This is a genomic window from Mycobacterium sp. NAZ190054, assembly GCF_001545925.1.
Lineage (GTDB): Bacteria > Actinomycetota > Actinomycetes > Mycobacteriales > Mycobacteriaceae > Mycobacterium.
In genome coordinates this window covers 1-50,919 of record NZ_LMVQ01000571.1, presented here as the reverse complement: position 1 = coordinate 50,919, position 50,919 = coordinate 1, and the positions used below count along the sequence as shown (strand labels likewise).

Sequence of the window (50,919 nt, the reverse complement as noted above, 5' to 3'; positions counted from 1 at the left end):
CTTCGCTACTACAACCATGACAGGCGGCACAGTTCACTGGGAATGATCTCACCCATCGACTTTGAGATCGCCACACGAATCAATCAGCAATCAAGCTAACCGTGTCCACTTTTTCAGGGGAACCCCATACACAAGATGTCCACGCGGCGACCACTGTCAAGGCGTGCCTGCTCTTGGAACCCAGATAAGCCTCGTTTACGGAACTCGTTGATCTGGTCTCTACGCGCCCAGATGAAACTTTGGAGATCCCGCTCGGTCGGGAACAGTTCGCGTTTTGGCGCCAAACCCTCTACGGGCTGATTGGCGTCCAGCATCCGCACGCGGTCCGTCGGCTTAAGGAACGGGTCGGTGAGCGAGGGGAACGTCAGGATTCCCGCGTCTCTGAAGGCTTCTTCGAGCCGGGCCAAGAGCGCCGGAGAACGACGTTGCGCTCCGGCACGCTTCACAATGACCTGGAGTTGGCTATCGGGTGCTTGAGAAAGCGATTCGGGTGGCGCAGGGCGGGCGTCCAGCTTTTTGCGGTAGTAGGCGGCGGCTTTGACGACCTTGTCTTCTGTTGCGACCATGACTGCGATATTGCACTGACAACGCCGAAAAGTCGGGGATTTCGGGGACATGGACACGATTTCCTGAGAGCCTGGGAATCCGTTTGGCGTGAGTGTCAGTGATCGCCAATAGAATTGCAGAATGCACGCTGAGCTCCCAGGGCAAGTCTGCGAAGAGGGCTGCGGGTCAGATTTCGAACCGCTTCCCCAGAAAGTCCTCCAGTTGCCATACGAATTACGCACGGACGTGCCCATCGAGAGCGCAGGCGTCATACGGGTCATCACCAAGCCGATCGGCTGCCGGGCAGGTTTCTGGGAGACCGACGTCGAGCTCTCCCGCTACGCGAATAGCGCACTACAAGGACCGAGCCGACTGGCCGGCTCGGTCACACCGGCAATCTCAGCGGCCGACATGCACACCTATTGGTGTGACTTGGAGACCTTGACGCTGTGTGTACAAGGAGTGAGCTATGCCCTCCACCTCATCGACTTCGACTACATCGAGCGCAAGGAGAAGGAACTTCGCTTGGGCGCCTGGGCCGACAAAGACGATTGAGCCCAGAGCACGCCCGTGAGTAACGGGGCGCTACCCATGCCACCGGCCCACCGTAGCTCTTGCTCCGTTAGTCCAAAATATTCAACCGCCGAGCGAGATCGGGTCCACCGACCTCGCGCAGGAAGTCGGGATCGCCGCAGACGACGAGTTGATCACGGGCTCTGGACAATCCGACGTAGAGCCGTTCGCGGGAGCGCTCGAACGCGGACTCCTCGTTGACGACGAGCACCACCGCGCGACGTTCCAGGCCCTTGAAGCCGAGCACGTGGCCGTAGAACACCTGCTCGGCGTCCCAGAAGCTGTCCCAGTAGGCGGCGCTGCCCGCGGCCTGCCGCTCCCGCTGCTCGGGGTGGCGCGTGCCCGTCGTCAGCAGTGCGACATCCTCAGGCCGCCAACCCTCTTCGAGAAGTAGCTCGACCTCGTCGTCGCCGGCGTTCATCGCAACGGCCGGTGAACACGGCACGTACTTGACCGCCGGACCCTCACCACCGAGGAAGCGCATCGGGTGATCCACCAACGGCTGGAACGCATTGGCGATCTGGCGGGTGTTGCGCAGATTGTGGTCCAGCACGAGGGGCACCAGCGGCACCGGCGGTGAACCGTGCCGATTGAACACCCGCTGACCCTCGTCGGTGAACACGTACAGTCCGCCGGTGTCCTCGTCCTTCAGCGCGGCCAGCAGCGGATCCCACCAGGCGTCGGCGAAGTCCTGGGCCTCGTCGACGACGATCGCGTCGAAGCGGTGGCCGTCGTCGAGTCGCGTTGCGAGCTCCGTCATCTGCGCGGGCAGGTCGTGTTCCCAGAACTGGATGGTCTCGTCGGTGCGCAGGGCTTCGTCCGGGCCCGCCGGGGCACCCCAGCGCTTGCCGAGGTCGTGGAACTCGCCGACGTAGGCGGGTTGTTGGCGCCGGTTCCAGGCGGCGGTGATGCGCTCCAGGTAGGACGCCAGGCCGTGCGAATAGCAGACCAGCGCGACGCGCTGACCGTCGCGGGCCAGCCGTCGGGCCTGCTCCATCGCGAGGAACGTCTTGCCGCTGCCGGCACCGCCGCGGATCTCGACTCGGTGCAGCATCCGGATGGCGTCGAGGATGACCGACTGATGTTCGGTGAGAATATCGGCGGCGTCCTCGTTTTCGAGCGCGCGGGCGACGACGTTGCGTTGCGGCAGACCGCGCCCGCTCAGCGATTCGCTCAGTTGGGCGATGCCGTCGCGGGTCAACAGCGGCCGGTCGAGCTCCTGGGCGTGCAGCACCTCGCGCAGCTTGGCGGCGATGTCGGACAGGTCGGTGCGGTCGATCACCTTCCAGCGCGGACACTCGGGCAGCGCGAAGTCGTCGGGCAGGTCGGTGTTGGGCAGCACCACGATGTGGTCCCAGCGCAGCCGGCCCTGGCTCCACCGGGGGTCGTTCTCGATGAAGCTGCGCAGCGCGTAGCAGGCTTCGCGGGCCTGACGGACCGGGTCGATCTTGTGCACGTGGCCGCGGCGCCGCTGCCGCCAGGTCTGGCCGTCGTGCCAGACCTCGCCGCCTTTGACCTCCAGGCAGACGATGCCGGCGCCCTCGATCGCGACGAAGAAGTCGACCTCGTGGTCTTTGAGGTGGTCGGTGACCCGCTTGCCCGGAATCACCAGATCGCCGGGTTCGAGCTGGTCGATCAGGGCCTGCCACACCTTGCGCTCGGCGCCGTTGGCCAGCCGCGGTGTCTCGGCGGCGGTGATGGTCACAGTTGGCTCCCCCCCGTTCAGGGTGATGGTAGTCAGCCGAGCCGACCTCACGGTGGAGTTTGGCTACCCGGGCATTCCAGGGCGTACTGCCGCACGGTTTCGCTCAGCCGGTAACGCGTCCGGCCGCTGTGGTGGTCACAGATCAGCAGCGACTTGTCGACAAGGGCGCTGACAACATCCTGCGCCGCATCGACGTCGAATCCGTGTGCGTGCCTGGCGAGTTGGCTCAGCAGCGATTTCTCGGAGTCGGCGAGCCGCCGATACGACCAGTCGACGCACGCACGCAGCGTCCTGTGCCGGGGCGCGACCGATCGGCGCCCGGGGTGCGGAACATGCAGGCGGGCAACGACACTCCCGAGAATCTCCATGAGAGTCAGCGTCCCGGCGCGTGCCGCGGCGATCTCGATCGCCAGCGGCAGACCGTCGAGCCGGCGGCAGATCTCCGCCACCGTCACAGCGTCGTCGGGTCGCGGGACGAACGCCGCGTCCGCCCGGCCGGCGCACTCGACGAACAAGGCGGTCGCGTCGTCCGGCGTCATCGGCGGCACGCGGTAGATCTGTTCACCGGCGACCGCCAGCGGCTCGCGGCTGGTGGCCAGCACCGTCACCCCGGGGCAGCCGCTCAACACGGCGCCGACCAGATCCGCACCGGCGTCGAGCAGGTGCTCGCAGTTGTCCACGACCAACAAGAGGTTGCGGTCGCCGATGTACTGTGCCACCCCAGTCTCACCGGCGGCCCCCGGCAGCGCCAGGCTCTGCGCTGCCGTGCGCGGCACCATGGCCGGGTCGGTGACGCCGGCCAGGTCGACGTACCACACGCCGTCGTCGAACCGGTCGCGCACACGGTCGGCGCTTTCGACCGCCAGCCGGGTCTTGCCGGCACCGCCGGGCCCGCACAGGGTGACCAGCCGGCGGCCGGCGACGAGCCGGGAGACGTCCTCCAGTTCGGCAGTGCGACCGACGAATTCGGTCAGGTACGCGGGACGCTGGTGGAACGCGCCGACCGCGCCGCCCCGCAGAGGCGGAAACTCGTTCTGCAGATCCGGATGGCACAGCTGCGCGACGCGTTCGGGCCGGGTCAGCCCGCGCAGCGCATAGCTGCCGACGCCGTTGACCCACGCCTGCGGCGGCAGCACGTCGTCGACCAGGTGCGTTGTCGCCGAGGTCATCAGGATCTGCCCGCCGTGGCCGAGGTCGCGCAGCCGCGCCGCGCGGTTCATCAGCGGTCCCATGTAGTTGCCTTCGTCGCGCAGGTCGGCGGCACCGGTGTGGATGCCGATGCGTAACCGGATGGGCGACAACGCGGCCAGTTGTAGATCGAGCGCGCACGCCACCGCGTCGCCGGCGCGGGCGAACGCGATGACGAAGCTGTCGCCCTCGCCCTGTTGGACCGGGCACACGCCGTTGTTGAGGTAGGCGAGCTCGTCGACGACGCGATCCATGGTCGCCAGCGCGGCCGCCATCCGGTGGGGCTGGGTGTCCCACAGCTGGGTGGAACCTTCGATGTCGGCGAGCAGCAGCGTGACGGTTCCGGTGGGCAGGCAGCGGTTCCGGTCGCCGGTCCACGACGATTCCGGGCGCGAACCTCGCCGCTGTTCTGCAGGCGTCAGGGCTGACATGCGATCTCCACCGGATTGAGAAGTCGTTCACCGCATCGGGCGATGCTTCTCATCCTGCTGCCGACGCCGCGGGTGTTCGACGGTGCATGCAACACATTTCGTGGTGGTGTGCGCACCACCGGCCGTCACGATGCGTCGACGGTCGCGGTGATGCGGGTGCCGTGCCCGGGCGCGGTGTCGATGGCGAGGTTTCCGCCGATGGCCGACAAACGGTCGGTCATGTTGGTCAGCCCTGCGCCGGCGGTCCCCGGCCGGAAACCGCGGCCGGTGTCACTGATCTGCAGCGTCAACAGCCCGCCGTCGGCGCGGCCGGTGATGTGGACGGTGGTGCCGGGCCCGCCGTGCTTGGCGGCGTTCTGCAAGGCCTCGCTGCAGCAGTAGTACAGGGCCGCTTCGGTTGTCGGCGGATAGCGGCCAAGTCCGTCAAGGTCGAGGTGCACCGGGACGACCGCCCGGGCGGCCAGCGCGGTCAGCGCCTGGCCCAGGCCTCCGCTGACGAGCAGTGGCGGGTAGATGCCGTGGGCCAGGTGGCGGATCTCGGCGATGGCGCTGTCCACCAGTCCGGACGCTTCGGCGAGCAGTTCGGCGCGCTTGTCGCCGTCGGCGTTGCGGGCCAGGCCGATCAGCACGGACAGCGCGACGAGGTGCTGCTGGGCGCCGTCGTGCAGATCGCGTTCGAGGCGGCGCCGTTCTTCGTCGGCGGCGGTGATCAGACGGGTGCGGGAGGCGGCCAGTTCGGTGGCGCGTTCGGCGAGTTGGGCTTCCGAGGTCCGCAGCGCGGCAGCGTTGTTCCACACGATGACCATCAGGTGCAGGGCGTTGACCGGCACCGCGATGAGGACGAACGCCGTCGCCATCCACTGCGGGGCTTGTTCGACATGGTCGGTGAACGGGGTGAACACCGCGATGGCGGCCGCGGCGAGTACACACGCGGCGGCGATCACCGTGAACGCCAGCCCGCGCCGCAGGCTGATGTACGGTTCGGCGAAGACGACGGGCACCAGCGCGAGCAGCGCCATCGCCGGCAGCAGCGGCGGCGACACGAACGTCACGCCCAGCACGGCGAGCCAGTTGCCGATGCACACCAGGGTGATGGACTGCTCGAACATGTTGCGGCGGGCCAGGTTCAGCGCGACCGCGAGCACGGTGCACTGGAAGCAGGCGACGGCGACGAAGCCGAGCATCCACGGCGATCGGAAGATCCAGAAGTACTCCCACAGCGGCACCGCGATGCCGGCCCCGAGCCACAGTCCGAAGTGGCCGGACAGGAACACCTCGAAGCGTTCGGAGCGGAAGCGGTGGATCAGGTCGTGGCCGAACCAGGACGACGAACGGAACGCCGCTGTGAGAAGGAGTTTCGGGATCCGCCAGTCAGGGACGGATCCCGGTGCAGGCGGTGATCTCAGCTTGCCGTTCGCCATATGTCGGTCAGCACCTCGGGACACAGGCGTTGTTTGTGCAGATAGGTGGTGGCGCCGCAGTCGGTGGCCGTGGCCGGGAGTTCGTCGGCGTCATAGGTGGACATCAGGACGACGATCATGTGCGGATGCCGGGCGCGCAGCTGCCGGGCGGCCTCGATGCCGCCGATGCCGGGCATGTGGATGTCCATCAGGACGAGGTCGGCGTCGGCGTCGCTCAGGCGTTCCAGGGCGGACTCCCCCGTGGCGCTCTGACCGGCGAGCACGAAGCCGTCGGTGGCCTCCAGCGTCGCTGCGCTGGCCATCCGGAAGCTGGCTTGGTCGTCGACGACCCACACCCGGACCTGCTGGTGCACCACCGTCCCATCGTGGTCCCCGCGGCACGGCCGCACCAGGGTGTACACACCACTGTTCACGCCGTGCCGCCGTGGTCGAGGAACATCAGCACGGCTTTGACGCGCCGGTCCACGGAGTCGTCGACCGTGAGCTCCAGCTTGGCGAAGATCGAGTTGATGTGTTTCTCGACGGCGCGTTGGGAGAGCACGAGCCGCTGCGCGACGGTGCGGTTGCTGAAGCCGGTCGCCAGTTCACCGAGCACCTCGCGCTCGCGGGCGGTCAGACGGCTCAGCGCGGCGGCCTGCCGGGGCTGGGCGAGCAGTGCTTCGACGACCAGCGGGTCGAGGACGGTGCCGCCGGCGGCGACCTGGCGGACGGCGTCGCCGAGTTCGTCGAAGTGCGCGACCCTTTCCTTGAGCAAGTAACCGCGGCCGGCCGATCCGCCGTCCAGCAACGCCGAGGCGTAGGTCTGATCAACGTACTGGGACAACACGATCACCCCGACGGCCGGGTGCGCGGTGCGGATCCACCGGGCGAGCCGGATCCCCTCGTCGGTGGATGTCGGAGGCATGCGCACATCGGTGACCAGCAGCGTCGGTCGATGGGTCGCGACCAGTTCGGCGGCCGAATCGTAGTCCTCGGCGACGCCGACCACGGTGGTGTCGGGGCTGGCCGACAACGCGCGGGCAACGCTGTCGCGCACCAGCAGGCAATCCTCGGCGACGACGATCGTGATCTGCTCACTCACCCGGGCAGCCCCCTTCCCCGCCGCCGGTCCCCCACCGCGCCGCGACTACCAGGTGATTATCCGCTGATGGGAAGCCATTTGTGCCGGGTAACGCGGTTTGGGGCCGGCGTTGAGACTGCGCTGACGGCGCCACATGTCGACTGCGGCCCGCCGTCACCGCAGTCTCAATGGCGCAGCGGACCGCGCGTTGAGACTGCGATCGCATACCGTGGTCGCGTGGCAGCACAGCTCGACCCCACCGAAGCCCTCTCGAGAATCCTGATCGAGCACGGCCCCCTGCACGAGGACGCCATCGCGCAACACCTGCGCGAGATGGGCGTCGCGGAGCCGGAGGATGTCCTGCCGCAGTTGCTGAACGAAATCGGCTGTCCCGCCGTGCCATTGCTCGACGACAGCTGGGTGTGGCTGCCCGCGTTGCTCGCCGGTCGGATATTCACGCACCGGGTCACAGCCGAGGAGCTGAACCACGACATCCTGATCGTCACCCCAGACCTCGGCGCGATCACCACCCTGTGCGAATTCGAACCGTACGCGCGTCTGACCGACGGCTCACCGGTCAGCGTCGCGTTACCGGCGTTCGACGAGCATGTGCTCGACGAGCGAGGCGTTCCGCCGGACATGGTCGACGACGGCGGAGCGCTGGTCTTGGCACCGGGCACCCTGCGCGGCCTGGGCGGCGTCGCCGGTGACCTGATCGGCCTCCGGCTGACGCCCCAGGGGCTCACCCTGACGCCGGTCACCGCGGACCCGGCGCCGGCCGTCGGCGCCGCGTTGGCGGCGACGCTGAACCCTGACGAGCCGGTCAACTTCGACTTGGCGGTGTGGACGGCCTGTGTGGCGGATTCGACGCTGTTCACCGATCTCGCACCGCCGCTGTCGGAGATCGCCGACGACCACGGCCTGGTGGTCCGCGGAGACCTGCTGGCCCCTGCGGATTTCGACTTCGACCGTTGGCGCTTCGAGCTGGATTGCGAAGTGTGGAGCAAGCGGTATGACCTCGACGAAGACGAGGCGCTCGCCGTGCGCACGCTGGTGGCGGTCTACGAGCATATGTCGCAGTTGATCACGACGTTCCCTGCAGACGGCGACTGGGCTGACGAGGTCGACGACGCGCCGGCGCCCACCGCCGACGGGTACCGGGAGCTGGTCGCCGACTTCGGCGCCGAACTCGCCGATCCGCGACTGGCCGAGGTGCTGGTGGCCGAGACACTGGGCCGGAATCCGGACGGTGCCGCGGCGCTGGGGTTGTTCGCCGAGACGCTGGAGTCCCAGGTGCCGCGCCGCGCGCGGGTGGCGCTCCGCTGGCTGCGGGCGGTGGCACTGGAGCACATCGGCGACATCGAGGCAGCCGAGCGGGAGCTGCTGGCCGCCGAGTCGATGGACACCGACTGGCCGTTGTCGTTGTACGACCTGGCCCGGATCGCGTCCGACCGCGGTGACGTCGAGCGCGGGTTGGCGTTGCTTCGCCGCGCGGGCGCCGGTCCCGACGATCCGCTGATGGCATTGCTGAGCAGCCATCAGGCCGAGGCGCGGCCCGACCTGGGCCGCAACGAGCCGTGCTGGTGCGGGTCGGGCCGCAAGTACAAGAAGTGCCATCTCGGCAAGGAGCAGCTGTCCCTGCCCGAGCGGGTGGGTTGGCTGTACGCCAAGGCCGCCCAGCACGCGCTGATGAGCGGATGGCGCAACCTGCTCTTCGACCTGAGCGATGAGCGCAACCAGTATCACGATGTTGACGACGAGACAGCCGACCCGTTCTTGATCGATGCGGTGCTGTTCGAGGGCGGCGCGTTCGAGGACTTCCTGGCCATCCGCGGACCGCTGCTGCCCGAGGATGAGCGGTTGTTGGCCGAGCAATGGCTGCTGGTCGCGCGGTCGCTGTTCGAGGTCGAGCAGGTGCGCCCCGGCCACGGGGTCACGGTGCGTGACGTCCGCACCGGCGACGTCCACGAGGTGCGGGAGCGCACGGCCAGCCGTCAACTCAAGCCGGGGCAGCTGATCTGCACCCGGGTGCTGCCCTGCGGCGACGACACCGCGCGGTTCTTCGGCGGGCTGGAACCCGTTGCGCTGCATCAACGCGACCCGCTGATCGCGCTGCTCGACGAGGGTCCCGGCCCGCTGGAACTCGTCGAGTTTCTGAGCCGCAGGTTCGCCCCGCCGACGCTGACCAACACCGAGGGTGACCCGCTGATGATCTGCCAGGCGATCGTCCAGGTCGGCGACGCCGCGGCAATCGCGTCCGCGCTGGACGACACCTACGACCGGGTCGAGGATGCCGAGCCGCCTCAGTGGTTCGAGCACGTCACCACACACGGCATGGAGCGCATCCGCGCGACGTTGGTGCTCGACGGGGAGACGCTGCGGGTGGAAACCAACAGCGAGCAACGGATGGACCGGGTGCTGGCGGCGGTGGAGCGGCTCGACCCGGCAATGCGCATTCTCGACGACACCCGCGAACGCGTGGACGACCCCCGCAAAATGGCCGCGCAGATGCCGGCGACGGCTGAGGGCGCGGTCCACCCGGACGACCCGCAGGTGGCCGCCGTGCTCGACGCGATGATCCTGGACTACGAGGCCAAGTGGCTCGACGAACCGATCCCGGCGCTCGACGGGCACACCCCACGCCAGGCAGCCGATGATCCGACCCGGCGGCCGGACCTGGTCCGGCTTCTCGACAGCTTCCCCGCCGACGCGGGCCGCCACGCGATGAGCCCGGCCCGGCTTCGGGCGGCGTTGGGATTGCAGTAAGACCGGCAGGGTTCCCGTTCCGCCTGCTGCGGTCAGACAGATTTGTCAGACCTGCTCAATACAGTGCCGTCACCGCTATCCACCCGGAGAGGAGACGGAGATGGCACCGAAGCCCATGGCCACGGCACGCCCGATCGACATCGCGCCGGCGCGGCCGCGTCCGATGCTGTCGGTCGCGATCGCGCTCGCTCGGCGCGGTGAGTCGCGGTACCGATACTCGGCGCGCTCGGACGAGCGTCGCTGGACCGGGACCGTGGACGCCGAGTCGGTCGACACCGCGGTGCTCGACGTCATCCGTCGCATCCGCGAGGCCTGCGACGTGAAGCGCATCCGGTTCCTGGTGCAGCTGCCGCCGCGCAGCATGCTGTGGGCGCTGCGCGATGAGATCGCGTTGCTGATGCCCGGGGTGTGGATCGAGCGGCCGCGACTCTCGGACGAGACGCTGGTGCGGCAGGCGTGCGCGGGGCTGCGGGACGTCGCGCCGGCGGGCCCGGTGTGGGTCGCCACCGACGGTTCGGTGCGGGGCAAGATCACCGGCTACGGGTGGCTCGCGTCCACCGGTGAGTACGGGTTGCAGGGCTTCCGGCACTCGACGAAGTTGATCGGTCCGAAGGTGGTGTTGGTCGCGGAACTGCGCGCGATCGGGGCGGCGGTGCAGAAGCTACGCGGCCGCGATATCACGGTGCTCAGCGACAGCCGTCTCGCGGTGGCCATGGTGCAGCGATGGATGGCCGGCGACGATGTGCTGCCGGAGGGTTACGCCGTCTACCGGGAAAGCGGGAAGACGCCGGGGTTGGTTCGCGCGCAACAGATGATCTACGAGGAGCGGGACCGGATCACCCCGGTGTGGGTGAAGGGGCACCGCGGCGAGCCGCTCAACGAGGGCGCCGATGCGCTGGCCCGGTTGGCGTCGCGATATGCGTTGGGCGACAGCGGCCTTGGCGGGCCCGAGTATCACCGCCGCGCGCAGGACCTGGCCGAGACGTTCTCGCAGGAGTTCAACCGCGAGCGGACGGCGTGACGTACCGAGTGCTGCGTGAATTCTGACCGCCCTACGCGCGCGACTACTCCACGTAGTGCGCGCGGCGAAAGCGTTTCAGGTACGCCGGCCAGTCCCAGGTTGTGAGGAAATCGGTAGCCGCTGAATAGCCCTTGTCGTAGAGGTTGTCGGCCTCGGCGCGGGTGATGCCGAAGTCGAGGACGCCGACGTCGGTCGAGTCCACCTGGATGGCACGTACCTTGACCCACGGTTGGTTGAGATAGGCCTGGTCGTGGCCGACCAGCATGGTGGTGAGCAGACTTTCCAGGAACGTCGGCCTGTCCCACGGCAGCCGCAGGCCGGGAATGAGTTGTTCGGCGGTCGGGGCGGGCAGATAGGGCACCACCGTCACCCCGAACGTCGGCCAGCGGGGCTCCCCACCGTCGAGGCGGTCGAACGAGTCGATCGGAAAGTTCGACAGCACCCCGCCGTCGACCAGCGTGCAGCGTTGGCCGGCAGCGTCTTTCAGCGTGACCGGCCGGAACACGAACGGTATCGACATCGAGGCCCGGACCGCGTCGGCGACGGACTGCTCGTCGGGGTCGAGCCCGTAGAGGCGTTCGTAGTCCCACGGCAGCCGTACCAGCTGGCCGTTGGTCAGGTCTGCCACGGTGACCACCAGCCGGAACCGACGCTCCGGCAACAGGTTGCCGTCGTCGATCGCCAGGTCACCGAATGTGCTGACGCCCAGATTCTTCAGCTCACCGCGGATCCATTGGTGCGCGTAGTCGCCGCGGTAGATGCCGGTCCCCCGCACCAAACCCCAGGCGGTGCCGATCAGCGGGATGCCCTCGATGGGGCCGCGATCGCTGAACTTGCGGTAGGGCACGTTCACCGCGAGGTCACGCAGCTGGTCGGCGGTCATCCCACCGGCCTGGGTCGCCGCGGCCACCACCGCACCGACCAGCGAGCCCGCCGAAGTCCCCGAGATGCGCTGGAGCGCATAGCCGGCGTCGCGCAGCGCGCCGACCGCCCCAACCAACCCGATCCCCTTGACTCCGCCGCCGGACAGCACGAGATCCGCACGATGCGGATTCCGATTCGCAGTCACGACTCCAGACTGACACGCGCTGCGTTCAGACCGCAGCCACTACGACGAGAATCGGGTGGCGGTGCATGTGCGAAGAGTAGAAAAGAGGGGTGTCGCAGTCACACGGCAGAGATCCTGCATTGCCGGCGGTGTTCTTCGGGCACGGCAGCCCGATGAACGCCCTCGAGGTCAACCGTTACACCGCGGCGTGGAGAACTTTCGGGCGCGCGGTGCCGCCGCCGCGCGCTATCTTGGTGATCAGCGCGCACTGGTACATCAACGCCACCGCGATCACCGCAATGGCCCAGCCGCGGACGATCCACGACTTCTACGGATTCCCCCGCGAGCTCTTCGAGGTACAGTACCCGGCCCCCGGATTGCCGGACCTCGCCGAGGAAGTAGCTGAGGTGGTGCATCCGACGTGGGTGGGCGCCGACGTCGACAGCTGGGGGATCGACCACGGCACCTGGTCTGTGCTCGTGCACGCGTTCCCGGACGCGTCCATTCCAGTGGTCCAGCTTTCGATCAACGCTGACAAACCGCTGGAGTATCACTTCGAGCTCGGCGCCAAGTTGGCTGTGCTGCGCGAGCGTGGGGTGCTGATCATCGGCAGCGGCAACGTCGTGCACAACCTGCGGGCGATGGACTGGAACCTCGCCGACAACGGGTATGACTGGGCGCAGAGGTTCGATGCCGATGCCACACAGCTGCTGTTGTCGAAGCCCGCCGAGGCTGTCCGGCTCAGGGAGCACCCCGATTTCGGTTCTGCCGTGCCCACACCGGATCACTTCATCCCGCTGCTGTATCTCGCCGGTCTGGCTTGTGACGCGGCTCGCGGGCAGGACACCGTCGATGTGCTTGTCGACGGTTGCACGTACGGATCCATGTCGATGACGGCTTACACCCTTGGTATGACGGGTGTCCAGCCTGCTGGTGAAAATACCGAGGCGGCGTCACCGGCACCGCACGTTCCCGCCGACGCATCCAATATCTGAGGCGAAGGCAAACGTGCCCGCCGCGTGATGCTGCTGTCGGCCAAGGTGTAGAGGCGAGCGCAAGAGAACCCTTGTCCGGCAGTGCGTCACAGCCACACCACTTCGGGATCCGGTCATAGCGGACGGCCTCGGACGCAAAGAACTCCTCGAGCAGTGTCTCGGTCGCCTCGTGATCCCAATCGGGTGACTGATAGACGTCACCGCCGTCGGGCGGCCGACCGACCAACCACTGCACCAACGGCCGGCAATCGGGCCATGTCGCCGTGTCCTGATAGACGAACTTTCGCCTCAACCCGTACTCGATCCAGGCCCGCGCATCGGCAAGGCTCATGCCGGCAACCGTCACGTCAAGATCGGACAGTTCGTCCAGGGCGTCGTCGATCGTCACGGCAGACAAGGCAGCATCGGCGATCTCGGAGTCGTCGAGGTGATCGATCAATACCGCGCACGTCGCTTCCTGCCCGTCGCGGAACCGGGCGCCGATCAGAATCTGGTCGAAGTCTCCGAGCACGTGCGTGAGGCGCACGGCGCGATGCACATCGACGTCCCGCGGATCGTCAGCCCCCGCACACCACCTTGGGAATGGGGTCGTAACGCACGGTGTGGGATTCGGTGCGGGTCTCGCCCGTGGCGATGTCGCGCAGGGTGCGGGTGTCGGTGATGGTGAATCCCGGTGCGCCGCTGCTGGCGCTGCAGGACTCGCCCTCCGGGATGGTGATCGTCTGCGGGCTCGTCGGTGCTGAGCGCGGACTCTGCGCCGACGTCACCTCGTAGCGTTTGATCCCCACCAACTGGACGGTGATCGCCGACGACGTCCACGTGGTCTGGATCTGCACCGGGGTCGGTCCGTCGTTGCGGAACTTGACGTCGATGTCGTCGCCGGAGACGGTGGCCTCTCGACCCGCCGGATAGCGGCTGATGTAGTAGCTGTGCTCCTGGTGCTCGACGAGTTCCATGCCCGCGAAGTACGCGGCGTTGAACAGCGTGGTGGCCACCTGGGAGACGCCGCCGCCGACGCCGCGGTCCGGTCGGCCATGCAGGATGATGCCGGCCTCCACGTAACCGTTGGCGGCGTTGCGCGGGTTGGTGGCGCCGTTGAGGCTGAATGTCTCTCCCGGCGCGACGACGACGCCGTCGATGACACCCGCCGCGCGTTTGATGTTCACGCCGGAGTCACCGGCGAAGCCGGAGGTCTGGAACTCGCCGATCACCTCGACGGGGCCGAGCGCCTCGATGTCCGCGGTGGTGAACGTCGCCGGCTCGTCCACGTAGACGGCCGCGATCTCGCGGTCACCGGTGCCGGTCAGCAGGTCCATCAGGTCGGCGAGGGTCGCGTCGTAGTCGATGCGACGGCCGTCCTGCGACGGCACTTTCGCCGCAGGAGACACGGCGAAGTCGATGGTCGCGTCGCGTCGCGGGATCTCCGTAACGGCCAGTTGGGGCCGGGCCGCGTCGGCGATGACGGCCTCGTCGACGGTGGCCACGATCTCACCGGCGTCGGCGCTGAAGGTCAACGCCGCCGCGATGACGTCCTCGGGAACGACGGCACGCGCGCCGTGATCGCCGGTGATGACCAGCGACCCGGACACCGCCGGGACGGCGATGTCGGTGACGGCTGCCTCGACGTCGGACGGCGTTGTGTGGGGCGGCAATTCGACGATGGGCAGATCGACGGTGTTGCCGCTCGCCCAGTCGCGCTTGAGCAGTTCGGTGGCGCCGTCGACGTCGAGACGGCGGCCGGCTTGCGGATAGACCGCGACGGGTTCGTGACCCTCGAAGCGCACGGTGCCCTCGACCGGATCCTGGACGACGCGGGCGCCCAGTTCCTCGACGGCTGCGGTGAGGGCGGTGTCGTCGGCGGTGGAGACGACGCCGATCTCGCGCGTGGTGAACAGCGACGACAGGCGGGTGATCGGGTTCAGCGGCTGGGCGCCGGCCAAGGCCACGGTAGCGCGCCAGTCGACGGTCAGACCGGCCGACGCCGGGTCGATGTCGCTGCGCACCGGGGCGGCGGTGACCGGGATCGGGCGGGTTGCGCGCGGGGTGACCTCGGCGCGCAGGCGGGCCTCGGCGTCGGTCCGGGTCAGACCGCCGATGTCGACTCCCGCAGCGGTCGTCCCTCGCGGCACGCGGTCTTTGCTGTACAGCAGATCACCGAGGTAGGCGGCGACCAGCAGCGCAAACGGAGCGGCGATGAGGGCCAGCAGTAGCTGTCGACGGCGGGATCTCGGGGGTTTCGCTGGTGCGGTCGCGGCGATGACCTGTGGTTGCGCTCTGTCGGCCCGCATAGCTTGTCGATCCTCAACTCCTCGCTCGCGCTACTCTCGCCAATGTCGGCACGCAGCACACTGCTGCCAGCCTAGCGATTCGACACCGCCCGTGCCGTCCCACACCGCGGTCACGGGCGCTACCGGGGCATCCTCGGCGGTGCGCCATCGTTTGCTGACGACTCATGGCCCCCGGACATGTCAGACGTCGCTTCTATCGTGATGGCTCCATGATCCGGCCTGGGGAGGAGACGGAGTTGGCACCGAGCGGGCGCTATTCAGAGCCGCGTGACGGCTCGGTGTTCTGCGCCATCCTGGTGCTTGTCCTCGCGGTCGGGTTCGTCATCAAATACATCTGGTGGTTCGTCGGCGGTGCGGTGCTCGTGGGGTGTTCGCCGGAATCTATTGGATCGCGCAGAAGGTGGAGGAGCAACGCCGGTTGGAAGCCGACGAGGCGGCCGAGCGGGAGTTCGAGATGACCCGTCGCGCCGAGCGGCAGAAGCGGTGGTCGCTGATCGGCGACAAGCGGGCCATCTACGGCGAGGAGGGTGCCGCGGCGATGCGCAAGGTCACCGACGAACCGATCGACGCCGAAATCGCAGCCGCACAGGATGATTCACCGGTGGCACAGCTGGCGACCACACCGGCCGAGCTGGACGCGCTGGCGCGGGATAAGCCGAAAGCGTAGGAGCAGACACTGTTCGTATCGATCCTGGTGCAGCGCACTGCTCCGCTGCAGTCACGGTTACGTGACAGCGAGCTGGGTTTCACCGCGCCGAGTTCGACCGTCGCGCTGTCGCCGGGGCATCTGGCGTCGACGGTGGTGAATCTGATCGACGAGATGATCACCACGGCCAAGCAGCTGCACGGGTTCATGGCGGTGCCGGCGTTCATGGCGGCGTTCACGGGCAAGGGCGATCAGTGGGCGGATCCGGAGGCGATCAAGCATATTGCATCGCACGATGGATTACCTGGAACGGCTCTTGGAGCTCTCGGAACGTTGCCGAGCGCTGCCGGTGCGATCCGAGCACGTTGATATCGTCGCCGACTGCGCGCTGATGCTCGAGGATCCGTTGGCGAGCTTTGGGAAGTTCATCTTGAGGAGCGCTGATGTGTAGAGATCCTTGGCGGCTGCCGGCCAAGTACCCTTCGACTTGACACAGGTTACGAGAACGATGTCAGCTGCAGCATCTTGGCTCATGCAACCGCAACCGTCGACGCCTGGTACACCTCGGTCGGCATCGGCTTGTGTAGCCGCCACGTGATCGCTATCGGCTTTTCGCCCTCGTGCGAGACGTAGTCCGCGGGCCCGAGGAACACGTACGGCGCGGCCCCTAAGGCGTTCTCCTTCACTTCACGGACGAAAAGCAGGATGTGTGAACCTCGTTCGCGATGGTGGATGTATCGCTGTCCGGTAGGTGATGATGACGACGTGGTCGATTGTGATTCCCAGTGGAACAGATTGTGGTTAAGTGCGAAGTCGCGGTACATCGTCGTCGGTGAGTAGTCACGCTCCGACTTCTTTAGGGTAATGAGCAAGGCGTCAGCGTTGACAGCGTCGCAGCGGGCCACACCTTCCCTCATCGTGTTAGGTGTGCGTTCCATGGACGCATAGTCCAGAGCGGACAGGATTTCCTCGCGGGAATAGCTCGCATGCACTTCGAGCGGCACGTCGGCGAGGTCAGGAAGCAGGCCGCCCAGCTCGTACGTGGTACGCCTGGCACTGTCGAATGCGGTGTCGATGACCTGGCGCATCTCTTCTGCGACGGCCTCGCTTTCAACAGCCTTGAGTCCGTCTGCGACGCTGTCGAACCCGCCAGCGTTAGGGAACAGCGAGTAGAAGAGCATCCTGGCCAGTCGCTGTTCAGTTGGGCTGTCTACGGACAGGGCGCCGTTCAGGAGTGCCCGGTATGCCGTTGAGCGCCGAACGTCGTCCACATGCGCGAGCACGCGAACCCGCTTAACGAGATCCGCCTCGCGGCCACCTGGTTCTGCGTTGAGCTTGCCCGCATCGCGACACAGGGTCGTCCATGACCGATTCTTTTTCAGCACGTCCTCGAGGCCGCGGCCCGATTCATCGAGGTACGACGCTAGTGATTTGTTCGGATGCGCACGCACCTCGGACACCAGCGTTGCCCAGCGCGGCGCCACCTGCTGTTTGATGTTTTCCAAGACCAGGTCGCGAGCTACTGGGTCGAGGACAATCTGGCTGCCAGACGGCAGGAACGGGCATCCCTCTTCAACCTGGTGTTGCAACGCCTTCCCCGCCACGCCGCTCATCGCCCGGAATCGTTGATCGAACCGGAACTCGCGCCGCTGATGTCCGACGAAGTCCAACGCCGTTAGGACGGTTTTCCCCTGAGTCAGCCGGAGGCCACGGCCCAACTGCTGGAGAAACACGGTTGCGCTCTCTGTGGGGCGCAGGAACAGCACCGTGTCCACGTCCGGAATGTCGAGCCCCTCATTGAATAAGTCGACGGCGAAAATGATGTTGATGTCCCGGTTACGCAGGGCGTGTAGCGCGTTGCGGCGATCGGTTGCCGGGGTGTCGGCCGACACCGCGACGGCGGGGATGCCTGCCTCGTTAAACCGGTGAGCCATGTACCGGGCGTGCTCGACGCTGACACAGAAGCCCAAGGCCCGCATAACGGCGACATCGGCCACCTTAACGTTGAGTTCCTTGAGCACAATTCGGGTGCGAGCGTCGTTGCCGGTGTAGATGCTGCTCAGTGCATTGAGGTCGTAGCCTCCACGCCGCCACTGGACGGATTCAAGGTCGGTACCGTCGTGGATGCCGAAATAGTGGAACGGGCACAACAGGTTCTGCTCCAGCGCTTCCCACAATCGGAGTTCAGCGGCGACGCGGCCACCGAAAAACTCGCGGACGTCTATGCCATCGGCGCGCTCGGGAGTGGCGGTCAGACCCAACAGCTCGACGGGCTGTACATGATCGAGTAGACGCCGGTATGACGCCGCCTCAGCGTGATGGAACTCGTCGATCACGACAACGTCGAAATGACCCGGCGCGATGGCAGAAAGCCTGCTCTGCGAGAGGGACTGAATGCTTGCGAACACGTGCCGCCACTTTGTCGGTTCCTGCCCGTCAACCAGCAGCTCGCCGAATGTGGCGTCGGTCAAGACCTCGCGATACATCCGCTGTGACTGGAGCAGGATCTCCTTGCGGTGAGCGACGAAGAGCAGAGAGAGATCCCGGCCGTGTACGTCACGCGCGAGCTGGCGATAATCGAGAGCAGCGATGACCGTCTTACCGGTCCCGGTCGCGGCGACCATGAGGTTTCGGTGCCGATCGTGGATGGTCCTCTCAGCATCGAGCTGTTCGAGCATCTCGGCCTGATACGCCTTCGGGCGAACCTCCAGGCCGGACAGCGTAATGGCGAGCGGGTCACGGGCGCGCCGTCCCGATGCCGTGTCGAGGGCAGCCCGTAGGCGGTCGGCGTCCTGAGCCGGGCGATAGGGTTCGAATTCCCGGTTCTCCCAGTAGGAGTCGAAGGTCGCGCGAAACTTCTCCAGTAGGTGCGGCGTTGACATCGCCGACAGGCGCACGTTCCACTCGAGGCCGTCGACGAGGGCGGCATGGGACAAATTGCTGGAACCGACGTAGGCGGTATGAAAACCGGTGTTGCGCCGGAGCAACCACGCTTTGGCGTGCAGGCGGGTGCGGTCGGTTTCGTAGTTTACGCGGACTTCGGCGCCGAACTCGTTCACAAGGCGATCGAGCGCGCGGGCGTCGGTGGCGCCCAGATAGGTGGTCGTGATGACGCGGAGCGGGACGCCGCGCAGGCGCAGCTCGGCAAGCTGATCTTCCAACAGCCGCAGGCCGTGCCACTTCACGAACGCACAGAGCAGGTCAACATGGTCGGCGCTCGCGAACTCGGCTCGCAACTCGGCCGCCAGTGTCGGCTCATTGCGAGAGTTGGTCATCAGGGCGGCGTCGGAGAATGGAGTAGCCGGCCGAGGCAAGCGGCTACGGCCCAGCGCTGTGGCGCTCGCGACCTCATCGAGTCGATGAATCTTGCCCGGCTCAAGTACTTCCAAAGCCTCCCCGGTAGAGAACGTATCGGGTAGGACGTCGAGAATCCGTCGCGCAAGGTCAACGCGCTGGCCGGCGCCGCCCGCCGCGCGTAGCGACCGTTCGATTAACGGCGAAAGGTGCCTTGCGATCGCGAGGGCCTGCTCTGCGTCATCAACGGTGCCGTACTCGGCGCGCACATCGTCGCGTTGCTTGAGCTGATCGGCGAGCCGCTCAGTCGCTAGTGATTCGTAAGCCCCCAACTCCATGTCGTGGAGGTTAACCGACGCAGCCGACAGTCTTGACGTCCCGCGCGGGACGGTTAGCACCGGAAGCCTCCGGCCACCCCCTGATGGCAGCGCATCGCTACTGATCTGCGGGCCTGACTGGATCAATCGTCGGCACACGGCGATGAGAAAACTGTTGACAATCCTACGTTTAAGTTATCGGTTCGTTGGTTCCGCTGAGCGATTAGTCGATAGTCGAGTATTCGAGTTCGGCTGTTGCGGTGAAAGTTTGGCTGCACCGATGAATGACACAAAGCGGAGCGTCAAGCGGTGCTGCCGAATTTCCTGATCGCCAACCGATTTGGTGCGCAATCCAGCGTCGCACAGGACAGCCAGCTCACGGTGGATGGTGTCGTGGATAGGGTGACAGATCGGCCGAATCTCTCGACCTCGGTTCGATATTGCTCATATCTCGACCCATCCCTTGTTGAACGTATGCCGCGCCGTGGTCAGAATTCGCGTACCGCTCAATCGGCGACTGTTGGGTGAGAGAGCTCGACTAGCTCGCCCTTGATCGCCCACCCTAGACCTACGGGTTCAGCGGTGAGCACCTCACCGGCAACGCACAGATGGTCCGCGGGATCCCATTTGACGCCTGCCTGGTAGGGGGCGACGAGCCGCGGCACGACGCCGAGCACGGCCCGGCGTTGATCGAGTAGATGTGCCTCGATCTCTGCGGCATCCGCCGGAAGGTCTCTGGCGAGTCGCGCCACGACATCAGGTAGGACGCCTGTGTCGGTGTGGGCTTGGAACGCGCACGTCACGCCATCGATGACTCCCTTCACCAAGTTGCCCAGGACCGGCTGATGTCCGTGCGGCGGCCGGACCTGCACTTTGACGGCAAACGGGGTCTTGGGCAGGTCGGCTGGCTCAATAATCTCGACCTGCCCGCGGGCTAGCGCCAGCCAAACCTGTGCGAGTTTCTTCTCGCCGACGAACGTACCCAGGTCCGTCCAGTCGAACGACGCGAGGGTTCGCCCCTGCCGCCAATGAGCGAAGCCGCCCACTCGTGGCGCGAGGGCGTAGCGGTAGCAGAACGGATAATCGGCACCATTGGGAGCCGGCGGTACCCCGACACCGTGTTCGAAGCGGATCCCGTTGCGACCGGCGACTCTAAAGGAGTCGATGTAGTAGAGCAGAACATTCTCGATGTCAGCATTGGAATGCTTGGCGCCGAAGAACGTAGCGTGCAGGAGCTGCTCCGCCGACGGTTCTAGCTGTCGGCAGCGAGCGCGGATGTCATCCCGTAACTGCTCTTGCCATGGCGGTCGACGCTCGAAACGGATGTAGTCATCGGCCCACGCCTCGACTAACGCGCTGTCGCCCGGTCCGTGGATCTCCCAGCGCCCCTCGGGCAGAGGAGGTGCGAGGGCCAGCATGGACGGACTGATCGATTCCTCGACCGTATTGTTGGACAACTCTTCGTGCTCGACCTGGCTGTCCGCGATGAACCGCGCGTCCACGCGGGCCGACAACTTGATGTCGTTGGGCACCAGTTCGGCGTCGAACGTCTCGTCTGAACCTCGGGCGCGAACGGAGCCGACGACGTCATCTCCCATGGCCTGGAAGTTCGCGCCGAGCATTCCCGCATCGGCGATGGAGATGGGACGGACTTTCCCCAGACCGAGTGCGTCAGCATATTGCTGTGCGCGCGATGTCGCGTCCTGGACGGCACGCGTGCGGGCCTCGACTATCAACTGCTCTCGGCGTTTGTCAGTGAGGGCCCACCTCACGCGCTGGAGACGGAAACCCTCAAAGTTGGCTGTCTGCTCACCCACCCACCTAGAGAGCGCACCGAAGTCACGGAACTTCACCTCCATAGCGACGGTGGCATGATGCACCAACGGGAGTTGCTTTCCGTCTTGATTCCACGGCCGGTCAGACCAGGTGCGTAATTGCTCAGCCGCCCACCAAGTAACTGCCCCACCCTGTTTCAGGGCGGTCGCAGACGCCTTCGCTTGCTCGAATTCCCTCGCCACTCGTCGATACACCGGCTCCATGTCGGGGCCCTCGTAGCCGATGACGACATACACTGTACCCCGCTCAGGTGGATGGAAAGCGGAGAACGAACCGCGAACGGTGATTTCGGTAGTCATCGGGAACACACTAGCGACGGGGTCTGACATTGCGTGTTCGATTGATGCTACTCACCCAAGCACGAACAACGTCGTGAAATCCAGACCTGCGAGCCGCCGTCGGCCCCGAGAGCATCTTCACCAGCAACGCTTCGATGCCGAGGCTCGGTTCGGCGTGTTGCCCTCTATCTGCGCATGATCCAGTTCCGAACCCGCTCGACAACACTCGGGGAATGCTTCGGTACGCGCTGTCGCGACGGGTGGTCGCCTTGTTGCGGCCATTCCTCATCGCTGAAGTAGCCCTGCCCCCAATCAAATTCGTCAGGCTCACAGTCCAGCAGATGGACCAGCTTTTCGAGCATCGCTTGATAGACGTCGATGCCTCGGCCCGACTTCGACGTGAACAACAGTCGGCGTGCTCCGAGATGTTTCGCCTCCCGCTTCGTCTGCGCGAGGACGACCCGCCAAGGCAGGCGAGAACCGCAGTCGTGGCGCACGACGAACGTGGCATGCTCGCCCTTACACGGACTTATGGCCACCGCGTCCTCGCCGGAGCGGTTCGGCCGTGAGAGGGACAGCACCACGTAGAGGTTGTCGTTTCCACTGGACGGAAACGCTCCTCGATGGATTTTGCAGGTGGCGTCCGAAAACACTTCTTCGAGGCGCTTCAGGACCTTCAGTCTTCCGAGATCGATCTCGCGCCCGCGGTAACTTCCAGCGCCGCGCAATTCTCCGATGAACGAGTTGACAAGCTCGCCAGGCGGAAGAATTTCGAAGGGCAGATCTCCGTCGGCCGTGGTATCGCTTGTCAGAGTCCGATCGAGCTCATCGAGGAAGTCAAATCGCCCCTCGCTCAAGGCGCGCAGGTCTGCTTGTCCATTGTCGTAACGCTCGCCGAGTCCAGAGTCGTCACCGGTGAACAGGTCCTCGAACAGGCCCAGCATCCGGTCCAGGTTCTCGGTCGCGGCAACGACGTGGGTTGGCTGACCACGTCGAGACACCGCGGGCGGTGGGGCCAGTTGTTGGACCTTGTCGAGAAGTTGTTCCCAGTAGTCTTGATCGCCGAATGCCAAGACAGCGGCACGGCGCAGGAACGTCAGGCTGGCTCGGGCTCTTCGCAGTGCATCATCGGGGGACCACCACATCGCGTCGAGATCGACTTTGTCGAATTCCGCTTCGATTGCGCGCTCGACGATGCCTGGGGACCCGTCGAGAAACTGTCCATGCGCGCCTACGAGGTGAGACAACAACGCCTTGTCATCTCTGACGATCGTTCCGAGTATCCGCAGGCAGCCTCTGACGGTCTCGTCGAAGGTACTACCGGGTCGTGAAATCGCCTCCTCGTATCGCCAACTGAGATAGCCGCTGCACTCGCTGTGGCCGTCCACATCGAAGACCTCGAGACAATCCGCCACGTCGTCCACATCGAGGTCTTGCGGGCTCGCATCGACGAACATTTGGGCTATCTCATAGTGATCCGCTCCGTCGTCTTCCTCCCCAGTATCGATGATGCCTTCATCGACCACGCTGTCTTCGTAGTCGTCCGCGTCACTGTCAAAGAAGGCAACTAATTGGCGGAGACACTCATCGCGCGAGCCATCGAACCCGAGGCGGATAAACCAGTCGTAGAAGTGGCCATCGTCTGCGGGACGCGAACTTTCGTCGAACCTCCGCACTCCGAGGCCGTACTCTTCAATCGCATCGACGAGCCGCTCCGCGGCTTCTTCTGAAGCGTCGAAGACCAGATAGTGGCCAAATCGATTGGACTCGAGGTACCAGTCCTCGATCCCCAGGTGCTGCTCGTCGCTGCCACTCGGCGCCTCCACCTCCATGTAGGGAGTCTGCGCGCCGGCTTTGACGAACCCCAGGCATTCGTCCTTCTCCACCGGCTCGTCCTGCAGTTGAATGAAGTCGCCGCGATAGAGCGGGTAGACCATGCCGTTGTAAACGACACCGGCGAGTCGGTTAGGCATTAGGCGGATGGGACGGGCTGTCACGCTGGCTACGAAGCTGTCACCGTCGTAGACGTCAGCGTCAACCTTCTTGGTGGCCATTACGCCCCCGAGGCGACGGATGCGGGCGTCGTCGGCATGTGCGCGGGTTCAGCGGAGGTTATTGCTGCCGCCAACTCATCGGCTTGCTGCAGCAGCGCCGCCGGTTCCAGTCCGAGATCGAGAGCATGGCAGTGGATGGTGACGCCGGCGCGCTGTACCGAGTGTGTGGTGACCGGTTCGTTGCCCTTGGCGTAGATGAGGTGTCCGTCGCTGATTCCGAGGACCGTGCAGTACGCCAGCATCTGGTACAGGTCGGCGTTGGGAAAACCTTCGGGCCTTTCGGCTTTGTACTTTGCGTCGACGACCGCTGTCGTGCTGGCGCGGCGGCATAGTAGGTCCGGGCGCATGTCGATCTGTCGTGCGCTGTCGAGGTGTAGCGCAGCTTGTATCTCGCTACGCCAGCCGCGCATATTCATGGCGTCGCTCAGGGCCGTGGTGACGAAGTCTTCGAAAATCCGCCACATATCGAACGCATACCCCGTGACGGTGACCTCGCCCAGGTGATGCTCGAATGATTCTGCAGCCAAAACGATCTCGGCGAGCCGAAGCGCTTGCCCGTAGCGGGCATTGAGGCGGCTTGCATGCCATGTCGGGATCGACGAGCCGCGTGTCGGCACAGACACGTCGGCCAGTGTTCGACGCAGCCGCTGAAGGAGGCGTCGCGCCGGCTCACTCACTCGCGGCACCGTCAACAATCTCATCGTGGCCATCGCGAGCAGTTGGTTCTCGGCGATGTCGACGGTGAAGTCGTCGTACTCGACGGCGATCGGCACGGGCAGGCCGTAGAGCCGACTCATCTGCTCGCCCGCGAGAATCCGCCCGCGAAGTACGGGCAGTGTGTCGGAGATGGTGCGGTAACCCTGAAGCAGTCCCTGTTCGACGGCGTGGGTGGCGATCCGTGCGAAAGCCTCCGCCACGCCCGGCAGCAGTTCATCGGCGCCCGCCAGCCCGATCGGTTCGTCACGCCAGATCCTCGGATTCTGGGCATAGCCAAGTAAGAACAGCAGGCGGTTCAGATCGGTGATTTTGGGCCGCACGATCAGATGGCGCTCCCCGATAGCGATGGCGCCGACTTTGCGGCCCGCGACGATGTCGTACACGCCCGCGGTCAGTGTCGGCGTGACGCCGACGATGCCCAACTCTGTCAAAGCGCGAAACTCCGCGCCGGTCAGCGACACAGAGAGCGGAGGGCCGCCCTCAGTGAGAATCAGTGCTGGTGGGGCCATTGTTACCTGGTTCGGTGTCTGCGGCCACGCCTTCGTCACCTGTGGTCGCAGCTACCTTGGCCGCGAGGCTCTTGGTAAGCGCATCCAGGCCGTAGCGGCTGTTGACGTCGATGTTGCGGTCGCCGAAGTGGTGCTCTTCGAGCAGCGGCAGAATGTCGGTGCGCCACATCAGTTTCAGGGCAGCGCCGGTCGGGTCGTTGGCGATCTTGTCGCGCATGAAGTAGGACGGCCCAACCTTGAAGTCCGAATCGGTGATTCGGCTGTTGAGTTCGTCGTGCAGGTCGGCAAGCATCGACGGATAGCCCTTCGCGGCGAGCCATTTACGAAGGATGCCGTTGGTGGGCTCTTCGGACGGATGCAACGGGAGAAACGCAAACCTGCGGCGCAACGCCGCATCGACGAGCGCGATGGAGCGGTCGGCGGTGTTCATCGTGCCGATCACGAAGATGTTCTTCGGCAGCGAGAACGGTTCTGAACTGTCCGATGAGTACATCAGATCGATGGCGTGGTCGCGGTATTCCAGCAGGAAGTACAGCTCGCCGAAGATCTTCGGCAGGTTGCCGCGGTTGATTTCGTCGATGATCAGGACGTACACCGGATCCGGATTCTCGGCGGCCTTGTCGACCAGTCGCCGTAGCGGCCCCGCCTTCAGTGTGAACCCGATCTGCCCGCCGCCGGCCTCGCCCTGCGGACGGAACCCTTCGAAAAAGTCTTCGTAGGAGTAGGCGGGATGGAACTGCACCAGTTTGACGTTCGGCTTGTCGGTGATGTGGAGTGCGAGTTCCTGTGCGATGTAGGTCTTTCCGGTGCCGGGCGGGCCGTAAAAGATGAGTTGGCGGCGGTCGCGGAGCAGGTTAACGCAGTCCTGAAGCCAGTCGATCCCCACGTGAAGCCGCTTCGCGAGATCGGTTGTGGCATCGGGCAGGTGCACGTCACCAGACTTCGCCGTCCGTAGTCGACGCTCGGCGAGTGCCAGCAGCGTTTGTAAGTGTTGACTCAGGTCCACGACCTCGCCCTGGGCGTTGAGGCGCGCTGCGACGTCGCTGGGTAGATCCGACAACGGGCATGGATGCTCGTACCACTTCACCGAGCGGCGGAGGTTGGACCGCCCGTCGCTGCTCGGTACGAAATCGGCGTCGCCGGTGATCGTGCCGAAATGGACATCGCCTTGGCTGATCGTGACGACCAGATCCCCAGGATGCATCCGCTTCAAGAATGCATAGAACTCGTCGAACTTCTCTTGCTTGGCTGCGTACCCCGATGACAGGTAATCCTCTTCGACGTATGCCTTGAGCTCGTCTCGAGTCACATCGGCATCGACCGGGCGAAGGAGGCTTGCGGCGAGTGAGATCGACTGCTTGGTGCGCCAGATCGGCACCATGTCTTGACCTTTGACGTTGGACCCGTACACCTTCCACGCGTGTTGAACCTGATCGGTCGGTTCAGGTTCGGCTGGTGTTGACCGCTTCTGCCAACGGTCGATCCACGGTTCGCGGTAGAAGTTGACCGGTTCGCCCTCTGCTTCTACGACGGCTTCGTAGACCCGGTTGAGGTCGACATCGAGATCGCCGGAGGGCTCGTCCAGGTAGTCGTCGGCGAATGCGTCGCGAATCGCCTTGCGGTGCTCAACATTGACAACGGGCAGATAGAAACTTGGAAACGCCAGATACAACAATGATTGTCGCTGCGCTGATTGGCCCGTCGGCACGGCGTTGACCTTGTCACGGAAGACCAGTGGGTCCGCCAGCGCAGCCATCAGTCGCTGTTTGGGGAGTGATTTGAAGTGACGCGCCATCTCAATTAGCCATGCGATCTGCGCCCAGCGATAGTTCGTGAACGCTTGTCCGCCGTTGAAGACACCGCCGGCGAGGAGGACCGCCTCGACGTCACGTGGTATCGCCGCCGGGGTAGCGGCCAAGTTGAGCACGTCTTGGACCTGTTTGAGTTTGCGTGGTCCGCCGACATTCTTGATTGGGAGCACGTTGAGGATTAGCAACTCGGCGAACAGTTGGACACCGCCTGGAGACGTGCCGGCCAGTTGTTGTTTCAGCTTCACGAAGAATCCAGGTGGCCCCATTTCAGGGCGGTCGACGTAGTCGCGTGTGAGTTCGTCCAAATGATCGATGGTCCAGATGGGCTCACCGGGTGTCAGCAGCGAGTCATCTTTGCCCAGGCCGGACTCGATGAGTCGACGGCCGATCTTCTCGACTTTGGCTGCCGGCTCGCTACCGAACGTCCCGACCTCTACCTCGCTCATGTGCCTTCCCCTTACAGATCACGATGCGGGCGCATCGTCGAACGGCGACTCGTACGGCACGCCTGTTGCTTCCGCCTCGGCCATCGCGTCGTAGACTTCGAGGATCATCCTCTTCGTGCGGTACTCACCATGAGCTGCAACGTCTTTGCGCTTGACGATGGGGAACGTCTCCATGATGTAGTCGACGTCGTCGCGTTCGATGCCGAATAAGTGGAAGAACAATGCATCAATTTCGGCTCGAACCTCCGCACGCTCCTGAAGGTCCTGCCAATCGTGCTGAAGGAATTTGACCCGCTGCTGTATCCAAAGGCTTGCAGTCTGGCCGCCTGCGGCCGCCATGGCCTGGTCCAACTGGTCCGGCGACGTCACTGGCGTCTGATAAACCGTGAAGAACTTAAGATGCGTTCCGCCAACCTTTTGCCGGGTTGGAAAGTCATAGGCATAACTTGACAAGCAAGCTACTAATCCTTCCGGTTCACGCGATGGAAGCATCAACAGCGTGCCGTCGGGTGTGGCAGTCCGCGGTAGCAACGAGCAGATCATTGTCCGTTCGTCCGTACTCCTGCAGATATCTCGCCAGCCCAGCAGCCACTCTTTATTCCACTTGCCCTCGAGCTTCGCGTTGACCTCCTTCTCGTCAACCCAATAGCGTGGCATGACGACGAAGTTAGGATCACGCTTCTCCTGTAGCGTGACGTTACGCACGCTGCCGTCACGTTCATAGGTGGCCCAGCGGTGGTCGTAGTGGTGGATCATTTTTGCCTCGTACAACGGAAGCATCCGCTTGTCTCCGCGCTCAAAGACGTTCCCGCTGAGTTCCCAACCGTCGGCTTCTAGTTCGTCGCGGGTGCGGAACAGGTGCGAGTCGCTGGTCATGTTGAACAGACCCTGCATGAACTTGACGCCCCAGGGGTTTCCGTGCGGGTCGCCTTCGCGGATCAGGACCGGTACACGTCGGTAGATGCCAAGCGTGATGTCGGCGTCGCGACGGCTGCGGAACACGGGGCACGTGCCGGTGTTCGGGTTGAGCAGCGTGATCTCTTCCGGCGTGAGTGCGAACGTCACGTTGGCGCGTTGTAGGTCCGTTGGGTCGTGCGCGAAGAATGCGAAGTTGGCAACGGGTTCGGTGGTGTCCCGACCGACGACGGTGAGTAGACAGAACTTGTAGCTACGATGCACGCCAACAAATAAGGGCTTTGCATTCTCGAAGTCGTACAAGCTGGCGATCGATTGCGATACAACGAGATCTTTGAAGAAGTACTGAGTAGTGGCATCTGTCGCTATGCCGGTAGGCAGGATCATCCCGAATCGCCCGTTACCCGCCAAGAGGTTTCGGCCTGCCTCGGCGAACAGTGGGTCTGTCTTGATTCGGCCGCGCCCGCAGAACGGGTACCGTTCCGAGTTCGCCGCGAAGTGCCGCATTCCGTCGAGGCGGCGCTTCTCAGCGAGATAATCGAGGCCGAGTGGTTGGCCTGATTCGATCAGAGCGGCGATGAGGCACTTGCGTTTCGCTCCTGCGGCCCTTGCGAGCTCGGGGTATCGAGCTTCGAAGTACTCCTGTTCTTTGAGTTCGACATGCTCCCACGGCGGGTTGCCGATCATGACGGAGAACCCGCCTCCCCATCCCGTATCGGGATTGATGGTGCCGCCACCAGCGGCTGCCATGGGGAAGATATGGGGAAACTCCAAGTGCCAGTGAAAGAACCGATATTCAGCGGCCAACCGATCGACTTCGGCTCGGGCGGCCTCGTCCAGTGGGTCCTCACCGTCAATCAGGCGGGTCACGGTCCGATGGGTGATGGCCTTCGGCGCGCCAGATGTCTTGGGCCATACGAACGCCGCACACCACGCGTCGGCCGCTAGCCGCTGACGCTGGTACTCGGGGGAGTCGGCGTAGGCCCGAAGGCGCTGCCGTTGGACGTGCACGTCGGACAGCGACAGGACGGGCGCGGCGACCACATCCAGCACCTGTTCGCCCAGTTGGGTGTTGGCCTCGACCATGTCGACGTCGAACAGGCTGCCTTGCGCGCTGCGTTCGGCCTTGTTCTGTTTCGCCAGGGTAGCGGTGACCTTCTTGTCGTCGCCCTCGATGGGCTTGAACGCGTCATCCGGCAGCCCTTCGGCAAGCAACCGCGGGGTCGCGCCGACGAGCGCGTTGCCAACCTTGATCTGCGCGTCGAGGAATGTCAACGGGCGGCCTGGCTCAAGCGCCTCCATCCACAGCGAGACCTTCGCCAACTCCGCAGCGAGGGGATTGACGTCGACTCCATAGATGCAACGGCCGGCGACTTCCCGCATCGCCGACCGTACCGCCTCGGGGGCGGGTTCTGGGTCGCCGGTGCGGATGGCGGCGACCCGCTTGGCGATCCGGCGTGCCGCGCCGACCAGGAAATGCCCACTGCCGCAGGCGGGGTCGCAGACGGTGACGTTCAGCAGCGCCTCGATCGCGTCGTCGGACTTCTCGGCCTCGTCGAGCACCGGGTCCAACGCCGTGTCAAGCAACGACTCCACCAGCGAGGTGGGGGTGTAGTACGAGCCTGTGTCCTTGCGTTGGTTTCCCGACGCGACCGCCAGATCGTAGGTCTTGGTCGCCGGATCCCAGCTCGGCACGAACTCCAGCAGCGCCTCATAGATGCTGCCGAGTTCCTCGGCGCCGAGATTGCGGTAGTCGACCACACGCAGCACCTGCGAGCGTGGCTCGCGCACCACCGACAGGCTGCGCACCGCCGACTGCAAGGCCTGGTTGCTCAATGAGCAGCCGGTGAGGAAGTCCAGGTCGCCGTGCTCGAAGAGACCCCCGATTCCGGGTAGGCCAAGCTCGGAAAGCCCCTCGATGCTGCCCAGCCCGCGCCACACCAGGGTGAGTGCCTGCCACTTGTCGCCGTAACGGCCGCCGTGGCGGCGGCGCGAGACGCGGCGCAGGCGGTCGGTGGAGAAGTAGGCGGTGTAGCGCTGGCGCGCCTGCGCGTTGGCGTTCGGGTCCAGCAGTGCGCCGCGATCCTCGGCCACAAAGTTGAACAGCAGCCGGTATACCACACGCAGTAGTCCGTGGTGCACATCGTCGACAGACAGCCGTCCCTCGGCCAGGTCTTCGCGCAACGGGGCGTTGTCCGGATGCGAAAGGAAGCCGGCCCCAAGGGTTTGCATCGCCTCGACGACGCCGTCGCGCAACAGGTTCAGTGCGCGCGAGCCGGATTCCACGGCATCTTCGCGCCACTGTTCCAGCCAGCACGACGCGGGCCCGACGTCGTCGTCGCGGGTCTCGACGCGCGAGACGTGGCACAGCGTGTACAGCAGCAGGAAGTCGGCGAACAGATCGCCGTCGAAGATCGCCTCGAGGTCGAACTCCACGTAGGCGGAACCGACCAGTGATGTCGAATCCCGCAACAGGCGCAGCGTGGTGCTGTTCGCCAGGATCGCCCACAGATGGTGATCGGACCGGTTGAGCAACTCCTGCACCATCGACTGCGGTGAGGCGCCGGCGGCGCCGGCGACACCCTTGGAACGCGTGTCCAGCGGCACCCGGCCGAGCAGGTGGATCGGCACGCTGCCCCACACATGCGAGATGGGGTAGCCGCGATCGCCGATGGTGATACCGCCCCTCCCCGTGGTGGGCACCCGGCCGTAGCCCAGCTGATCCAGCAGCACCAGCAGGAACCGCTCACGGGTGAGCGCAGTGGCGGCGTCACTGTCGGGCAGCGCCTCCAGCGCTTGGCGGTACGTCGTCCACGCGCCGCGCAGATACGCCCACACGCGGTTGGCCGCTTCTCGCACGGATTCGCCTGCCGGAAGGTGGAAGTCCTTGGACGTCAACCCAGCCACATCGGTCCCGGTCGAGAGCTTTGCAAGCAGATCGGCCGGCAGTAGACCTCCCTGGATGCGGACGCCGATGAACGTTGCCGTCGCGTCGCTGCTCACTTGGCAGCTCCCGTCGGTGGAACGAAGACAAAGACCCCGAGAACGTCGGCCACCGGTTCGACGGTGGCTTTCAGACCGCGCACGATCTCTGACGACGCCTGGCGTACCCGGCGGTGTGCCTCCAGCAGGCGCTCGGCCAGTTGCTCGCCGTGGCGCTCCAGATGGCTACGCACGTCGTCTATCCCGTCGAGGCTTCGGCGCAGGAACTGCTCGGCCTGCGGGCCCGGGACGTTGCCCGAAGGTGTGGCCTGCAACAGTGGGACGACCTCGTCGGCTTCGAGCCAATTTGCCTGTGCCGGAGCGCCTTCGAACGCCAACGTGGCAACGTCCTCGGCCACCAGCTGGCGGCCTCCGGTACGGGAGGGGAGTTCGAGGTGGAAGCGGTATCGCACCAACAGCATCGTGGTGCGAGTGGTCACGGCCGTGGTGCGGACCACCGCGCACCGGCGCGCCGGGCGTTGTTCGGCCGGAAGCTGGGTGTCGAGCGCGGATTCCAGAACGTAATTGGCGATGGCCTCGACGGTCGCATCGGTGCGGTTGAGCACAGCCTCGCCGCGTCGTACGGGCAGGTCTGTGGCGAACAGCAGCGGATCGCGGCGCCCGGGCGGCATCGCGTCGCGCAACCCGAGCGGCAGAGGTGCCAGCGTAGCGGTGAACCCCGATTCCGTTGTGGTGCAGGTTGATCGCAATGACTTCATGGCGTGCTGGACGAAATCGGCCACCTCGGCGTTGGTGCCGAGGGCGGCCCGCGACGCCTTGAGTTCGGCGGCCACGTCTTCGGGCTTGATGCCGTGCTGCGCATATTTGGTTTGCGCGATGCGTTCGCGTTCTGCTGCTGACTCCCACCGCGTGTAGAGCGCGGTCTGCTTGTCCTGGATATCGAGTTCGAGGCCGAGTTGTTCGGCGTCGCGGCCCCGCAGCAGCAGACCCTCCATCAGCGCCTCGACGACCGCGTCGGTGTTGTCGGGCACGGGAACCGACACACCGGTCGCCTTGCGGATCGCCTCATGCTTGCGCAGCAGGACGTCGAGCACGATGCCGTCGATCTGGTTGTCGCGCCCGTACAGTGTCGCCGCGCGCACTGTCTGCGCGCATTGGCCGAACCGGTCGACGCGGCCCTCGCGCTGTTCGTGCCGAGTGGGATTCCAGGCCAGGTCGTAGTGGATGACGGCCTGAAAGTTCTCCTGGAGGTTCACGCCCTCGGACAGGCAGTCCGTGGCGACCAGCACGTGCCGACCGGGTGTCGCGGCGAGTTCTTCGATCCGGGCTACTCGTTCATCCGGTGGCAGTGTTCCCGTCACGGCGCGCACGGTGACATCTCGACCGAGAGCGGAGTCGAGGTGCTCGGCGACGTACTCCGCGGTGTCGATGAAGCGGCAGAAGACGATCGGGTCGCAGCCTTCGGCCTGGACCTCCTTGACGATCTTGACCAGTGCTGCAATTTTCTTGTCGGGCTTGCCTTCAAGCTTCTGGACGTCGGCGAGGAAGCCGCGCAGTCGTCGTGCCTTCGAGTCCTTGTGTTCGGTGGCGGGGTCGGCGCCGGGCGTGATGTCTGCGGCTTCCAGCGCTTCGTCCTCGGCCTGATCGAGCACTATGGCGCGGCCGATGGCGTCGGCTTCCTCCGGTGATTCAGCGGCAGCGGCGGCGGCGCGGGTCCGCAGCGTCTGGGCGGCGGCTCTTGGTGACGATGCCAGCGCACGCAGCAGCGCCAGGGCTGACCACCAATTCACCCGCCGGGCCAGTCCGCCCTCGTCGCTGCGCACCGTTTCCCTCGCGTAGGCCAGCACCTTGGTGAACAGGGCGTCGTACTCGCGGCTGAGGGTGTAGGGCACCTCGGTGGTGAGCCGATCCTTCGGAAACGGTGTGTCCTCGTCGAGGTAGCGGCGAATGTCGGCGCGGCGGCGTTGAACGAAATGCCGGGCGAGGCGCTCTCGCCCGCGTCGCTCCTCGAGGTCCACGGTCGCCAGTTCGGGGTCGAGCAGACCCAGCAGGTTCCGGAAGGCTTCCTCCTTGCCGCTGTGCGGTGTCGCGGTGGCGAGGATCAGATGCCGCGACTGGTCGGCGGCGAGATCTCGGATAAGTTCGTACCGTTGGGTACGTCCCGAGCTGGACGATGTGGAGTCCGCGACGCAGGTGTGTACTTCGTCGACGATCACGAGATCCGGACAGGTCCGCAAGAATTCATGACGCCGCCGGGCGCTCTTGATGAAGTCGGTGGAGATGACGGTGATGGGATAGCGGTCGAAAATCGACTCGGCGCCGACGATCCCGCGTTCGAGTCGGCGCACGGTGCCGGGCAGCACGAGTTCGGCTTCGAAGCCGAACTTCTCGCGTAATTCGCTCTGCCACTGCTCGGCAAGGGCGGGACTGCACAGTACAGCCAGGCCCCGCGCGTCGCCCACCTGGAGAAGCTCGGCGGCGATCAGCCCGGCTTCGATGGTCTTACCGATGCCGACGTCGTCGGCGATCAGCAGGCGGACCACGTTCTGACGCAGGGCCATCATCAGCGGCACCAGTTGGTAGGCCCGCGGTTCGACCGCTATGGAGGCCAGGCTGCGGAATGGCCCTGCGGTGGAACGGAATCCGATCCGTAACGCGCTGCGTAACAGGGAGGCGCTCAGGTGGTCGCCGATATCGTCGGGGACGGGCGGGGGGAACGTCGCGGCTGCCACGCCCTCACTGACGAGCACCCCGGCGATGTCGTCGTCCACTCCGCCGAGGGGACGGAGGATGAGGAAGTCGTCGGTGCTGTCCGGAAGCACCACCCACTCACGACCGCGTGCGGTCACCAGGTTTCCGGGCGCGAATCCCATGGAGTACTACCTTCCTTCACCGAATGCGTACGAGTGCTCGCGCAGTTTGCTCAGCCAATCCTCGCCCGCCGTCAACCGCAACACCGACCACCCGAGGTCGATGAGCTTCTCTTCCACCTCGGCGGCGTCCGCGGGCGTCACCTCGTCGACGAACACCGCCAGCGCCGCGCCATCGGCGTGGTAGACGAAGTCGGCCTGCACGGCAGCCGAGTCCACCAGCTGATGCACGGCGTCGGGCAACGCGAAATCGTGCGCGACGAGCAGCTCGATGAACTCGCGTTCGAGTTCGGACTCGACCTGTGCACGGATCTGGTCGGCCCGGTCGGCGGCTGAAGTAGGCGCAAGTGCCGGCGAGGTATCTGCGGCGGCCAACTCCATCAACAGGTCACGGACCGAATGCCGATCGATGAACTGGTGGTCGGTCTGGTTGCCGTAGGACAGCAGGCAGTCGTAGCACGCCTTCTCGCAGCGCTCCCGCGCTCCCTCGGCACTTCCCATGTCACTTCCATCGGGCCGAAAGTGGGCGATTTCGAGGGCTTTTCGTGCTGCCTTTGTCAGGGCATCCCGTTCGGAGTGCAGTCGGCGTAGCACACCGGCCCCACCCTCGGCGGATTCGGTGAAGAGCATCCGCGCGCGGCCGTCCGGGTCGGGCAACGCCTCGCTGGACAACTCCGAATCCTCGAGTTGGAATTCGGCTTCGATGCCTCGCTCGAGCGCGTAGCGCAGGCTCGCGGCGGACTCGTCGCTGACCGCATGGGTGAGCCTGAACACCAGAATGTTTCGGGTGTCTTCGACGTAGGGGATGACCTTCTGCCTGGACGGCGTGTCAGCGGCGTCTTCGAGTGCCTCATCCTGAGGTGTGGCGTCATCGGCTTGCCGTTCCGAGAGCCATTCGCCCTTGACCGTGTCCAGCCAGTAGCCGAGGTCGTTGGGGTGCTTGCGTCGCCGACGACCCACGTTGGTGATGCGAACCGTCGCGGTGTCGCCGTAACTCATCGTCGCCAGCGCGCCGGTTCCGGACGCCACCTGCGCGTCGAGGCGCCCGATGCGAGGTCCGTGCTGACTGAAGCGGTAGGACGTATGTAGTTCGAATCCCGCTCTGCGGCGCTCTTCCTCGTCGCTGGAGATCCTTTCGCGCCGTCGGGTGAAGACCGTCTGCATCCGCATGAGGCCGTAGTGCGGGGTGCCGAGCGCGGCGCCGCAGTGTTCGCATACGTCGAGTCCGGCGCGCCGCACGTGGTGGTAGCCGCACGATTCACACCGATAGGCGTCTTGGGTGTCGACCGTGCCGATGCCGCCCGCCGCCATCGGCACCTGGATGCGTTTCACGACGTAGCGGGCGCCCTCGTGATAGATGATCGCGCCTGGGCCGAACTCGCTGATGGCGAGGAAGCGGGGCCGTTGCAAGTAGTTGCCACCGTCACCGCGCCCTGCCGCACCGCGCACTCCCGGGATGTAGGCAGCGAGCGGCAGTCGCGGGAAGCTGTAACCCGGCAGGAACCCCTCGGAAGCGAAGTAGCGGTATGTGTAGAAGTCCGAGTGCATTCGGTCGGTGTCCTCGTTGCGAAGCAATCGCAACTGGCCTTCGGCTTCGCGACGCCTGGCTTCCGCGGCGTCGCGCGCTCTGCGGTTGACCGAGATGTCCAAGACGATGCGGTTCTGTTCCTGCTGGTCGTCGAGCGCCGCCTGATACAACTCGCGCCAGCGGTCACACGCGCGGTCGAAACCCTCTGGAGCGCCGCTGATTACGATGTCCGACCACTCGCCGTGCCACCATGCCGTGGTGCGAAGGTCGTCAGAAAGCGGTGCGATCACTTGGCGGGCACGGTCGGTGGCGCGCCGGACCGCGTCTGGATTGTCCAACACCTGCTTGAGATCAGTCTTCAGTGGCATGCCGGGCTGGTCGATGTCGAGAAGGTCTGGCATGCGAGAGCGGAGGTTGGCGCCGGTTTCCGACAGCCACAGGGCGTGCAGGTGTGAGGCCAGCAGCGCTTCGTTGGTCAGGTCGAGGCGAGGGGCAGCCACCGACCCGGCGACCATGTCGGCGGATCTTCTGAAGTAGTACTGGTCGTGGGCGTTGCCGGTGGCGCAGTAGGTGGTCACCAGCGCCGGTTGGCCCGACCTGCCGGCGCGTCCGCTGCGTTGGGCGTAGTTGGCCGGCGTGGGTGGCACGTTCCGCAGACCGACGGCGTTCAAGCTGGCGATGTCGACACCGAGTTCCATTGTCGGCGAGCAGTACATCAGCTTGAGATCGCCCTTGCGGAACTCTTTTTCGCGCTCTTCGCGATCGCCGGCCGCGACTTGTGCGGTGTGTTCGCGCGCGTACATGCCGGTCAGTTCCGGCGCGATGTTCCGGTACAAGTCGAGGAAGAAGGGGTTGACCCGCGTCCCCTGCTCGGGATCGAAGCCCTTACGCAGCGGGTCGGGTGCCCCCGACGAACCATCGCCGGCCGACCAAATGACCGCCGAGGCCTTGAGCCTGTAGTTGGGACCCGGCATGCGGGGCACCTCGATCGTGGTGAGCAGGCCGGCGCGCTCCAGGGTGGAGAGTATGTCCTCGATGACCTTCTGTGCGTCGGCGGTGTCGAGCGGTCCGTCGTCGAGGGTCAGCCCGCTGGCCTCACGGATGAACCGGCCGAGTGCCGAGCGGCCGGTGAGCCGGACGTCGGCCCGAGGTCGGCCGGGAACACCCGACTGTGTGGACACGACCCCGGGATGCGGCCGCGGTTCGCGGGGCGGGATGCTCCACAACCCGCGCAGATGCTGGTCGGACTGCCGCTTGAGCCGGTCGAAGCCGTCATCGGTCAGACATTCGACGTCCACTGCCAGTTCGCGGCGAAATTCGTCAAGTACGATGCGGCACAGCTCTTCTCGCTGTCCGGCACGTGCGTCGCGTAGCGGTGGGTACGTCGCTGACCACAACGCGGTGTCGCTGGCGATCTCGCTCAGCGACTCGTATCCGATGCGCAGGAGTCCAGTCTGTTCGAGGTTGGGCATCGTGACCCGCCAACCCCGCTGCAGGTCGGTGTACAGCCGGTACTCGATGAATTCCTTGAAGGCTCGCTCTGCCGCGCTCCGCGCCCCGTACACCGCCTCCGGATTCGCCGCATAGTCCTCGAATTGCAGGCCCAGGCTCTCGACCACGCGCTGTGCGACGTCGTCATGCCGCAATGCGCCGCGCTGGACGGCTTGACTCACCGCTCCGCGCAGCTGGGCCATCTGCACGAAGTCGTTGAAGTGGCCGGCCTGCAGGCTGGCGTCCTGTCGGTTGTCGACGAACGTCAATAGTTTGCGGCTGGATGGGCTCAGCTGCTCTTCGGGGATCTTGTTGAGGGCGCGCACAATTGAGGCGCTCACCACCGAAACGGCGGAGCTTCGGCCCTCGGCGTCCAAGGTCGCGAGCTTCGCGAAGTCGCTACCGCGGGCCTGTTCATAGGAGACCTTGCAGCGCAGACAGAATCGGAACGGTGCCGGAACGAACGCGGCGTCGATACCACCTGTAGTGACCTCGGCCCCGGTCGTGTCGACACGGATCCGGTGCGGCAGGTAGGGCCGGCGCCGGTCGATGACCGCCCCGTCGGAGAGCCATGTGTCGGGCAGCCGCCCTTCCGGCAGTGGGTCGACGGGCCACGGCTGGGCCGTCGAGATATAGAGGTAGCCGTTGGCCTGGTCGCCACCGCTGGCATCACGGTCGCGGCGTGGTCGATAGGAAACCGTCGAGCCTTCAGCGGATTTGGCGACCACCAGGTACTCCTGCCCACATTCACGGCAGAACGCAAGTGGCATCAGCAGGTCGTTCGGGCGATCGGGGACCGTGACCTGATACTGCGACGTAATGTGCCGGCGGGCCTCGTCTTCGATCGAGACGTAGACCGTGTCCCCCTTGGAAAGAAACTGGTGAAGGCGAAATGCGAACAGCGGTCGAGAGGTGCCTGGGTGGTGCGCGGCTGAGCCGGCCAACAAGGTGGCGCGAATCGCCTGTTCACATTCGTCGACCGTTGTCCTGGTCAAATCCGCGAGCCGGGCCGCGGTCTCGCGGATCTTCACAGGGCTCTCGCGGATGATGCGTCCAGATTCGGCATCGGTCGCCAGGCCGAATTTGATCTCGATCCAAGTGGAAAGCGGCGATCTCGCTAACGTGTCGTAGTCGCCGGTGGCGCCGCCTCGGGCGATCTCGCGACGCAAGCCCTCGATGTCGTGCGGATCGCCTGATGTGGCGCGGTCGAGTGTCTCGCCGATGACGCGCTCAGGTGTGACCTCGGCGCCGAACAACTCCGATGCGACTTCGGCGACCACGCGCCGTTGATCGTCGATCGATCCGTCGGTGGACATGGTCGCCGAAGTGCCCACGCACTGCAGGTCCGGGGACTGGCACGCATCGCGGACGCGCCGAACGAGCATCGCCACGTCGGCACCCTGGCGGCCCCGGTAAGTGTGCAGCTCGTCGAGCACCAGAAACTGCAGACCCGTCGCCGCGTCAACCAGCTTGCGGCGTTCGTCCGGCCGGGTGAGCATCAGTTCCAACATGACGTAGTTGGTGAGCAGGATGTCCGGCGGATTGCGCAGGATCGCCTCACGCTCCTCGCCCTGCTCCTGGCCCGTGTAGCGGGCGAAGCTGACGGGCTCGCGGCCTTCGCCGTAGCCAAAGCGAAGGAACTTCTCCAACTCTCCAACCTGGCTGTTGGCCAGCGCGTTCATCGGGTAGACGATGATCGCCTTGACGCCCCGCTCTCGAGGTTCCTGGCGCAGCACTCGATCAACGATCGGGACGATGTAGGCGAGGGACTTTCCGGAACCGGTGCCGGTGGTCAAGACGTAGCTCTTGCCCGAACGTGCCGTTTCGACGGCTTCGCGCTGGTGGCGATGCAAGGTGATCGGCTGCCGGCCGACGTCATCGATGTGCTGTTTGGGACGGAAGATGTTCGAACACTCCGGATGGAGCAGCCCCTCTGCGATCAGGTCGTCGATCGACCCGCCGGGGGCGAACATCGGATTAAGCGATAGCCAGGGCTCTGGCCACTGCTTACCCTCGGCGAGTTCGTCCTGGACATGCTGATGAACTCTCGGGTCGAGCGGAACGACTTCACTAGTCGTGAAGGCGCGGTAGTCGTCGATCAGCTCCCGATGTACGCGAAAGACGTCCATCGCCCTCCCTCGGTTGCGTCTCGATGCGCGATGCGGGCAACCACGCCAGCGCCATTTGCCGAACCCACCCAGCCGCACCAGCTATCTGGGTGCGCGCTACTCCAGCCACATCGTCTTAACGCTCCGCAGCGAACATACCGTCGCAGTTCACGTTTTTCGGCCTGTTTAGGTTGCCCGCGTTCCTCGGGCAGCCGATGTCGAGCATCCTGCCGATCGATACCCTCAACACACTTGACGCAGTTATCGCCGCCGATTGTCGGAGTACCTATATCGACGAATTCATACCCGTTTTGCGGCACCTGAACGACACCGTCATCTGCCGGTTTAATCACTTCACACCAATCGCATTGCCGACCGCAGCACCGCTTTCGCGTTGTCCGTCAATCGCTTTAGGCCAAGCACATCGAGCACCGCACGAAACAGCTCCTCCTCGCCGAGGACGTCGTCGTCGGACCAGAACTCTGCGAGGTGATGCGCGAGTTCGGCCGGTGGCACCATGTCGAGCGTCCGCGGCCCCAGTTCCCGCGGTAACACCTCGGGCTGTGAGGCTATCCGGAAAGTCCGCGGCTTGACGCCGGCCTCGTTCAGCGGATTGCTCGACACGATGAGTGATCGCCGCTCGGCAATTGAGAGCGCCTGATTGAGCTGGCGCGCAATCTCGCGTCCCACCCGCTGGCCGCCGTACGCCTCGCGGTAAGCCTGGTGCACTCGGTGACCGAGCACGGGGCCCTCCACTTCGACAATGCGGACCACGTTGGCGACCACCTCGTTCAGGCGGCTCTCGGTGATCGGCGGGAGCGGATCGCTGAAGACGGCATACGGTTCGAGAGTAGATGTGCGCGGTTCGATTTCAACGACTTCGCCGTCATCGTCACTGGCGCGGTGACGTCCATACCCACGGTCGAGCGACGCAGAGGAGAAAACCTCCTCCACAGCCTCCACTAACTCCTCGTCAGCATCCGCGCGATGTCGGCCACCCACCGCCAACCGCGATTTCTCCGCGAGATCCAGCTCATGGACGTCATCGACGAGTACCACTGGTTTCGCCTGCTCCGCATTCACTTCCACAGGCTCGACCGTGCGGACGGCTCCCTCGTCCGGCTCGACCCCAAGCGTTTCGGCTGCCGGCTGATCGACTGCAGCGGATTCGTCGTCCTCTTGACCCTCGACTGCGGGATCGATCCAATCCGCTGGGCGAATGTCCAACTCGTCGAGTCTTTCCCACAGCTTCGCCAACGTCCCGGGCATATCGGCGTAGAACATCGATTCCCGGATGCGGAAGAACTTCCAGCCGCACCGCTCGAGCTCCCGCTGTCGCGCCAGATCCGCTTCGTACGCATTTGGGCCATGCCAGAAATCACCGTCGCATTCGACAGCTAATCTGCCTCTGGCGCCGACGATCACGAGGTCGATGTTGTAGCCCATCGCCGGGTATTGCGGCACGACGGTGTAGCCGCGGTCGAAGATGCGGTTGAACACGCGCTGCTCGAACAGCGAATCGAATGGTGGGACCAACACGTCCTCCGGAACGGGGCCGACCTCGTCGCCTTCCTCGTCGCCGTGCGTCCGATTGACGACGCCGTAGCAGTAATCGAGTAGCTGATACCGCATATCCTCCGGGTTGGTGAGCGCTTCCCGCGGCATCGAGTGGAAGACCCACATTTGATCCTTGGCGCGAGAGGCCGCGACATTGAACCGCTGCACATACTGCGCCATGGTCAAGGCACCCATCCGCTTGTCCTCCCGCGGAGCCTTCACCATCGACAGGAACATGACGTCACGTTCGGATCCCTGGAAGTCAGGAGCATCACCGCATCGCAGCTCCCGAGCCGCCCACTCCTCGGGTGGCACAGCGTCGAGCAGCTTGGCCTCAATCAGCCTCGCCTGCTCCTTGCCGAGCAGTGAGATCACGCCGAAAGTCGCGCCGTCGTACTCAGGCTCAGCGAGGCATTTCACGATCTGGTCCACGATCGCGTCGGCTTCGACGGGATTCGTCTTGTTGTCGGCCTCGTACCCGTCTGCGAGGTAGACGACCTTGATCGGGTCAAGCCGCTCGGCACCGAACTGCCGCACCGGAACCAATCGAATACCCTCCGGTTCGTAGGCAATTCGATTGGAGAAGCCGATGATCTCAGGAACGCAACGGCGATGCTCGGTCAACGTGATTCGACCACCGAATCGCATGTTGGCCTCGTCGAAGTAGCTTCGTTTGGGATCCTGCCACGACGCCTTGTACGTGTCGTTGGCCAGATACAGATTCCCGAGGTCCCGCAACTGCTGCTGGTCGACACCAACCGCCGAGGGCGAAACCTGTTTGTCGTCACCAATAACGACGACTTTTGGCGCCAGGTACTGGAGGAAGGTGGCCTCCAGACCGGCCTGCGATGCCTCATCGACGATGACGACATCGAACGAATTCGGCTGTACCCGAAGCTGTTCTGCGATCCGGTAGATCGGCATGATCCACACTGGCACCGATGGCCGGCAGCGGTCCATCGCCTCGGTGATCTCGGCCCGCTTCTTGGCCGCGTACTTGCCGGTCCCTTTCCCCAATGACGCCACCAGTTGCGCGTACTGGGTTAAATCCGCCCGCGCTCTACCGGTCAACCGGCCCGGTGCAACCGCATAGCCCCACGCTCGTTCTGCGGCGAGATGCTCTACCTCGGTTCGGATCTGCTGCTCGATGCCGTTGAGTTGGACCTTGAGCGCGTTAGCATCCTCGACCTCCTGAGCCATGATCCACCGGCCCGTCATTTCCCAGTTCCACGCATCGCCATACGACGGCAGCCGATCCGCCCATTCCGGCGAGGCAGGATCGGCGATGATCGCCGCCGCGAGACGCGGCGCGGACGCTTCCAGCCGTCCTCGGATTCGGTCGCGCTCAGCCACGCTGCCTGCGATCCCATGCAGGTGGACGAGCCGCTCGCGGGCCGCTGTGTACGCGTCCGTGTTGCGGCTGACCACCGCCTCGATCAGCGAGTGGACGATCTGCGGCGGATCGGGCCACCTGGCCTCCGCGTCTAGGTACTCGGCCAGCGCCTCGATCGGTGCTGACGCATTCATTGCGCCATCTGCGGCGGCCGCTGCCTCGACAAGTTCGGCGTAGCGTCGGATCTCATCGAGGTTGTTCCAGTCCGGTACCGGCAGGTCGTTGGCTTGGAACCAGGACCGCTCGACGTCGAGTTGCTCGCCGAGTGCGAGGACTTTGTCGAGCTGCGCCACCTCGGTGCGGTGCCAGTGCAGCTCCTCGGCCAGCGTGTCCTCCTCGGGGATATGGACGGACGACGGCCATGCGTGATCCATCGCCGTGATGGTTCGACTGGCCTCGACCCAGTTGACGAACGCCATGAGCTGCTCTTTGGCGACTGCCGGCAACCCGTTGATCTTCACGCTGGCGAAGAACGGCTCTGCCAGCTTGATCGTCTTAGGGCTGAGCGCGCCGATTTTCGGTGAGCCGTCGGGTAGCGTTTTGATCTTTCCGCCCGAATCGAGATGCGCCAGGAGGGATTTCGCGACCTGTTGATGCACTTCCGGATCACCGGTAGCCACCACTACCGACGTGGTCGGCCCGATCCGCGAGATCAGCGCCTCGACCTGGTCGGCCAGGGATTTGATCTGTGCGGACCGCGCCAGCCAGATTTGATGCCGGCCGCTGCGGACGTCGTGCAGCGCTTCGTTCATCCAGGCTTCTTCCCGGCGCTCGAGCGCGCTGGCACGTTCTGCCAGCTCAGAGACTCTGGAGCGCAGTTCCTCGCGGACATTCGGTGCAAGCGACCTGACGAAATCGAATGACTGGTGCGACAACAGGTTGTCGAACCGCTCCTTCTCGGCGATCGCCTGCCGTTCGGCGGCGACGAGAGCGGCGAACTCCTGCGGCTGCACCACCGAGTCCAAGGCGGGCAGCCGGCGCGTCGCCTCGGTTTCGTTGCCCATCACGTCCTCGTTCAGCAGCACGTCACGCCACCACACGATCTCCTCGGACGAGACGCTGGCGCCTTCACCGTTCGGATCCACTGCGAACTCACGGATCCAGGAGAATTGTGATTCTTGTTGAAGGTGCCGGTAGGCAATCGCGGCCAGGGTGCCCTCTTCGGGACCGTCGGTGCGGGCTTCCACCTCCTGCCGGCGAATCGCGATCAACCTGTCATAGGTCGCGGCACGCCGCCGCCGCAGTTCGTCGATTTTGGCGAGGTGGCGGTCGATGGCCTGCCGAGACTCGTCCGGGTCGAACTCGTCGGCGCGCTGGGAGATGCTGTCGACCGCGGTACGCAGGTCCGCCATGTCGGAGCGCGATTGGCCGATGACGGATACCGCCAGCGAGCGGATCTCGCGCGGCAGCTTGCCCCGGACCTCGTGCAACGCACGGTCGGTCTGTGCCGTGATCAATACGCGTTTGCCTTGGGCCAGGAGATGTGAGACCAGCGCCGCGGCGGTGTGGGTCTTGCCCGTACCGGGCGGGCCTTGCACCACGGTCTGCGCGGTGTGGTCGACGCGTTCAATGATCCGGCGCTGTGCCTCGTTGACCGGTAGCGGGAGGAAGTCCTCCTCATCGACCGTCACCACAGCGCCGGGTGTGGGCTCGCCGTCCGACTCCGGTTGCCGGTCCGGGTCGATCAAGGGCAGGACGCCGCTGGGGATCTCCTGGGTGTCCTGGATCTGCCGCGCGATCTGCTCGTAAATTTGCACCAGGCCGCGGTTGGTGCGGCGCCGCAGGATGAGGGCCGGCGCGAAGGCGCCGCGGGGCGCCGTTCCTGTCGCCGGCCACAGCGCATCCTCGTCATATTCGGCGGCGGCATCGAGCCGGTGCGTAAGGCGCCGACAGACGTCACCGATGGCCGGTCGATCGAGAAGGTGGCCGTCGAACTCCGCCGCCAGCTGGCGGATCTCGTCGATCTTCGCCGGGCTCGGAATCAGGGCCGGGTCGAGCATGTCGAGCTCGATCGACACGTTCTCGGGTGACGGCACCGGCAGGACGGTCAACGTGCCGCTGTTCTCGTCGAACCGGACCGTGACTGGGGCCGTCGCGATGTGCCGTTGCACCTGCTCGTGGTCATCAGGCCGCCACGTCAGGCAGCCCACGCCGAGAACGAGCTCGTATTCCTCACTGTGGTCGGTGGACGTGAGGTGGACAGTGAACAGGTCCTTGTAGATATTCCGGACCACACTGTCGCGGCGCTCACGTTCCGCCCACAGTCGCCAATCGGTCATCCACTCCTCAAAGGCGGCGGTCACCTCGGGAACGTCAGCCAGTTCGATCCGCCGGCCTTCGGTGTCTTCGCCGTCGTCCGTTTCGACAGCCTCGAGTTGTTCGGGCTCAGACTCACCCACATAGATGGCCTCGCGAAGCGTCGGCTCCTGGTCGAGGTCGTCGATTGGGCCTTCAACCCAAAGCTCAAGGTCAATGGGAGTGGGCGGCGGATCCAGCTTCACCACCCTGTCCAGTTCGAGGAGAGGGCTCTCCGGTTCCAGGTTTGCGGTTCGGTGTGCCGACCGGACAGCCGGGTGGTCGGGCAGGTCGGCGAACCACATCACCCGCTCGAACTTGTCCACCGTGTGGACCGGCTTGATGAGTAGTTTCTGCGTGCTGCCCAGAAACGTGAAGAGGTTGACCGCCTTACGGACCAAATCCGTACCGTCAGAGCTATTGTCGAACAAAGTCGCCGCTTCCCCCACCATCTATACATGCTAGTCCCGCGAGATGTGCCACCCACAGGATCGAGACTGGCTCCAACGTCAATTTAGTCGCATTATGCAGGATGGCGCCCACGATTAGATAGCTTTCACATTTTGCTGTGTCAGCACTTCCCTGTTCGCGCATTCCTTTTACGGCGCATTCCTGTTGTTCCGCGGACTGCCGGCGTTCTTGCAGCTGGTCCGGTCGGCATCATGGCAGTAAGTCCCCGGCACGATGCTCTCGTCCAGGGGTTGTCGGCGCTCATACCCAGCCGACGGTGGGCATGCGGGCGCCAACGTGAAGCGTTACGCCTTGGACTACCGCTACCAGATCAACGGCCAGTCCTACGTCGGCAGCCGTGCCGCTTGCTAACTCCCCTCGGCTTCGTGGCATGGGCCTCGGCGGAGTCGACCGTCCGCCCAGACAAGCCGCTACACCGGCCGACCAGCAGGTCAACGTTCGGGTGAACCCGCAGCCCAAAGGACTCGGTTCTCCACCGCAGCGCACCGTCGGTTCTCGTGCTCGAGGCCCTCGGCGGAGTCGTGCTCATCGCGTGCGCCGTGATGCTCGTCGGATGTGCCCATACTCCGAACCAACGTGAGTCAACTTCAATTCCGGGTGACCACTCTCTCGGGACACCCTACGGATGCCCGTCAGCTCGCCGAACCGTACCCTCACGCCGGCCTCACGCGTCTTCGCTGGTCGACGCCGACAAGGTCTGCGTGGCGACGGTGTCGACACCGGCGGGCGTCTCCTCGCCGGTCATCGACAGCGTCTCCACTGCTCACCGTCGCATCGGCCACCGCTACCGTGGCGTCGGAACCGGCACCGGCCGCAGCACGTTCGCGATCGCGTCGCGCACGTTCAGCAGCGTCGAGAACAGGCCGCGGGTCTCGCTCAGCAGACCGCCATTGGTGCCGTAGCCGTTGACGAACACGTCGATGACCACGGCCGGCGCGCCGAGCACCGCGCATGCGGCTCCGGCCAGATCGCCCGTCTTCACCGCATCGAGGAAGTCGTCGGCGACAGCGCCGAGGGCCTGCAGCGTGATGGCCACCGGTGAGGTCACGACCAACGCCACGGCCGCAACGACGTTGGCGACCTGCTGCGCCACGTTGAGCATGTCCTGGAAGGTGTTGGTGATGACCGTCTGAATCGGCCGCAGCGCGGTGGTGACGATCGGGATCACCGGGCCGACGAAGGCATTGAACAGGCCGAGGAACCCGTTCTTCAGGTCCCTCCCCCGGATCTTCTGCATTGCCTGGTCGAACAGCGCGGGAACGCCCCTCGGGTTGTCCCTGGAGAAGGGGTTGGCCAGTTGCTCCCCGGTAACCGCACCCGCGCGAAACAACCTCTGGCCATTACTACGCCGATTCGGCTCCAGCACAGGGCATCGACGGTGTTACGTACCACAAGGTCAGTTCGTCAGCGGTTTGCTGGCCGGAAACCGCGCCGCGGCTATACCAGCAAATCGACCCGGCCCGGCGACCGCCGGCTGGACGCACCCGGTCACATCCGCGAGTACCGCGTCAACGCGAAGCTGTACAGCCCGTAGGCTGCGAAACCCGTTGCGGCGACAATCAAGATCACCTGCCCGAACTGCGCCCGGCCGAGCGCCTGGACCGCGGCGTCCAGACCTGTCGCGCGCGTCGGGTCCTGCAGGAACGACGCCCCGATCACCGACACCCCCGCGGCGAACAACACCACGCCCTCGGCGACATGGCCGCACACCCCCAGCACCGTGATCAGCCGCCCACCCGGCACGATGAGATCCCCCAGGAACTTCCTGGACGCACCCTTGTACACGAGGTACGCCCCGGCCGCGGCGACCGCCACCCCCACGGCGACCAGGACGGCCTTGCCGCCGTCGGACTGCATCAACCGCATGCTCAGACCTTGGGCCCGCTCGCTGCCCAGCCGGCCGACCCCCAGCGCGAACTGCGCGGCCGCGAACGCCAGCGCCAGATACACCAGCGCCAGGCCGAAAGCCTTGAGCCGGTTGACGAGCGGCGAATCCCGCCGGTGCGCGTCGGTGCATTCACCCGGATGCAGGCCCAGCACCGTCTCGGCCAACCGCCACAGCGCCAGCGCAACCAGCCCCAGCGCGACCACCCACAGCGACAGCACGCCGCCCCGCTGGGCGGCCAGCGTCGCCAGCGCCCCGGTCTGGTCGGCCTCGCCGCTGAAGCCGAACGCGATCCGCACGATGATGTAGGCGATGAGCAGATGCAGCAGCCCGCTGACGGGATAACCGGCGCGCGCGATCCACTCCACGGTGCGGCTCTCGGTGGCTTGGTTGACCGCGCCCTTGAAGCTCATGCGCCGGTGACCGGGCCCTGCTGCAACACCGCAACCGGCTACCCGGCGCACACACCGCCGAAACTGGGCGGCAGACAGCAGAACCCGAGCCGTTACCCGGTCGCGGGCTCCTCGAGCCGCAGCAGGCCGATGCCGTCGGCGATCTTCGCCGTGAGCGCGCGCGTCGTCTCCTCATCGGCCTCGGCCGAGACCCCGGCCCCTTGCGGTGTCGAGCGCTCCAGGAACCGCAGCAGTTCGACCGGGAACGGCAACACCAGCGTCGAGTTCTTCTCCGCCGCCACCTCGACGACGGTCTGCAACAGCCGCAGCTGCAGGGCGGCGGGCTGCTCGGACATCACCTCGGCCGCCAACGCCAGCTTCTGCGAGGCCTGCAGTTCGCCGTCGGCGGTGATGATCCTGGCCCGTCGCTCCCGCTCGGCCTCCGCCTGACGGGCGATCGACCGCTTCATCGAGTCGGGCAGCACCACGTCCTTGATCTCGACACGGTCGATGTGGATGCCCCAGCCCAGCGCGGGGCTGTCGATCATCAGCTCCAGCCCCTCGTTGAGGTGCTCCCGGTTGGACAGCAGGTCATCGAGGTTGCTCTTGCCGATGATCGACCGCAGCGAGGTCTGCGCGACCTGCCCGACCGCCGACATGTAGTCCTGCACGTCGACGGCCGCGCGCACCGGATCGGCCACCTTGAAGTAGATGACCGCGTCCACCCGCACGGTCACGTTGTCGCGGGTGATGCCGTCCTGGGCGGGCACCGGCATCGTGATGATCTGCACGTTCACCTTCTGCAGCCGGTCGGCGACCGGCACCAGCAGAGTCAGCCCGGGCTGCCGCACCCGGGGCTGCACCTGCCCGAACCGGTACACCACGCCCCGCTCGAACTGTTGAATCACGCGCACGTTGGCCCCGACGAGCCAGGCCAGTATCAGGGCGATCCCGCCGGCCACGGCGGCGATGGTGATCATGGCGTCTCCGTCCCGCCCGACGCGGCGCCGGCACGCGGAACGGCGTACCTCGCCGTCCGCGCGTCGAGGTCCGGGGGCACTCCGACCGATCTCCGGCCCAGCGGGCCCGAGTCCATGCCTCGATTCTGGCACGCACAACGCTTTTCGGCACCGAGACCACCGAACCGGTCACCGGAGCTTGCCAACCGCCCTAGGCTGGCGCCATGCACGACCGACGTCGGGCACAGGCAATCGCCGCCGGCAAACTTGCCGGCTGCGTCCTGATCGCGGGCCTGCTGCTGGCCGCGTTGATGTTCCCGTTCGTCGGTGGCGCCGGCACGGCCGTCATGCGCGTCTCCGACTCGGCCACAGAGGAATCCGCGGATCTGTTCAAGGGTGAGGCGCCGATCGTGTCCACCATGGTGGACGCCGCGGGCAACCCCATCGCGTGGCTCTACGAGCAGCGCCGCTGGGTGGTGCCCAGCGACCGGATCGCCGACACGATGAAGCTGGCCATCATCGCGATCGAGGACAAACGGTTCACTGAGCACAACGGCGTCGACTGGCAGGGCACGCTGACCGGACTGGCCGGCTACCTGCGCGGCGACAAGAGCACCCGAGGCGGGTCGACGCTGGAGCAGCAGTACGTCAAGAACTTCAACCTGCTCGTGAAAGCCGAGACCGACGCCGAGCGGCGCGCCGCGGTCGCGGTCACGCCGGCCCGCAAGCTGCGTGAGATCCGGGCGGCGCTGGCCCTGGACAAGTTGCTGCCCAAGACCGAGCTGCTGGCCCGCTACCTGAACCTGGTGTCCTTCGGCAACGGCGCCTTCGGCGTGCAGGACGCCGCACGCACCTACTTCGGCATCGACGCCGCCGATCTGAACTGGCAGCAGGCGGCCCTGCTGGCCGGGATGGTGCAGTCGACCAGCCTTCTCGACCCCTACACCAACCCGGACGGCGCCCTGTCCCGGCGCAACGTCGTGCTCGACACCATGATCGAGAACCTGCCCGAGCACGCCGACGAACTGCGCGCCGCCAAGACCCGGCCGCTCGGTGTGCTGCCGCGGCCCGACCCGCTGCCGCAGGGCTGCATCGCCGCCGGCGACCGCGGGTTCTTCTGCGACTATGCGATGCGCTACCTGGCCCGCGCGGGCCTGAGCATGGAGGATGTGGCGCGCAACGGCTACCTGATCCGCACCACCCTGGACCCCAAGATCCAGGCCAGCGTCAAGACCGCCGTCGACAAGTACGCCGAACCCACCACCCCCGGGGTGGCCAGCGTGATGAGCGTGATCCGGCCGGGCAAGGACGCCCACCGGGTGGTGGCCATGGCCGACAACCGCAGCTACGGACTGGATCTCAACGCCGGGCAGACCGTGCAGCCGCAGCCCTACGACCTCGTCGGCGACGGCGCCGGCTCGATCTTCAAGATCTTCACCACCGCCGCGGCGATGGAGATGGGCATGGGCATCAGCACCCAGCTCGACGTGCCCCAGACGTTCCGCGCCACCGGCCTGGGCGACACCACCGACCGGAGCTGCCCCCGCAAGACCTGGTGCGTGCGGAACGTCTCCGGGTACGCCGGCCAGATGAACGTCACCGACGCGCTGGCGAAATCCCCCAACACCGCGTTCGCCAAGCTGATCTCCCAGATCGGGGTCCCCCGCGCGGTGGACATGGCGGTGCGACTGGGGCTGCGGTCCTACGCCGAACCCGGAACCGCCCGGGTCTACGACCCCGAGAGCAACGAGAGCATCGCCGACTTCATCAAGCGGCAGAACATCGGCTCCTTCACGCTGGGCCCGTTCGAGCTCAACGCGCTCGAGCTGACCAACGTCGCGGCGACGCTGGCCTCGGGCGGCGTGTGGTGCCCGCCGAGTCCGATCGACAAGGTCTTCGACCGCTACGGTGCCGAAGTCCCCCTGCAGACGCCGCCCTGCGAGCAGGTGGTCCCGGAGGGGCTGGCCAACACGCTGGCCAACGCGCTCGGTAAGGACCACACCGGCGGAACCGCCACCGGCGCAGCGGGTTCGGTGGGATGGGACCTGCCGATGTCGGGCAAGACCGGCACCACCGAGTCGCACCGGTCGTCGGCGTTCCTCGGTTTCACCAACCAGTACGCCGCCGCGAACTACATCTTCGACGACTCCCCGTCCCCGTCGGGGCTGTGCTCGTACCCGCTGCGCAAGTGCGGCGACGGAGACCTTTACGGCGGCACCGAACCGGCCCTGACCTGGTATCAGGCGATGAAGCCCATCGCCAACGACTTCGGGCCGATCGCGATGCCCCCCACCGAGCCCCGCTACGTCGACGGCGGACCGGGCAGCGAAGTGCCCAGCGTCACCGGGATGAAGCTCGACGCGGCACGGAACAAGTTGGTGGAAGCTGGTTTTCAGGTCGCCCCGGATCCGACCGCGGTCAACAGCAACTCCCCTAGGGGCGCGGTGGTGGGGACGTCGCCGCGCGGACGGACGATTCCCGGGTCGATCGTCACGATCATCACCAGCAACGGCATCCCTCCGGTGGTGTACCGGCCGCCGCCGCCACCGAGCGCGCCGCCACCCCCGCCCGGGGGCCCGACGCCTCCCCCGCCGCCCAACGTGATCCAGATCCCGGGGCTGCCCCCGATAACGGTGCCCTGGTTGGCGCCTCCTCCTCCGCCGCCGCCGGCACCACCACCGCCACCACCGCCGCCACCGTGAGGTCAGTCCGCCGCGCCGTACTCCAGCGCCGGCTCCGCCGAATCCACCCTGCCGTTGCTCGAGATCGTCAACTGATCGGGCTGGATGTCGTACCGGGCCCCGTCCGAGCCGGTCACGGTGAACCCGTCACCGGAGCGCGTCGCTCCGCGGATCTCCCGGTTCGCGCCGTCGCGTAGCCGCTCCCCGCGGTAGTAGTAGTCCCCCGACGACGTTTCACAGATGATCGCCAGCGACTGCGCGGTCCTGATCAGCGCGGCCGGTGTGCTCTCCGGATCGCAACGCGCCGTATGTCCCACGAAGCCTTGGGAATCCGTGCCCGACACGCCCTCGACCGCCAGGCACGCCTGCACCAGCGCGGAGTATCGCGGTTCGAAGATCCGGAGCGGCAGTTCCTCGCCCGGCAGCATCGCCACCTCGAGCGGGAACATCGGCACCGTCGGCATCGTTACAGCACCAGCTC

The 50,919-nt window shown here is 65.5% G+C and carries 27 protein-coding genes and 1 pseudogene; 7 read left to right on the top strand and 21 right to left on the bottom strand.

Annotated elements, in window-relative coordinates:
* Positions 1-113 precede the first annotated feature (113 nt).
* The gene (locus ASJ79_RS32910) at positions 114-566 is read right to left on the bottom strand and encodes a hypothetical protein (RefSeq protein ID WP_156448682.1); all 453 of its coding nucleotides are present in this window, start codon (positions 564-566) and stop codon (positions 114-116) included.
* Positions 567-687: 121 nt separating this feature from the next.
* Between ASJ79_RS32910 and ASJ79_RS28545 the strand changes: the two genes are divergently transcribed.
* On the top strand, positions 688-1,101 hold the full coding sequence (locus ASJ79_RS28545) for a hypothetical protein (RefSeq protein WP_067962655.1): 414 nt from the start codon (positions 688-690) through the stop codon (positions 1,099-1,101).
* A 67-nt stretch (positions 1,102-1,168) separates the two neighbouring features.
* Here the strand turns inward: ASJ79_RS28545 and ASJ79_RS28540 are convergent, their stop codons facing one another.
* The 5 genes from ASJ79_RS28540 to ASJ79_RS28520 form a co-directional block, all read right to left on the bottom strand.
* Positions 1,169-2,824 (bottom strand): NERD domain-containing protein/DEAD/DEAH box helicase, encoded by a 1,656-nt coding sequence (locus tag ASJ79_RS28540; RefSeq protein WP_067962651.1) that lies wholly within the window; start codon positions 2,822-2,824, stop codon positions 1,169-1,171.
* 47 nt (positions 2,825-2,871) lie between these two features.
* Positions 2,872-4,443, bottom strand: coding sequence for an adenylate/guanylate cyclase domain-containing protein (locus tag ASJ79_RS28535; RefSeq protein WP_067962649.1), 1,572 nt, complete (start codon positions 4,441-4,443; stop codon positions 2,872-2,874).
* Between the two features lie 125 nt (positions 4,444-4,568).
* Positions 4,569-5,864: a sensor histidine kinase gene (locus ASJ79_RS28530; protein ID WP_067962646.1), complete on the bottom strand. Its 1,296-nt coding sequence runs from the start codon at positions 5,862-5,864 to the stop codon at positions 4,569-4,571.
* A complete protein-coding gene (locus ASJ79_RS28525) occupies positions 5,846-6,277 on the bottom strand; it encodes a response regulator transcription factor (protein WP_082754122.1) in 432 nt (143 codons plus the stop codon). Before ASJ79_RS28525 ends, ASJ79_RS28530 begins: the two co-directional genes overlap by 19 nt.
* On the bottom strand, positions 6,274-6,945 hold the full coding sequence (locus ASJ79_RS28520; protein WP_067962643.1) for a response regulator transcription factor: 672 nt from the start codon (positions 6,943-6,945) through the stop codon (positions 6,274-6,276). The genes ASJ79_RS28525 and ASJ79_RS28520 overlap by 4 nt, the downstream gene beginning before the upstream one ends.
* 216 nt (positions 6,946-7,161) lie before the next feature.
* On the opposite strand from ASJ79_RS28520, the gene ASJ79_RS28515 reads away from it, so the two are divergent.
* Entirely contained in the window at positions 7,162-9,690 is a 2,529-nt protein-coding gene (locus ASJ79_RS28515) for an SEC-C domain-containing protein (RefSeq protein ID WP_067962640.1), read from the top strand.
* Positions 9,691-9,790: 100 nt separating this feature from the next.
* Positions 9,791-10,711: a ribonuclease HI gene (locus tag ASJ79_RS28510; RefSeq protein ID WP_067962636.1), complete on the top strand. Its 921-nt coding sequence runs from the start codon at positions 9,791-9,793 to the stop codon at positions 10,709-10,711.
* 43 nt (positions 10,712-10,754) lie between these two features.
* On the opposite strand, the gene ASJ79_RS28505 is transcribed toward ASJ79_RS28510, so the two are convergent.
* Positions 10,755-11,780 carry a patatin-like phospholipase family protein gene (locus ASJ79_RS28505; protein WP_067962633.1) on the bottom strand — a complete coding sequence of 342 codons (1,026 nt, stop codon included), beginning with the start codon at positions 11,778-11,780 and terminating at the stop codon, positions 10,755-10,757.
* Between the two features lie 119 nt (positions 11,781-11,899).
* On the opposite strand from ASJ79_RS28505, the gene ygiD reads away from it, so the two are divergent.
* Complete coding sequence (ygiD, locus tag ASJ79_RS28500) at positions 11,900-12,754, top strand: 4,5-DOPA dioxygenase extradiol (protein WP_067962629.1); 855 nt, start codon at positions 11,900-11,902, stop codon at positions 12,752-12,754.
* 557 nt (positions 12,755-13,311) lie between these two features.
* Here ygiD and ASJ79_RS28495 read toward each other — a convergent pair.
* A complete protein-coding gene (locus tag ASJ79_RS28495) occupies positions 13,312-15,042 on the bottom strand; it encodes a VanW family protein (RefSeq protein WP_067962626.1) in 1,731 nt (576 codons plus the stop codon).
* A gap of 367 nt (positions 15,043-15,409) precedes the next feature.
* Here ASJ79_RS28495 and ASJ79_RS34610 point away from each other — a divergent pair, with 367 nt between their 5' ends.
* Both ASJ79_RS34610 and ASJ79_RS34605 read left to right on the top strand, forming a co-directional pair.
* On the top strand, positions 15,410-15,709 hold the full coding sequence (locus ASJ79_RS34610) for a hypothetical protein (protein WP_067962624.1): 300 nt from the start codon (positions 15,410-15,412) through the stop codon (positions 15,707-15,709).
* A gap of 27 nt (positions 15,710-15,736) precedes the next feature.
* Positions 15,737-16,057: a hypothetical protein gene (locus tag ASJ79_RS34605; RefSeq protein ID WP_067962619.1), complete on the top strand. Its 321-nt coding sequence runs from the start codon at positions 15,737-15,739 to the stop codon at positions 16,055-16,057.
* A 161-nt stretch (positions 16,058-16,218) separates the two neighbouring features.
* Here ASJ79_RS34605 and ASJ79_RS28480 read toward each other — a convergent pair whose 3' ends face one another.
* The 12 genes from ASJ79_RS28480 to ASJ79_RS28425 all read right to left on the bottom strand — a co-directional run bounded on the left by ASJ79_RS28480 (position 16,219) and on the right by ASJ79_RS28425 (position 47,778).
* Positions 16,219-19,320: a DUF3427 domain-containing protein gene (locus tag ASJ79_RS28480; RefSeq protein WP_067962616.1), complete on the bottom strand. Its 3,102-nt coding sequence runs from the start codon at positions 19,318-19,320 to the stop codon at positions 16,219-16,221.
* Between the two features lie 485 nt (positions 19,321-19,805).
* Positions 19,806-21,434 (bottom strand): SIMPL domain-containing protein, encoded by a 1,629-nt coding sequence (locus tag ASJ79_RS31750; RefSeq protein ID WP_082754123.1) that lies wholly within the window; start codon positions 21,432-21,434, stop codon positions 19,806-19,808.
* 164 nt (positions 21,435-21,598) lie between these two features.
* A complete protein-coding gene (locus ASJ79_RS28470; protein WP_067962613.1) occupies positions 21,599-23,467 on the bottom strand; it encodes a hypothetical protein in 1,869 nt (622 codons plus the stop codon).
* Positions 23,467-24,645, bottom strand: coding sequence for an McrC family protein (locus ASJ79_RS28465; protein ID WP_231751078.1), 1,179 nt, complete (start codon positions 24,643-24,645; stop codon positions 23,467-23,469). The genes ASJ79_RS28470 and ASJ79_RS28465 overlap by 1 nt, the downstream gene beginning before the upstream one ends.
* Positions 24,646-24,664: 19 nt before the next feature.
* Positions 24,665-26,950: an McrB family protein gene (locus tag ASJ79_RS28460; protein ID WP_067962608.1), complete on the bottom strand. Its 2,286-nt coding sequence runs from the start codon at positions 26,948-26,950 to the stop codon at positions 24,665-24,667.
* Positions 26,951-26,968: 18 nt separating this feature from the next.
* Entirely contained in the window at positions 26,969-30,868 is a 3,900-nt protein-coding gene (locus tag ASJ79_RS28455) for a DNA methyltransferase (RefSeq protein WP_067962603.1), read from the bottom strand.
* Positions 30,865-33,681: a helicase-related protein gene (locus ASJ79_RS28450; protein ID WP_067962600.1), complete on the bottom strand. Its 2,817-nt coding sequence runs from the start codon at positions 33,679-33,681 to the stop codon at positions 30,865-30,867. The genes ASJ79_RS28455 and ASJ79_RS28450 overlap by 4 nt, the downstream gene beginning before the upstream one ends.
* A 6-nt stretch (positions 33,682-33,687) precedes the next feature.
* Positions 33,688-38,826 (bottom strand): DEAD/DEAH box helicase, encoded by a 5,139-nt coding sequence (locus ASJ79_RS28445; protein ID WP_067962598.1) that lies wholly within the window; start codon positions 38,824-38,826, stop codon positions 33,688-33,690.
* A 333-nt stretch (positions 38,827-39,159) separates the two neighbouring features.
* The gene (locus ASJ79_RS28440) at positions 39,160-44,502 is read right to left on the bottom strand and encodes an AAA domain-containing protein (protein ID WP_082754120.1); all 5,343 of its coding nucleotides are present in this window, start codon (positions 44,500-44,502) and stop codon (positions 39,160-39,162) included.
* An 803-nt stretch (positions 44,503-45,305) separates the two neighbouring features.
* On the bottom strand, positions 45,306-45,887 hold the full coding sequence (locus tag ASJ79_RS28435; protein WP_197420418.1) for a hypothetical protein: 582 nt from the start codon (positions 45,885-45,887) through the stop codon (positions 45,306-45,308).
* A 122-nt stretch (positions 45,888-46,009) separates the two neighbouring features.
* Complete coding sequence (locus tag ASJ79_RS28430) at positions 46,010-46,819, bottom strand: DUF1206 domain-containing protein (RefSeq protein WP_067962589.1); 810 nt, start codon at positions 46,817-46,819, stop codon at positions 46,010-46,012.
* Between the two features lie 92 nt (positions 46,820-46,911).
* Complete coding sequence (locus tag ASJ79_RS28425; RefSeq protein WP_067962586.1) at positions 46,912-47,778, bottom strand: SPFH domain-containing protein; 867 nt, start codon at positions 47,776-47,778, stop codon at positions 46,912-46,914.
* A gap of 203 nt (positions 47,779-47,981) precedes the next feature.
* On the opposite strand from ASJ79_RS28425, the gene ponA2 reads away from it, so the two are divergent.
* Positions 47,982-50,459 carry a transglycosylase/D,D-transpeptidase PonA2 gene (gene ponA2 / locus ASJ79_RS28420; RefSeq protein ID WP_067962579.1) on the top strand — a complete coding sequence of 826 codons (2,478 nt, stop codon included), beginning with the start codon at positions 47,982-47,984 and terminating at the stop codon, positions 50,457-50,459.
* A gap of 2 nt (positions 50,460-50,461) precedes the next feature.
* On the opposite strand, the pseudogene ASJ79_RS28415 reads toward ponA2, so the two are convergent.
* Positions 50,462-50,919: pseudogene (locus ASJ79_RS28415) on the bottom strand (hypothetical protein); the annotation flags it as partial.

Excerpts from the sequence above, each read along its gene's own strand:
- ASJ79_RS32910 (WP_156448682.1), bottom strand. The coding sequence starts at position 566 with ATGGTCGCAACAGAAGACAAGGTCGTCAAAGCCGCCGCCTACTACCGC.
- ASJ79_RS28545 (WP_067962655.1), top strand. The coding sequence starts at position 688 with ATGCACGCTGAGCTCCCAGGGCAAGTCTGCGAAGAGGGCTGCGGGTCA.
- ASJ79_RS28535 (WP_067962649.1), bottom strand. The coding sequence starts at position 4,443 with ATGTCAGCCCTGACGCCTGCAGAACAGCGGCGAGGTTCGCGCCCGGAA.
- ASJ79_RS28530 (WP_067962646.1), bottom strand. The coding sequence starts at position 5,864 with ATGGCGAACGGCAAGCTGAGATCACCGCCTGCACCGGGATCCGTCCCT.
- ASJ79_RS28510 (WP_067962636.1), top strand. The coding sequence starts at position 9,791 with ATGGCACCGAAGCCCATGGCCACGGCACGCCCGATCGACATCGCGCCG.
- ASJ79_RS28495 (WP_067962626.1), bottom strand. The coding sequence starts at position 15,042 with ATGCGGGCCGACAGAGCGCAACCACAGGTCATCGCCGCGACCGCACCA.
- ASJ79_RS28480 (WP_067962616.1), bottom strand. The coding sequence starts at position 19,320 with ATGGAGTTGGGGGCTTACGAATCACTAGCGACTGAGCGGCTCGCCGAT.
- ASJ79_RS31750 (WP_082754123.1), bottom strand. The coding sequence starts at position 21,434 with ATGACTACCGAAATCACCGTTCGCGGTTCGTTCTCCGCTTTCCATCCA.
- ASJ79_RS28470 (WP_067962613.1), bottom strand. The coding sequence starts at position 23,467 with ATGGCCACCAAGAAGGTTGACGCTGACGTCTACGACGGTGACAGCTTC.
- ASJ79_RS28460 (WP_067962608.1), bottom strand. The coding sequence starts at position 26,950 with ATGAGCGAGGTAGAGGTCGGGACGTTCGGTAGCGAGCCGGCAGCCAAA.
- ASJ79_RS28450 (WP_067962600.1), bottom strand. The coding sequence starts at position 33,681 with ATGGGATTCGCGCCCGGAAACCTGGTGACCGCACGCGGTCGTGAGTGG.
- ASJ79_RS28445 (WP_067962598.1), bottom strand. The coding sequence starts at position 38,826 with ATGGACGTCTTTCGCGTACATCGGGAGCTGATCGACGACTACCGCGCC.
- ASJ79_RS28440 (WP_082754120.1), bottom strand. The coding sequence starts at position 44,502 with ATGGTGGGGGAAGCGGCGACTTTGTTCGACAATAGCTCTGACGGTACG.
- ASJ79_RS28430 (WP_067962589.1), bottom strand. The coding sequence starts at position 46,819 with ATGAGCTTCAAGGGCGCGGTCAACCAAGCCACCGAGAGCCGCACCGTG.
- ASJ79_RS28425 (WP_067962586.1), bottom strand. The coding sequence starts at position 47,778 with ATGATCACCATCGCCGCCGTGGCCGGCGGGATCGCCCTGATACTGGCC.
- ponA2 (WP_067962579.1), top strand. The coding sequence starts at position 47,982 with ATGCACGACCGACGTCGGGCACAGGCAATCGCCGCCGGCAAACTTGCC.